Origin of the sequence: Acinetobacter sp. YH01005 (assembly GCF_013420465.1) — a bacterium.
Taxonomy (GTDB): domain Bacteria; phylum Pseudomonadota; class Gammaproteobacteria; order Pseudomonadales; family Moraxellaceae; genus Acinetobacter; species Acinetobacter amyesii.
In genome coordinates this window covers 173,015-230,685 of sequence record NZ_VOYA01000003.1, presented here as the reverse complement: position 1 = coordinate 230,685, position 57,671 = coordinate 173,015, and the positions used below count along the sequence as shown (strand labels likewise).

The window sequence follows — 57,671 nt, the reverse complement described above, 5'->3', positions numbered from 1 at the left end:
CACAAATTTTTGACCAATCAACTGATGGTTCAAAACTTTATATAAGCGTTTAGATTCATTTACATAACGTTCAGTTGCATACGGAATACGTTCAGGTGCAAAACGACTAAAATGATGATTTTGTCCTAACATGGGCCCAAAACCACCCATTTGCCACATCAACCATTGTTCAACTTCAACGCGCTCAAACTCATCTTCTGGATAAAACAAACCTGTTTTACGTCCAAGATATTGCAGAATCGCACCAGACTCAAAAACTGAAATTGACTCTCCTCGTGGGCCATTCTGATCCACGATTGCAGGGATTTTATTGTTCGGAGAAATTCTCAAAAAGTCTGGCTGAAATTGATCATTTTCCAAGATATTAATCGGAAAAATTTGGTATTCCAAACCCATTTCTTCTAAAGCGATGGTAATTTTATGTCCATTGGGTGTACCCCAATAGTAGAGATCAATCATCTATATTCCTTTTTAATTTTCAGTAAGGCAATCTCATTTTGCTTTATGTATAACATGTTTAATCCAGTGAAAGCTTGTCAGTTTTTCTGAAAAGTAACGTTAAAATGTGAATTATCACTTTGCTTTTAAAATCACTTAAGGTACAAAAATTCAAAAAATATAATTTTTTTATAAAAATCCCTTGAAAAAAATCAGCACAGACCGATATTGATACATGTACAAGGATCAAACGATCTTGTTAGTGAACAGTGGATGCCTAGCATCACTGAACATTTCTTATTGTTACAACTTTGCTTATTAAAGAGAGTTCTAATTATGAGTAGTTTAAATCTTAACCCACTTTTCCGTCGTAGCATTGGTTTTGATCGTTTCAACGATTTATTTGATTATGCCATGCAAAGCGACACACCAAATTACCCGCCATACAATATTGAAAAAACGGCTGAAAATAGCTATCGCATTGTGGTGGCAACCGCAGGTTTTACAGAAGATGAACTTTCGCTAAACTTAGAAAATCAAGTGCTAAGCATTTCAGGTAAACCAACTGAAGCGCAAGATACAACTGTGGAATTCCTGCATAAAGGCATTGCTCGTCGTACATTTAAACTGTCTTTACGCTTAGATGAACATATAGAAGTGCAACAAGCCCTATATGAAAATGGTTTATTGACAGTGGACTTACAGCGTATTATTCCTGAAGAAAAACTACCACGCCAAATTCCAATTGGCAAAAAGGCATTGATAGAAAGTCCTGTCCAAGAAAATAGCGCTGAATAAGCCCTCATCTAAAAAGACCCTTCGGGGTCTTTTTTATATTAAGAAAATTAGTTAGATTCAAAACATGACAAACAAGAATAAAAAATCATGCCATCTCAAGAATATAGTGTCTCGATTGCAAATTTTATGTTCTGATTTTCTATTCCAAACTAAATACTCCCTATAGGTGTTTTTAATGAATCTTTGGTGGGTCTGGCTTACAAGCTGTTCATCCACTCTTTTTCATTTTTGGCGTATCTTGCAAAAAATAATCCTACTCTGTATTACTATCTATTTATATGAAATGTACTTTGTTCTGATTGCTTTTATGACATGGAATATACGACCTAATATTACCAAGATGAAACTCTATTGGAGGGTACTGAAAATTCCTATTTCACAGCCTGTTTTATGTAAATAGATCTCACATAGTTAGCTCAATAAAAAGCTTTGCTCACTTTATACCTACATTAAAACTAAATTAAAGCATTTCAAAACGTCTGAATCGAAACAACGATTGAATATCAATTAAAATATAATCAAATTTGTCTTTCTTAAAGAAACTTACTTAATACCCTCAGACATAAGTTCGCATTCATGAATTTTGCTCTATTTTCCAATCAATACGCAGCAAAAATTATTGGTGCCCTTGAACATCATTGAGATTAAAAAACCAAAATATAGGCAAAAAAAAGCACTGCAAATGCAGTGCTTTTTTAATGGATACTTACTTTTTCTTTTTAGGACCAAGCAGCATACCCATTTGACGGCCTTCCATTTTTGGTGTTTGTTCAACAACACCATAGTCAACCACGTCAGCTTCAATTTTTTGCAATTGAGCCAAACCTAACTGTTGGTGTGCCATTTCACGACCACGGAAACGAAGCGTGATTTTTACCTTATTGCCTTCTTCAAGGAACTTGATAATGGCACGTAGTTTAACGTTGTAGTCACCAACATCAGTACCAGGGCGTAGCTTGATTTCTTTCACCTGTACTTGATGTTGTTTTTTCTTCGCTTCTTTTTGCTTTTGTTTTAGATCAAACAAATGCTTGTTAAAATCCATGATTTTGCAGACTGGTGGCTCAGCATTAGCAACAATCTCAACAAGGTCAAGATCTACTGCTTCTGCAGCACGCAAAGCGTCAGCAAGAGATACAATCCCTTTTTGCTCGCCATTTTCGTCTACTAGACGGACTTCTTTTGCACGAATTTCATCATTCAAGGCAGGACGGTTTGATTTTCCGCCCTGTTGATTACGGTCAGGCTGTTTAATCGCTTTTACTCCACAATGTACCGGCCGCGTTCGGCTACGGCTGCTTTTACTAGGTCAACGAATGCATCAATTGACATAGTACCCAAATTTTTTCCAGAGCGAGTACGGACGTTTACAGTACCTTCCTCAACTTCACGGTCTCCAAGAACCAATAAGTAAGGAATACGCTCTAAAGTACGTTCACGAATCTTAAAGCCGATTTTCTCATTTCTCAAGTCTGAAATCGCGCGGATACCGCTTTCTTTAAGTTTAGCGACGACTGACTCACATGCTTCAGCTTGTGAATCGGTAATGTTCATCACACATGCTTGAATTGGAGACAACCAAGGTGGCATGAAACCAGCATAGTGTTCAATAAGTATACCAATAAAACGCTCGAAACTGCCAAGAATTGCACGGTGCAACATTACAGGCTGATCACGGTCGTTATCTTCAGTCACATAAGACGCATCTAAACGTTCTGGTAAGTTAAAGTCACATTGAATTGTACCGCACTGCCATACACGACCTAAGCAGTCTTTCAATGAGAATTCAATTTTCGGACCGTAGAATGCACCTTCACCCGGTTGAAGTTCCCACTCTAGGCCTGCAGCATCTAAAGCATCTGCTAAAGATTTTTCTGCCATGTCCCAAAGTTTGTCATCACCTACACGTTTTTCTGGACGTGTCGACAACTTCATTTGTACTTCTTCAAAGCCGAAGTCTTTATATACATCTAAAGTCAATTTAATGAAGTCTGCAACTTCACTACCGATTTGTTCTTTCGTACAGAAGATATGCGCATCATCTTGTGTAAAGCCACGTACACGCATAATGCCGTGTAATGAACCCGATGGTTCGTTACGGTGACATGAACCAAACTCAGCTAAACGGATTGGCAGGTCACGGTAAGATTTTAAACCTTGGTTGAAGACTTGCACGTGACATGGGCAGTTCATTGGTTTTACTGCATAATTACGGTTCTCTGAGTGAGTCGTAAACATGTTTTCAGCATAGTTAGCTGCGTGCCCTGATTTTTCCCAAAGCGTGAAATCAACCACTTGCGGTGTACGAATTTCTTGGTAACCATTAGCTTGTTGAACTTTACGCATGTATTGTTCAAGCACTTGATAAATAGTCCAGCCGTTCGGATGCCAGAACACCATACCTGGTGCTTCTTCTTGCATATGGAACAAGTCTAACGCTTTACCAATTTTACGGTGATCGCGTTTTTCAGCTTCTTCAATACGTTTAATGTAGGCAGCTAACTGTTTTTTGTCAGCCCAAGCTGTACCGTAAATACGTTGCAGCTGTTCGTTTTTCGCATCACCGCGCCAGTAAGCACCAGAGATTTTAGTCAACTTGAACGATTTTAAGAATTTAGTATTTGGAACGTGCGGACCACGACACATATCCAAGTAGTCTTGATGGTAATACAAGCCCATTTCAGTTTCTTCAGGCATGTCTTCGATCAGACGCAGTTTGTATTCTTCGCCGCGTGCAGTGAACTCTTTGATCACTTCATCACGTGGAGTCATTTTTTTGATGACATCATAGTCTTGGTCGATGAGCTTTTTCATGCGCTCTTCGATTACTGCCATGTCGTCTAAAGTAAACGGACGTGGCATCCAGATGTCATAGTAGAAACCTTCTTCAATGACAGGACCAATGACCATCTTTGCTTCTGGGAACAATTGCTTAACGGCATGACCCACCAAGTGCGCACAAGAGTGACGAATGATGTGAATACCATCTTCATCTTTAGGCGTGATAATTTGTAGGCTTGCATCTTCTGTAATTAAATCACACGCATCAACTAAACGATCGTTTACACGACCCGCAACTGTATTTTTTGCTAGACCAGGACCGATGCTTTGAGCAACTTCCATCACAGACACGGCATGATCAAATTCTTTTTGATCGCCATTTGGCAAAGTGATAATTGGCATATAAAAATCCTTAAGGAGTGATGCCCCGTACAATGGAGCATGTCACCGCGAGATTATGATCGAGGGAGACCCCCCAAAAGATAAAAACGGTGGATAAATAAAATTCGACCTAAATTTTACACGCCCTGCCAACTTTAATAAACCTCTAATCCCATGGAAGTTGATTTTTCTGCCTCCTTTTACAAGACTCCTGATAATTCAAGCAGATTTCAACTGAAATGCGCTTTATGCTGTCAACATAATAATCACGTTCTCATTCATAACTGATGTTACGCACGTAAAAAAAAATTGCGAAACAATTGAACCAAAGAACGTAAGGACGCTTTTTTATTCTCTGAATGTCTCTAAGGCGATCAATTGATCTGATTGATACAACCAAAGCTGTGCAAATTGAGGGATGATCATTTCACTTTGCGCAGGGCGTAAAAAAATATAATCATCTATGTCTATGCTACTTGTCTGCGGAATTTGCACAAGTTCCTGATTACTACTTCGACCATATAATGCATGGGGCTGACTGCCTTGAGGATAAACATAGTCCCCTCGCCAATAGCCTCCATAAATAAACACAGCCTGAGATTTTGCCCAACGACTGAGCCATTCTAACTGTGGTAATTCAGTCCGCGGCAACACTTTTAACACTGGTGTGGCGAGCCACAAGGCACTTTGGAAAGCTTGTAAATTTTTCAGTTCAAAATCTGCGGGTTTTAATAACATCGAGCCAAACGAGACTTCGTTACAGACGCTCTGCTGATAATGAAAACTAAAACTAGGACTACCACCACCATTCCAACAGGTGTGTTCATCACATAAAGTTGGATAGCGCTGTTGTACATAAGCTTTGAATTGTTGATAACTTTTCTGGGATTGTTGATAAGTCTGTTCAGCAGATTGAATCAGTCGTGGAATCTTCGCCACATGTGCGTCATAGCCCATCAATCCTGAAAATTTTAAATGTTGAGGATGTTGAACGATTACATCCAAAATAGCCTTTAGCTCATCGATCGTTTTCAGACCACCGCGGTGTAAACCCACATCGATTTCAATATTGATGCGTAGACACAGTTGATGCTGCTCAGCAAATTTGAGGTATTGGGCTAAACGCTGTTCACTATCAATCAGCCATTGCACTTGCGATTGCGTGGCCTGCAAAACTGCCTTGTCTGCATGCTTCAAGGCCTGAATTGGCATCGGTTTTCCAAACAACACATCGGCTTGTGGCATCGACTCGAAAAGTGTTTTCAGATGTGCAAAATGAAATAGCATGAAACGCTGTGTCTTGAGCTGTGTAGCACAGTGTTGAAGCAGAGCCATGCACGCCAAGGATTTCACCACCAAGCGCGGATGCAGACGCTCTGGCATTTGCTGCTGAGTGACCCCCAAGTTGTGATTTAATGCATCAACATCCACGATTAACTGGGGCATCCCCGTACCATTTTGTTTTAACAGCGAATTCAACTTTTGAAAATATGCATCCATGCCATCCCCTTTTTCATATCGTTCAATTGGTCTTCAACGTTTAACGTTCCACGATGCTTATTCAATCAGTAACTGCTGTAGCTCTGGACTGAGCCACTTTTGCTTCGGATCTAATTCTTGTCGAATATTCAAAAAATCTTGCCACTTGGGGTACACATTTTGAAGCTGCCGCGCATTTAGGCTATGCAATTTCCCCCAATGCGGACGCCCGCCATATTTTAAAAAAATCGGCTCCACGAGCTTAAAGATGACTTGATAATCTTGCTTATAGAACTGATGCACCGAAATTGAGGCCGAATCTTGCTGATAAAACGGACTGAGCCAAATATCATCTCCACGTACAAGTCGATATTCTAGCGGAAAAAACATCGGAACCTTATGTCGTCGAAGGGTATGCAAAATTTCTTCTAAACAATTCATCCCGTGTTGCAGCGGAATCTGGTATTCCATCTCATTAAATTTGGTATTTCGAGCAGAAGGAAAAATTCGACTTGACCAGTCTACGTTCATCGAAGGTTTGACAAAAACACCTAATAATTTTTGTAGCCATGGATTCAGTGGTGGAAATAATCGCGTCAATTCTGCACAAAATTTGAGTAATACGTCGTCATCTAAGCACTGTTCTTTCCGCGGTTGAAGGTTATCTTCCGTCTCATCTAAGGTTTTTAAAATAACCTGATCGGCATGACTAAATGCCCAGAACTCAATATGTCGATGTTCATATTGCCATTGCTGCATATTCTGCATGACATCGTTCAGTGGACATAATCGCGTCTGTTCTTTGAGTTTATACATCGGTCGATTTTGCAGCTGTACATGCGTCAGCACGCCTAAACTCCCGAGTGAAACACGCCCTGCTTGGAAAATTTCGCTGTTCTGTTCAGCACTGCATTGTAGTAACTCGCCCTGCGCGGTTAATAACTCAAACCCCTTAACCAGTGCCGATAAACACGGCAATTCGAGTCCTGTGCCATGTGTCCCTGTTGCGATAGCTCCAGCCAAACTTTGACGATCAATATCTCCTTGATTGATCAGTGCCTGATCAAAAGACGCGAGCTTCTCGCCCAAATCAAATAATCGTGTGCCAGCTTGGACGGTACTTTGGCAGCGTTCAGCATCGATATCTAGAATACCTTTGAGATGATCTAAACTTACTAAGGTATCTGTGGTTTTTGCCAAAGGGCTAAAAGAGTGCCCTGCGCCAACCATACGAATCTTAGGTTGGGATTGAACCACCTCCATTAACTGCTCAAGATTTTTCGGTTGTGTAAATGACTTCGGGATCGACTTCTGAGCACCTGACCAATTTTCCCATACAATGTCGTGTTGAATTGTCATATTCATCCTTATCGCCATACTTTTTATTGTATTCAGCCGTATTGTTTTATTTTTGATTTCCGCTTTTGCAATGTTGATGCACAAGCCATCTTGATTTTTTACTTAGATTATACGAAGTTCTGTATCTTCTCAAATTTAAGTTTATTGTTATAAAACAGCAAATAAGCCACGATCAATTAAAGAGAAAATAATTCATCTATATAGCCACAAAGACTATTCAAGGCGCTCTAGATTATTCGATCAGCATCATTCAAACATTATCAATAAAGAGGATCACACACGGAAATATCTGCAAAATCAGCATAAAAAACCAACAATTATTGTCTATTTTTCAGCTAAATTATTTATTCTAAAAAATCAATTTTGAGAACTACAGGGTTCATTTTCGCCACTGAATTGTATTTTATTTTATTCATTTTCAATCACTTAAAAAATTAGTATAAATACTCGACTAAAGCATAAATGCAGAGACCCTATGGACTGAATTATTGTTAAGTCAGATTTAAAACAAATATACATGGACTTGGAGTACCACGATGGTTAGCGCATACGATGAATTGCCACGGACCCCGGCAAATTTTGTGGCACTTTCGCCTCTACGTTATTTAGAGCGAGCAGCCTATATTTATCCTGATCAGGATGCCATTATCCATGGCAATCGTCATATTTCATGGCGCCAAACGTATAACCGCTGTCGTCAATTTGCACATCAGTTGCAACAATTAGGCATTGGCAAAAACGACACTGTGTCTGTGTTATTACCGAATGTTCCTGCTATGGTTGAAGCACACTTTGCCGTACCAATGGCCGGTGCTGTACTGAATACGCTAAATACACGTCTTGATGCGAAAACCATTGCCTTCATGTTGGAACATGCGGAAACCAAAGTCCTGCTGGTTGACCCTGAATTCACTCAAGTAGCCACAGAAGCTTTAGCTTTAATCGATCAAGACATTTATGTCATTGATGTGGCAGATGCTGAATTTGAAGGTACAGCACAACCGATTGGACAAATCGAATTTGAAGACTGGTTGGCGCAAGGTGATGCCAACTTTGAATGGCACTTACCTCAAGATGAATGGGATGCCATTAGTTTAAGCTATACCTCGGGTACCACAGGGAATCCAAAAGGCGTGGTGTATCATCACCGCGGCGCATATATCAATGCAGCGAGTAACATCATTGCTTGCGGCATGACGCCACGTGCAACGTATCTGTGGACGCTTCCTCTATTCCACTGTAATGGCTGGTGCTTTGCATGGACGATGGCAGCCAATGGCGGAACCAATATTTGTCTACGTAAAATCGACCCTGAACTGATTTTCAAACTGATCGCAGAGCACAAAGTAGATTATTTCTGCGGTGCGCCAATCGTACTTTCAATGATGATCAATACGCCTGAAGAGAAAAAAGCGCAATTTGACCATCGCGTTGAAGTGATGGTTGCTGGTGCAGCGCCACCTGCTGCGATTATTGAAGGGATGCGTAATATTGGTATTAATGTCACACATGTCTATGGTTTGACTGAAACATATGGTCCATCGGCACTTTGCGCATCGCAAGCAGGTTGGTCTGATCTTTCCATTCAAGAACAAGCACAGTTGCATTCTCGCCAAGGTGTGCCATACCCGCTTCAAGATGGCATGAAAGTCATTGATCCTGAAACCATGTTACCTGTTCCGCATGATGGCGAGACCATGGGTGAAATCATGTTCCGTGGCAACATCGTAATGAAAGGTTATTTGAAAAACCCAGAAGCAACGGCTGAAGCCTTTGCCGGTGGCTGGTTCCATACCGGCGACTTAGCCGTCTGCCAACCTGACGGTTATGCCAAAATTACTGACCGCTCTAAAGATGTGATCATTTCAGGGGGTGAAAACATTTCATCGCTCGAAGTAGAAGAAATTCTATATCAACACCCTGCTGTACTGACCGCTGCAGTGGTTGCAAAACCTGACCCTCGTTGGCAAGAAGTGCCTTGTGCCTTTATTGAATTAAAAGCAGGTAAAGAAGCAACGCCTGAAGAACTGATCGAATTCTGTAAGCAGCACCTTGCACGTTTCAAAGTACCTAAAGATGTAGTGATTACCGAAATTCCAAAAACCTCGACAGGTAAACTTCAGAAGTTCGTTCTCCGTGAATGGGCTAAAGAGCGCGCTGTTGGTGAATTTGGTTAATGTTAAAACTCAAAAGCCAAGCATGATTTTTTCAATCATTTAAGCAAAAAAAGCGACCTAATCAGGTCGCTTTTTTGATGTGAAGTCTATAACTTCACGTTTTGCTTCAATGATCAGATCATGTTGAATTCTCTGATCATTGAGCTATCTAAGTACTTGGCTATCTAATCATGCATTAGTTATCAGATAATAAAGCCACTTGTTGAATGTAGTTAAACAATTTCAACTTTGACGCAGTCAGTTCTTCTTCGCTTACATTTTTGGATATATCACGTTGAATACGCAAAATATGCTGACGAATGGGATGATGTTCAGCAGCATTATGTGCTTTCATGAACTCTTTAATGACTGGATCACCTTGGGCAATCATACGTTCAGTCCAGCGTTGAAGCTGTGCTGTTTTTTTCGCACCTTGCTGCGGGGTTAAGTAAGATAAAATCATGGTTTCATCTTCATTACGCAGTAATTTACCTACACGTTGAAACTGACGGCGTCGCGCTTCATGTGAAGTAATTGTTTGTGCATCTAGTAGTGCTTCGATCAGACGCTCTTCAACAGGAAGATTTTTAATCTGTTTAGGATTCAGTTTTGCAAGTTCCTCGCCCAAAGCAGCCATACGTTGTACAGCTTTCTTTTGCTCAGTTTTACTTGCACGTCCTTCTAAGGATTCAAAGTCTTCTTCAGTATAGCGGTTCGGTCGACGTGCCACGTTTAATCTGCCTCGTAAAATTTTGCTGCAAACAGTGCTTGAATTTCAGATAAAGCTTTTTCTTCATCTGCACCTTCAATCACTAAGCGTAAAGTTGTGCCCTTGCCTGCGCCAAGCATCAGCAAAGACATAATATTTTTGGCATCTACTAATTTTCCACCCTTACCAATTTGAATCGACGAGCGAAATTTGGTCGTGACTTCGATTAGCTTGCCAGATGCACGCGCATGTAAACCCAGTTTATTAATTACGTCAACAGTTGTGTCGATCATGACCAGTGCTTCATTTCTCTATGTAGAACCTGAATAGACCATTTTGCCTCAAGTGCTTTTTTTAGTCTATCTACGATATATACCGAACGGTGTTGCCCACCTGTACAACCGATCGACACCGTCATGTAATGACGATGCCCTTCGGCAAATGCCGGCAGCCATTTATCCAAGAAATTATAAATATCTTGGAACATTTCATTGGTTTGTTCACTTTGCTGTAAAAATTGACGAACTGGCTCATCTAATCCTGAATACTTACGTAATTCCATATCCCAGTGCGGATTGGGCAAATGACGGACGTCAAAAACATAATCTGCATCGAGTGGAATACCATGCTTATAGCCAAAAGACTGTAAGATCAAAATTAAATTATCTGCCTGTCCAAGTTTAGACAGCAAGGTATGTTTTAAATCATGTACACTCTTATCTGTAGTATCAATATGTACTGTCGAGCGTAATTGAATCGGCAACAGTAAAGATTTTTCTTCCTGTATGCACTCATTTAAACTTTTGAAACGACTTGCCAACGGATGGGGACGTCGAGATGAACTGAATCGCGCAATCAATTCCTGATCACGCGTGGTCAAATAAATAATATCGACTGAGCCATGGCGTTGTAGCTGTTGAAAAACCAAATCGAACTCTTGTAAATCTGCACGTGTACTGCGGACATCCACACCCAGTGCCAATTGTTCAAGATTATTTTCTGAATCAAGTTTTTCAACAATTTCGGGGAGTAAGGCCAATGGCAAATTATCGATACAGTAATAGCCTAAATCCTCAAGTATCTGTAATGCAGATGACTTTCCAGATCCAGATTGTCCTGTAACAATTAAAATGCGCTTCATCGCTTGCTACCCCATAGCCGTTTTAAACTGCAGTATATTTAACCTGCATATTATCAATAAGACGTGTTGCGCCTAATTTAGCCGCAATAAACAACACCACGTCTTGATCAAATTCTTCAATTTTCTGTAATTCAGGTGTACGTGCTTCAACATAGTCCACAACAAAACCCGCTGCTGTCAATGTTGCTTTAATATTCGCTAACACATCTGCAAGTTGAGTTCCAGCATGTAATTCTGCCTCAGCCGTTTTCAAGCTTTGGTAAATCGTTGGTGCAATCGCACGATTTTCCGCACTTAAATAACCATTACGTGAGCTCAATGCCAAACCATCTTCAGCACGCGTAATCGGCACACCAATCACTTCTAGTGGAATATTTAAGTCACGTACAAACTGACGAATCACTGCAAGTTGCTGGTAATCTTTTTGCCCAAAGAATGCAAAATTCGGTTGAACAATATTAAAGAGTTTTGTCACAACAACAGCAACACCGTCAAAATGACCCGGACGCTGTTCGCCACACAAATCATTGGTAATGCCGCCCACGCTAATATTGGTTAAGCGCGGTTTGTTGCCATACATTTGTTCAACAGTCGGTGCAAACACGATGTCACAACCCACTTCAGCCAATAAGTGCTGATCTTGTTCCAAAGTACGTGGATAGTTGTCAAAGTCTTCATTTGGACCAAACTGAATTGGGTTAACGAAAATACTCACCACCACGACATCACACAGTTTACGTGCTTCACGAACTAAATTAAGGTGACCTTCATGCAAGTTCCCCATCGTTGGTACAAAACCAATGATTTTGCGCGCAGCACGTGCTGGATTTAGCGATGCACTTAAACCTTGAATCGTTGTTTCAGTTTTCATGTCTTACAGCTCAATTTGGAATGTATGTTCTTTGGCAGGGAAACTACCATCAAGTACGGCAGCATGATACGCCTTAAACGCATCCACAATTGCTGTTTCCCCTGCTTGCTCTTTCATAAAGTTGCGAACAAATTTCGCCACGTGACTAAACGTCAGTCCCAACATATCTTGTTGAACCAAGACTTGAGCATCCGTTTCTGCACCGGCACCGATCCCAATCACAGGTGTATTTGGGAATAATTCACTAATTTCTTTACCCACTTGGGCAGGAACACATTCCAAAAGTAAAATTGCTGCACCTGCATCAACCACAGCTTTACAATCTGCAATGAGTTGATCCGCGGTTTCGCGTGTACGTGCTTGCACTTTATAACCGCCAAACACATGAACCGATTGCGGAGTTAACCCTAAATGCACACACACTGGAATACCATTACGGGTCAATACTTCAACTGTTTCTGACAACCATGCGCCACCTTCCAATTTGACCATCTGTGCGCCTGCTTGCATCACGATCTTTGAATTCACTAAAGCGTCATTCAAAGTGGCATAGGTCATAAATGGCAAATCAGTCAAAATAAACGCATGTTTATTGCCACGACGCACTGCTGCAGTGTGATATACCATATCTTCAACAGTGACAGGTAAAGTCGAGTCATTGCCTTGAATGGTCATCCCCAATGAATCCCCAATCAAAATGCTATCGACTTCAGCAACTTCCATTGCTTTTGCCATGCTCGCATCATAGCAAGTCAGGCAGGAGAATTTGCGGCCTTCCGCTTTAAATTTTTTCAAGTCACTTAGACTAATCATTTCAATATTCCTCAGATGACGGCTTTCTCAAGTGGTCATACAAAAATTAAAGATGGGCCCAGTTTCCTGCATCCAATACAGTTAAATTTGGATTATTCAAAATAGGTAAATCTTTTAATGGTTGTCCTTTAATCTGTAGATTCTCATCTAAATCCAATAAAGGTTTCAACACAAAATCACGTTCTAAAACACCAACATGAGGCACCGTTAAACGTTCATTTTGAATGTGCTGTTCACCGTAAATCAGTAAATCTAAATCCAGTGTACGCTCGCCCCAATGGCGTAGGCGTACACGCCCCGACTCTTGTTCAAAGCGTTGTAATTCATCCAACAAAGCCAAAGGTGCTAGATCAGTTTCTAATGCAACCGCTGCATTTAAATAATTCGGCTGATCTTGTGGCCCCATTGGTGGGCTTTGATACAGTTGTGAGACTTTTACAGTACCGAGTGTCGCAAGTTTATGCACCGCTTCACTGAGGATCTGTAGAGAATCACCTAAATTACTGCCTAAACCAATATATGTCAGCGTCATTGTGTTGGCCCAAAAATAACCTGAGTCAAATCTCGTTTCACACGTTTACGTTTTAAAATCGGATGATCTGCACCAATTTCACCACTGGCTGACGCTGCAACGATTGACACTGTCTCTAGACTATTGGCATGTGATTTAGGCTTACGTTGACGGCGACTTCTGCTTTCTGGTTCATTCACCAGCGGTTCAATTTCAACTTGCTGATGAGTAGAAGTTTTGGCTTCCACATCTTCATGCGCCGCTTTACGACGACTCTTGGCACGTTGACGATTGTATTGGCTAATTGCTCGTTCTTTTTCGTCAGTGCTCATCTGCTGATAAGCATCCCACCACTGCCCCATGCCTTGCGTGCTTGTATCGCCCGATTTTTCACGCAGCAGCAGAAAGTCAAAGCCTGCACGGAAACGTGCATGACCTGAAAGTGCTTCAATTTGCTGTGGTTTTGGACTTAGTAAACGGGTTTGCATTTCCCAAACTTCACGAATAAATGTTTCGGCAAAGCGTGGAATAATGGTTCGTGTAGCCTGACGTTTCAATACATCCAAGCCTGCTTGAGCACGCGCTTCAGCAGGAACAACACCTTTATTTAGATAGAACGTACAACGCTCTTGGAACGGAATCCACAATAACACGGCATAGAAAAATGCAGGGTTAATGGTTTTCCCAATCGAAATACGTTGATCGGTATTTTTTGCAGCCAACTCAATAAATGGGGTTACGACCGGTTTGATATCTGCAAATAACTGATACCAAATACCAAAATCGATCAGCATCGGTAAGACGCGATTGAGATGCCCCATAGTAAAGAGTTTTTGTGACTCGTCGTATAAACGATGTGGAGACACATCACGCAGCAATTGAGTAAGTTCTGGGGTAAAGACATCCAGAATTTTTTCATCAATATTAAAGTTTAATTTGGCTGCAAAACGTAAAGTCCGAAGCATCCGCACAGGATCTTCTTCAAAACGTAGTTGTGGATCACCCAATAAACGCAACATTTTATGTTTTATGTCATCTACTGCATGACAAAAATCTAGCACTTCGCCTTTGCGTGGTTGGTAATACATTGCATTGATCGAGAAGTCACGACGTGCAAAGTCTTGCTCAATCGTACCCCAATTATTATCACGTAAAATCATGCCCGCAGCAGAAGTCACGGCTTTTTTAGGCGGCGCACGGAAGGTCGCAACTTCGATCAGTTCACGTCCTGAGTAGACATGCGCCAGCTCAAAACGACGACCAATAATTCGGCAACGTCGCCCGAAGACTTCTTTCACCTGAGCTGGTGTCGCATTAGTTACGGCATCAAAATCTTTAGGTGCATGACCCAACATTAGGTCGCGGACACCGCCACCCACGATATAAGCTTCATAGCCTGCCTTAGTTAAGGCATCAATCACATCTAAAATGGAAGAAGGTAATTGTGCGGTTGATAAACCACATTTGGACGCGCGCAAAGTTTGCAAAAGACGCTGTCTCCTACGTCTGAACGTAAAATTCTTAAGATGTCGCTAATGATATCTCTAACACAATCAAAGGGCAATTTGATTATCTCGATGCTCAAGCTGAGCTTAACCTAATTCTTTTTTTTACACTTCACTTAAAGTGCCAATTTTGCTTTATTTTTAGCAAACAGCGCAGGACCGATGCCCTTAACCTGTTGAATATCATCAATGCTTTTAAATAAGCCATTACTTTTACGATATTGCACAATGGCTTCTGCTTTTTTCTGACCAATTCCATGCAAAGTTTGCAGTTCATCGACTGAGGCTGTATTTAAGCGTACCTGATCTGATCGGCTATTTTGCTGAGTGCTGGGTCGTGACAAATAATAGTTGGCATTGCTGGGTGCAGTTGCCGATTTGGACTTAGAGGCCTCAGATTGCTTTTTTAATTGTTGATCTTGAGCTTGTTGCATGGCTTTCCATTCCGCGTAGCCCGAAGGGCTTTGAGCATAAGTCAAATTTGCCATTAAACTCAAAACCAAGACAAGTAATTGTGTAGAGTATTTATTCTTTAGGATGTGGTACATATTTAGCCTGTTGTTTTAATTGTTGTTTTGCCTGTTCCCATAACTGATCCATTTCAGTCAGGGACAAGTCTTCTACATGTTTTTGTTGTAATGTGGCCTGTGCTTCAATATAAGCAAAACGGCTTCTAAATTTATGAATGGTACTTAACAGTGCCATCTCACTTGAGATGCCAATCTTACGTCCAACATTCACCAGAGAAAATAAGCAATCACCAAATTCATCAAATATTTCGTCGGATTTTTTGCCTGCTAAGGCCTCTTTTAATTCCCCCAGCTCTTCCTCAAGCTTGCCATAAGCCCCTTCAATATCTGGAAAATCAAAGCCAATTTTCGCCACATTTTTTTGAATTTCATCTGCTTGGCTTAATGCAGGTGCATGTTTAACCTCATCTAATCTAGATGCTGATTTCCCTGCTTTTTCTTGTTGTTTAATCTGTTTCCATAGTGTTGCCACATCATCCGCATTAAGTGCTGAGAATTGCTCTGCCTGAAACACATGGGGATGACGGCGAATTAATTTATCTGTAATCGCTTGCACCACATCTTGAAAATCAAACGCGCCTTGTTCGCTATACATCTGCGACTGAAAAACCACTTGCAGCAACAAATCCCCCAGTTCATCTCGTACATCATCACTCTGACCTGAACGAACCGCCGCTTCAACTTCATAGGCCTCTTCTATAGCATAACGAGTCAGACTTTCTGGGGTTTGCTTTTGATCCCATGGACATTTTTCACGTAATTCTTTCATCACTGCTAATAATTGTTCCATGTGAACTCCAGCTATTTACTCATCAGTACATTGTTTCGATTACAGAATTTGATATGCTCAAAATTCACTCAAGGAATGAGCAACTCAATTTAAGGAAGCATAACATGCAAAGTATTTTTATTAGCGGTGCTGGACAAGGGATTGGCGCAGCAATTGCACGACTGTTCATACAACAAGGCTATAAAGTTGGACTCTATGACATTAACCAATCTCAAGTCACCTCATTAGCTGCTGAACTCGGGAGCCATGCCAAAGCTGGGCTTTTAGATGTGACACAACCAGAGCAATGGCAAAGCGCTTTAGCTGAATTTGTTGCTTGGGCAGGTCAGCTGAATATCTTAGTCAATAATGCCGGAATTCTGCATTCAGGCAGCTTTGAACATACGGAACTGTCTGCACACCACCGAACAATTGATATCAATGTCAAAGGGGTGATAAACGGTTGCTATGCGGCATTCCCCTATTTAAAACAAAGCAATTTTGCTCGTGTGATTAACCTCTCTTCGGCTTCAGCAATATATGGACAAGCCGATTTAGCCAGTTATGCCACATCTAAATTTGCTGTCCGCGGGTTCACTGAAAGTTTGGATATTGAATGGCAAAAATACAATATTCGCGTTTTAGATGTGATGCCTTTATTTGTTCAAACCGCGATGGTGCAAGACATGGATGCCCAAAGCATTAAGAAAATGGGCGTCAATCTTCAACCGAGCGATGTCGCTCAGCAAATTTATACCTTGGTACAAAAAAAGGATACGGTCTTAATGGCCACACATACACCTGTGGGGATGAAAGCTAAATTTTTATTTAATTTATCGAAGTTTAGCCCGCAATTTGTCAACCGCTTAAGTAATATTTGGATTGCACAAAAACCCAAATAGCAACGTGTTACTAATCATTTAATTTTGCAATCATATTTGTACGCAAATTACACAAAGTTACACAATTGTCACATTTTAACAGGACAAAATTCCTTTTTTTGAATAATATTCACCCGCCCATTACTTTCGGGCGTTTATTTTCTAACAATAAAAGTGAATTATTTCATGAAAAAATTACTTGTTCTTGCAACTGTTACTTCTATTTCAATTTCTGCTTTTGCTACAACTCAATTCGCATCTTCAGAATTAAAAGCGATGGATTGTGCAACTCTTGCTGTTGAAAAAGCGAATGCTAAGCGGTCTTTAGAAGCTGCTGACAAAAACATTGCAAACATCCAAGCATCTGCTCAAGCGCCAGGCAAATCATTGAGCAAATTTGCTGGTTTAGCGGGTGGCGCTCTTGCTGCTTTCGGTGGTAACTCTGAAAAAGCTGCTCGTGCAAGCAACATTGCAAACAGCTTGGCTGGTGAGCAAGATACTTCAGAAGCAGGCAACCTTGAACTTCAACAAGCGAACAAATCTGCTGCTCAAGCAAACATCGACAACATTGGTATCTACCAAGGTTCTAAAAAATGCAAAATCTAATCTAAAGCTAGTTTAGATTGATTTTCAAAAAAAAGCCCTGTTCAGCCAGAACAGGGCTTTTTTATAGTTATTTTATTTCATACCGATTTATAAGACATTCAACTCAATTTTCGGCAAATGAAAGCCTCGGCAAGATTGTTCACTTTGCCATGCCACCGTCAACATGACATGCGGTAGTTGAATATTATGATAAGCAAAAGTGCCAATAGCGGGGTGACTACACATCCCACCATTCTGCTCAGGATGACACTGGGTATTCAGTTCATTCAGGTTCACTCGAATCCCTAAACCTGACGCTTTAAGTACCGCCTCTTTGGTGGTCCAAACTTTAAACCAAAAATCAGGATCATGCTCACAACTGTCCCAATTGAGCAATTCTTCGGGATGAAAGCTGTGTTGAGCCATCGCATCAAAACGAACTTTTCGATTTAAATCCTCAATATCCACACCAATATTGGCAATTTTTTCACTGCTGGCCAAAACATAATGCTGCTGGCTATGACTATGATTAAAATGAAAATGTGGCAAATCAGGAATAAAAGGCTTACCAAACGCAGACTTTGAAAAATCTGAATTTTCAACTGATCTATTAAGCTGCTGCGCAAGTAATTGATTGCGATATTGGTAAATGGCTTGTTTACGCACAGCAATTCCCTCTTGACGACTCAAGCCATGCGGCTCCACAAAGAAGTCAGTAATTGCACTATATTCAAGCTGAATTTTCGCCATAAGTTGTTGATCCAATATCTTTTACACTACGTCCATGACGCTATATTTTATGCGACTCTCCGACACAAAATACACCACAATACAGATGAGCGCATCGGTCCTTTGACTTATCGAGATTTTAAAACTCAGTTTAAAAATATTTCTAACCACTTAAGAAATACTTAATATTATAAATATATTCAAATACTTAAGTATAATAAATATTTTAAATACATCTTCAATTAGATAAAATACTCTAGATTCTTATAACTTTAATTTAAAACTCGGGGTAAACCAGATGCTAAGAAAAATCACCTTAATCAGTTCACTTTGTGTCCTACCATGTTTCGCTCAAGCAGGCTTATTGGATGCAGCTGTTGCAGTAATGGGTGCCAAAAATGGCGCGATTATGGACCAAGCTGAAGCGCGTATGAATCAAAGCCGTCAAGAAGCTGCCAATGCTGTAGCTCAAGCAGACCGTGGCTATGCCTCAAATTTCAATCAAGCTAACCAAACCAACAATAGTGTTTATAGCACCAGTTATTTAAAAACCTTAGATTGCACTGATCTGAGCGTTGAACGTAAAACTTTCGAACGCACATTGGAAGCATCGCAACTGGCATTAAGCCAAGCGTCTGCACAGCAAAATAATCAAGTTTCAAAATGGGCTGGTCTTGCTGGCAACGCGCTATCCGCATTTTCAGGTCAATCTGAAACAGCCGCGCGTATGGGACAATTTGCGACAGCTTTTTCTGGCAATAAAAATACACAACAGGATAGCAGCAGCGCACAGCAAGCCATGGAAATTGCTCAAACTAATCTGGATAATATTGATATTTACCGCCAAGCTAAAAAGTGTAAAAACTAATTTCTACATCTTTTTAGATAAATAAAGTGAAATAAAAAAGCCTGCATATCTGCAGGCTTTTTTTGTTCATCTAAACTTAGCGTTTGAATTTCTTTTCCGCCTTTTTGAACTTCTGAACATAACGACGTTTACGTGCCGCCGTACGCTCATCGATTTGCGACTTACGACCTTCAAATGGGTTATCAGAGGTTTTAAATTCAATTTTGACTGGCGTACCTTCAAGTCTATAAACTTTACGGAACACGTTTTCTAGGTAACGACGATAGTCATTTGGCGTTTTATCGACCTTGTTACCATGAATCACAATCGTCGGTGGATTTTGTCCGCCAATATGCGCATAACGCATTTTGATACGACGACCTTGAACCATTGGTGGTTGGTGCGCATCAGTTGCATCATTCAAGATCTGAGTGATTTTCGCAGGTGATACTTTCAAATGCGAAGAATCATAAGCACGGTGGATCGATGGATAAAGATCACCAACACCTGTACCGTGAAGTGCAGAAATTAAGTGAATTTTTGCCCATGGAATAAAGTCAAAACGACGTTCAACATCTAATTTACACTGTTTACGGTCATAGTCAGACATGTTGTCCCATTTGTTGATGGCAATCACCATCGCACGGCCTGCTTCAAGCGCATAACCAATCAAATGCAAGTCTTGCTCAACGATCCCTTCACGTGCATCGACAACAATAACCACAACATGCGCATCTTTCATCGCTTGTAAAGTTTTCACAATCGAGAATTTCTCGATCATTTCGTCCACTTTACCTTTACGACGTACACCCGCAGTATCGATTAGTGTGTATTTACGGCCATCACGTTCAAATGGGATATAAATCGAGTCACGTGTAGTACCCGGTTGGTCAAATGCAACCACACGGTCTTCACCCAACAAACGGTTCACTAAAGTCGATTTACCTACGTTTGGACGACCAATAATCGCTAAACGTAAGCCTGTGTCTTTATCGTGTTGTTCTTCACTTTCATCTTCAGGTACATCAGCCAACACTTCTTCAAGCATTTGCTGAACACCACGACCATGGCTGGCAGCCACTTGAAGTGGTTCACCCATACCTAATTTGAAGAATTCAACTAAAGCTGCTTCGGCATGAACACCATCAACTTTGTTGGCAACAAGATAAACTTTTTTACCCAGCGTACGTAGGTCACGAGCAATTTGCTCATCAGATGCCAATAAGCCTGCGCGAGCATCAACAACGAAGACAATAATATCTGCTTCATTGATGGCAGTTTTTGACTGTTCTGCCATGTACGAATCGATACCACCTTCAGTTTCGCCAATACCCCCAGTATCAACGACGATAAAGGATTTATTTTGATAAGTCGCGTCACCATATTTACGGTCACGAGTCAGACCGGCAAAGTCAGCAACGAGAGCATCACGGCTCTTGGTTATCTGGTTAAACAACGTTGATTTTCCGACGTTCGGACGACCAATGAGCGCAATTACGGGTTTCATAGATTAACCTTTATTCCAGATCAGCCAGTTTGGTCTGGTCTGAACATCAGAAAGCTTAGGAAGAATGGAAATAGGATAAATGCCTAAAATAAATAAAAACACGGGGCATTGATGGTTCAATCCCCCGCGTTCAAAAATACGGTTTGGCTTATTTTAACATAAGCCGCAGAAAAATTAACGGTTCTGCCAAATGCTTAATGCACCCTTACGTGTCGACACATATAATTGGTTGTCAATCACACGTAGTGAGCGTACTTCACCACTGGTTTTAGAACGACCAACCAATTCGCCTGTCGCTGGGTTGATTAAGTGAAGTACACCATCCAGATCACCAACCACAAGGTCTTGACCTAACATCACTGGGTTACTCAAATTACGATTAAGCAATTGGTCATTTTCCCACAATGTTTGACCAGTGGTAATTTCGTAAGCCACAATTTTACCATCAGTTTGTGTCACAAAGACACCATTGCCTGCAACTTCAGGGCGCTGAATGCTGCTCGCATCATTACTCCAGATCACTTGTTGTGATGCAAGATCAAGTGCAGTCACTTGGCCTTGGTAACTGGTGGTAATTAAAAATTGACCTGCTACAGTCGGTTCACCATCAATATCAATGAGACGTTGTACATCTGAACGACCATCTGACACTGCAACACGACGCTGCATTTTCGGAATGCCACTCAATGCATCAATCACATAAATATAGGCATTTGAAGAAGCGATGAGAACATGACGCGCATCGAGTGATACCGGTGCTGCCATACCACGTAAACTAAACTGCACATTTGGCAAGTTATAGGTCCAAGTTTGTTGACCCGTTGCCACATCGTTTGCGTATACCGTACCATCATTGGTGACTGAAATAACACGACCTGCTTGAATCAACGACGGTGAAAGTAACGCGCCAGTTAATTGTGCAGTCCACTTTTGCTCACCTGTTGCCTGATCTAATGCAAATAATTGACCTTTTGCATTACCGACAACCACGATACCGTCAGCAGCTTCAACACCTGCAGTCAAACCTTGCTTAGAGATTTTCTTCTGCCATAAACGCTCTTTACCTTTGTAGGCTTGAACTTCACCGTTAGGGTTTACGCTAAAAACAACGCCATTATCTGCATCCATACGTAAACGCAGTGGATCCGCTTCCTCAGTTGAAGCCACACTGTTTGAAAATACAGGTGCTAAAGTTTTTGCCTGTTCCAATTTTGGTAAAGGATTTGGTTTTACTTTTTCTACTTTTCCTTTATTTGCACAACCAGCCAAAGCAAGTGTTAAAACTGTCAGCGCACAGGTAATTTTGTATTTTCTATTCATTCAGTTGCTTCCACTTGTGTATCTATAATCGGACGTTCAATTTCAGGATCATCAACTAAAACGCCTACACTTTCGAGTTTAATTTGTAAAATTTGACGTTCTTCTTGTCGCTCAACCAAAGCATCCCATGCACTTTGATAAACTTTCTTTGCATTTTCGATATCATTTTTTGCAACATAGACATCGCCACGGGCTTCATCTGCAGTCGCTTGAAAAGCAGGTTCATTAACTGCTTCTAAGGTTTTTAATGCTTCATCAAATTTCTTTTGTGCCAATTGTGCATACGCCAAACGTAATTTCACCAATTGAACTAAGCCTGCATCGTCAACTTTTGAATTTTCAACTTTTTTCAAAGCTTTCTCAGCATTGGCATAATCCGCTTTATCATACGCCAATTTTGCCATAAGCAACTGAGTTTGGATGGCTTGTGGCGAATCTGGCGCTTCTTTTACAATTTTATCTGCAGTCGCAGAAAGTTGTGTAAAAGCGTCACCCGTCGCCGACTGAGCATCATCCATTAACTGCTGTACTTTGGCTGTTTGCATTTGCGATTCAGCCAAAGTTTTCTTCTGCCAGTATTCCCATCCGAAAAAGGCAATCAACGCAATTAAAATGCCGCTAACAATGGCAGAGCCATATTTTTTAGCAAACGATTTTAAATTATCAAGTTGTTCTTCTTCACTCAATGCGCTCATGAAATTACCTTTTTCCTTATGTTATAGGGATTATTTTGAAGAAATTTTTTCGATAATGAAGGCAACAAAGTCTGCCACATTCACTTCGTGTTGTTCTGCAATCGCTAGCTCTTTCACCAGCACTTGCCCTGCTGCTTGCTCACGTTCACCGTAAATCAAAGCAAATAAAGCGCCCGATTGGTCGGCTTTTTTCATTTGCGATTTCATTGAACCTTGTGAACCAACTTTTAAGCGAATGTTGCTACCCGCTGCTTCAAGTTGATCACGAATTTGTTCAGCAAGTACCAATGCCTTACCTTGAGTTGCAGGATCTGAAACCAAGAATAGCTCACAGTCACGCACTGGGGTATTGTCTTCCACTTGTTCAAGTAGAAGAAGCAAACGCTCCATACCCATTGCAAAACCAACAGCAGGCACAGACTGGTCTGCTTTACCTTTAAGCTGACCGACTAAACCGTCATAACGACCACCAGCACATACCGTTCCTTGAGAACCTAAGTGTGTAGTTGTCCATTCAAAGACCGTTTTATTGTAGTAGTCGAGACCACGAACCAATTTTTGATTGATCACAAAACCAACACCAGCGTCAGTCAAATACTGCTGCAATTGAGCAAAGTGAGCCAACGTTTCTTCACCCATAAAGTCGTGAAGTTTTGGCGCATTTTCCAAAATGCTTTGTGTTTTTGCATCTTTAGAATCCAAAATACGCAGTGGATTCGTGGTTAGACGACGCTGTGAATCTTCATCTAAGTCATTTTTATGTGACTCTAAAAATTCAACCAATGCTGCACGATAAGCTGCACGTTCATCAGACTCACCTAAAGTATTGAGTTCTAATTGAACTTTATCTGCAACGCCCATGCGTTTCCACAAACGTGCAGTCATTAAAATCAATTCTGCATCTTGATCTGGTGTTGCAACACCAAAAGTTTCTACGCCAAATTGATGGAACTGACGGTAGCGACCTTTTTGTGGTTTTTCATAGCGGAACATTGGGCCGACATACCATACACGCGGTGTAGCACCACGAAGTAAGTTATGTTCAAGCATTGCACGCACACACCCTGCTGTTCCTTCAGGACGCAAAGTCAAAGACTCAGGCGGATTACCTTTGTCTAAGAATGTGTACATTTCTTTTTCAACGATATCCGTTGCATCACCAATAGAACGTTTGAACAGATGAGTCTGCTCCACAATCGGCAAGCGAATTTGCTGATAACCATAAGCATCCATCAGGCTAGATAGATGCTGTTCTAGACGTCTCCATGCAGGACTTTGCGTAGGGAGAATGTCATTAAAACCTTTGATTGCGACGATTGAACTCATGATCTACTCAGAAAAACTTGTGCGAATAATCTCTTTAGCTTTAGCGTCTTCAAGATCGCTAACACGTTGACGAACCATCGCTTCGATTTCGTCAACCAACTGATTTGTGTCAATTAAATGGCTCTTTTCGCCATTACGATACACCAGTGAACGCGGACTTGCACCTACTACACCAATATCGGCTTCTTTGGCTTCACCCGGACCATTTACTTTACAACCAATCACCGATACATCCATTGAGGTACGAATATCTTCTAAACGCTCTTCCAATGTTTGCATGACTTTGATGACATTAAATTCTTGGCGCGAACAACTTGGGCATGCAATAAAGTTAATGCCGTTTGAACGTAAGCCCAATGATTTTAAAATATCAAAGCCAATTTTGATTTCTTCTTCAGGCTCTGCGGCCAATGAAATACGCATGGTGTCACCAATGCCTTCCATCAACAAACCGCCTAAAGCGATAGCAGATTTGACTGAACCCGTGCGGTAGACACCTGCTTCAGTCACACCTAAGTGTAATGGGTTATCAATTTGTGCAGAAAGTAATCGGTAAGCATCCATAGTCAGGAATACATTCGATGCTTTGACTGACACTTTAAATTCATGGAAATTTAAACGGTCTAAAATATCAATATGGCGCATTGCAGATTCAAGCAAGGCCTGACCTGTAGGCTCACCATATTTCTTTTGAATATCTTTTTCGAGCGAACCTGCATTGACACCAATACGCATAGAGATGTCATTATGTTGTGCAGCAGCTACCACTTCACGGATTTTGGCTTCAGAACCAATATTACCCGGGTTAATACGCAAACAATCTGCACCAAGGTCTGCAACACGTAAAGCAATTTTATAATCAAAGTGAATATCGGCAACCAGTGGCACTTGCACACGTTTACGAATTTCACCAAAAGCTTCAGCAGCTTCCATACTCGGTACAGAAACACGCATGATGTCCGCACCGACGTCTACACAGCGCTGAATCTGTGCCACGGTCGCTTCGACATCACAGGTTTCAGTATTGGTCATACTTTGGATGCTGATCGGCGCATCACCACCGACATACACCGAACCTACTTTAATTTTACGCGTTGGACGGCGCTTAATTGGATTTTCAATCATTGTTCAGTCTGCTCTGTTGTCCCTTAACGTGATAAACGGAAATCTGCTTTGCCGTTTACGGTATATGGTGACAATGAAATATTTTCATTATTTAAGCTTAATGACACTGCTGTTGCATCATCCAAACGAATTTGGAATGGTGTTTCACCGTTTAAGTTGAGCGTCGATGCTTGACGACCTGTCGCCAACACCTTACCCGTCGAATCAACAATATGTACTGAAGTCGGGCTACTGAAGGTCAATGTCAATTGATCACCGCTGACCGCTGCATTTCCACCATTCATGTCGAGGACTTGAACTTCTGAAGCGACATCACTGGTCACAGCGTCTTCATTATCGCTGCCCGAGGTCATGCCTTGAATCGCTGCCACGATCGCACCAATGACCACCAACACCGCCAATGCAATCAAACCACGTTTGATCCATTTACGATTACGGTCACGGTTAGAACCGGGTAATTTACCCATAATTTTAATCGGTGAATTATTTAACGCGTGATTTGGCAACAATCCCGTATCGTTGGCATAAATATCATCAAAACGTTGAATGATATTGGTTGCATCAACTTTTAAATATTTGGCATAAGTGCGGTAGTAACCTTTAATAAAGGTCGCTTCAGGCAATGACTTATAATCATCTTGCTCAAGTGCAGTCAGTGTTTTTAATGGAATATTGAGTTCTGATGCGACAGCTTCAAGTTCCAGTTTTTGCGTAATACGTACTTGACGTAAATACTCACCTGGGCGTTGTACATTTCCTAATGCATTTGGAGCTACGCTCGAACCATTCGATTGCGGTGAATTAGGATTTACTTCCATACGGCCTCAGTACTGTACTGTAATTGCAAATAGCGTTGGTATTCAGGACTTTCTGGGAACAAAGCACGTAACTGGTTAACCAGTACTTGCATACCCAAATTGTCGCCATTGGCACGCGCTGTTCGAATGCCAATCCAGAGTGCGCGCGCACCCTGATTTTTTTGTCCTACTGCACGTACAAATTGTTCATACATTTGTGTGGCAGCAGGGAACTGCTGATTCAAATAAAAGATTTCAGACAACTCTAACATTGAAACATAGGAATCACGATTAGCCTGCAAAGCTTGTTTGAATGATTTTTCAGCATTCGCCACATCACCCACTTTCAGGTAAATTCGACCTAAATTTTCCAATGCTTTGAAACGTTGATCATAACCTAAAGTTGAACCTGCGATGCTGAACTGTTCAATCGCATCATTATAGCGCTCAACTTGGTATAAATACGTACCGTAGTTGTTACGCGCTTGAGAATTTTTTGAGTCTGCTGAAATTGCACGCTTAAAATAACTATCTGCTTTTTCTAAGTTGGCTGGGCTGCCTTCTCGTTGTAGTAAGACACCCATCATCATATTGGCTTGGGAATCGCGAGAATCCACTTCTAAAGCCTGATCTAATGCGCGTTTAGCAGAGTCCAAATCCCCTGCTTTCAGGTGTTCAACAGCCAATTGCGTTCTGATTTTTACGGCTTTCTCTGGGTCTTTTTTCCCAATCTCAGGCGTTTGACATGCTGTTAATGCCAAAACCGATGCACATAAAGCTGAAACGAAAGTGAACTTATACGTTAACTTTTTCAATTGGCTGCCTCTTTATTATCCTTGTGAGCGCAGTATCTCATTTTGCTGCGCAACTTTCTTTTTCCATTGCTCCGCACGACGAGTACGGTCAGCAACTTGCCCCACGAGTTGTCCACACGCAGCGTCGATATCATCACCACGTGTCTGACGAATCGTACACACAAAACCGGCATCAGACAAAGTTTTTTGGAAAGAAATAATACGGTTACGGCTTGAACGACCGTATGGCGCATGCGGGAACGGGTTAAACGGAATTAAATTAATTTTGCTTGGTAAGTTTTTCAACAGCTTTAACATTTGCTGTGCATGTTCAGGATGGTCATTTACACCATCTAACATCACGTATTCGATGGTCACATGTTTACGTGAACTTTCATTGCCATCTTTGGCGATATAACGCTGACAAGCTGCTATCAACTGTTCCAACGGATACTTTTTATTGATCGGAACAAGTTCGTTACGTAGTTCATCATTTGGCGCATGGAGTGAAATTGCCAAGGCTACATCAATGTCTTGTGCCAATTGGTCAATTTTAGGCACCACACCTGAGGTTGATAAAGTCACACGGCGCTTCGACATGCCATACGCAAAGTCATCCAGCATGATACGCATTGAATTCAATACGGCATCATAGTTCAACAGTGGCTCACCCATACCCATCATCACCACGTTGGTCACTGAACGCTCACGATCAGCAACTGGCACATCTTCCATATAAGAGAAGTTCGCCATCCACAGCTGTCCAATAATTTCAGCTTGGCTCAAGTCACGTTGGAAACCTTGTTTACCAGTTGAACAAAATGAACAGTCCAGAGCACAGCCCACTTGTGACGAAATACACAAGGTCTTACGTGCGCCGGTTTTATCTTCTGCAGGAATGAGCACGGTTTCAACCAATGAACCTGCACCATCACCTACACGGAACACCCATTTACGAGTACCGTCTTTTGAATAATTTTTATGCACCACTTCAGGCGCTTTAATTTCACAAATCTTTTCTAGTTTTTCACGCAATTTGCCAGAAATATTGGTCATTTCAGCAAAATCAGTCACGAAGAACTGATGAATCCATTTCATCACCTGCCCAGCACGGAACTTTTTCTCCCCCATTTCTTCGAAGAATTTTTCCATTTGCGGACGTGACATGCCCAGTAAATTCACTTTCTCCACAGTATTTTGCTGCGTCGGAGCGGATGGAGATTGTTGCTGTGCATCAGAAACAACTGATGTAGCGACTACTTCAGTACTCATGTGTAATTACCTAAACCATGTCTAAAGATCAAAGGAGATGCTCAGTATTTGAGCGAAGAATTATTCAGAGAATAAAAAAACCAGACAAGCAGTATACCACTTATCTGGTTCGAATACTTCGAATTAACGAGTACGTGGAGCGATCTCAGTTTGAGCGAAGAAGTAGTTAACTTCACGATCAGCAGATGCTACAGAGTCAGAACCGTGAGCAGCGTTTTCGTCGATGCTTACAGCGAAGTCTGCACGGATAGTACCAGGAGCAGCTTCTTTAGGGTTAGTTGCGCCAAGGATTTCACGGTGAGCAAGAACTGCATTTTCGCCTTCAAGAACTGAAACTACAACTGGACCAGAAGTCATGAATGCAACTAGGTCACCAAAGAAACCACGTTCTTTGTGCTCAGCGTAGAAGCCTTCAGCTTCAGCTTGAGTCAAGTGTTTCATTTTAGTTGCAACGATTTGAAGACCAGCTTTTTCGAAACGAGCAAAGATGTCGCCGATGTGGTTTTTAGCAACTGCGTCTGGTTTAACGATAGATAAAGTACGTTCAATAGCCATGAGAGGCTCCTTAAGTCAATTTGACGTGAAAAATTTGCCGCATTATACCGAATAATGCGCTATTTTCTGCTTTTGCTATACAAAAAAATTGCTTTTTTCGATGTAGGGATTAACTTGCCTCATCAATCCAGGCCATCTGAATTCCCTCAAGCAGACCTTCAGTCGACTTTTCAGGGTCATCAGTGAAATTTGGCAATGCACATACCCATGCATGTAGGTCAGTAAAGCGAATCCATTGCGGATCAACATCAGGGTGAGCTTCATACAGCTCAATTGCGATATCAATGGTATCTGTCCAGCGTAAACCCATGGGTCTTCCTAACATCGTCTATAGAATGATGGCTTACTTTAACAAATTTCAGCAATTCGACGTGATAAACCCTTTTAATTTTTTTATTACCAGATTTTGCAATTGAGATGTCCACATCAAACTATAAAACCAAACCGAAAAGAGGTGCACAGAGAATAATCGCCGCACCCACTGCAGCACCTATAGCAGCACCGACAGCGACATCACTTGGGTAATGCAAACCTAAGATCATGCGGGATAATGCCACTAATAAGCTAAAGGGCAACATTAAGACCAACAGCATGGGTTGAATATAGCCCAATACTGTTGTCGCCATGACTGCATGTAGAGTATGCCCCGATGGAAAACTAAAATGATCTAGAGGACGTTCACCTAAGCGAATCACTTGATGCACTTGGTACGGTCTTGGGCGCACAGTTTTCTTTTTGAGGAGTTTGTAGACCGAGGTGCCGACGAAACCACCCAGTAATACATAGACGATTTGTACACTGTAAGACATGCCCTGCACGATCCAGACCGTCGCCAACATGACATACCAAAACACACCATCACCAAGTCGACTCACCATTTTAAATATGTCAGCAACAACTTGTTGATGCGAAAAATGATTGAGATAAATACAGCCTTTTAAATCGAGATGCAGCATTCTTGTTTTTGCATTTTTAAAATTCATCGCTAATCTCCTATCTACAGTCAAAGCCTGACTGTGTTGGGGTTGAGCTAGATTTGTGTTGTTATTTTTACAAGTTTAGTTCTGTGTTTAACTTAGCTTAGGTTCTCTTTTTGACAGTGCAATGATGCTTTGATGACAGTTCAATGAATACTGATTATGAGGATGCTCAACTTCTCTATACAACCAATAGCGCTAGCTCCATTGGCTCATCATGGCTTGATCCACCACGCGATATAGCGCTTGCTCAAATTGCTGTACAGGATATTGCCAACCAATTTTAGCTGCGTCGTTTGCCGCCTCGATGCCCATGGTTTTTAATTTAGCGCGTTGCGGTAATTGCTGCATGAGGCGAATAAATTCATCGGTTCGAGATAAATGACATAACCATCCCGTTTGCTGATTTCTCACGTGCAGTTGGGCACATGCAGCATTATATGCAATCACCGGCAATCCGCTGGCCATTGCCTCCAAAACCACATTACCAAAGGTCTCAACCTGACTTGCGAAAACAAAAACATCCGCACTGGCATAGGCTTCCGATAAAGCCTGACCACTTAAACTTCCCATAAAAATAACATCTAGGGATTTTGCCAGTTGCATTAATCGTTCAAGATCTGGGCCATCCCCCACAATGACCAATTTCGTTCGTGCATCCATAGCCAACATCGAACGGTAGGCAGAAATCAAAACATCTACCTCTTTTTCAGGAGATAGCCGACCGACATACAGCATCACGCGGGTATGTTCATCTGCTTGCCACTGTTGTCTCAGATCTGCTCGATAATGTGAGGGAGAAAATCGACTATGGTCCACACCACGCCCCACCACCACCAATGGACAACTAAAACCTAATCGATGCAGGGCATCTGCAGTATCTTGGCTCGGGACACAGGTGAGTTGAGTATTGTTATGAAACCATCGTAAATAATGTTGTACAGGCTTCATTAAAAACGCTAAATCAAAGAATCGACTAAAATCATGAAAGGCCGAATGAAAACCACTGGACACAGGAATCTGTAAAGAACGCGCCAGTTGAAGCATAGCAAATCCCAAAGGCCCTTCAGTGACTATATGCACAATGTCGACTTGGGCTTTTTTTAAAGCTTTACTCAGCTTGATCAATTGCGGCCAGCCAAATTGTAAACCTGAATATCTAGGAATCGACTGCGCTCGAACCAAACACTCTTGATCAGGTTTGAAATCCTGACAACTTTCGGACTGTTCAGGACGTATTAAAAATATTGAGTTGCCTTGTTGCTGCAAGCCCTTACACAGTTGCAATAAAGAATGTGCAACACCATTAATTTCTGGCGCCCACGTATCTGTAACAATGGCAATTTTTAGACCTAGACGGATTAAGGTTGAGACCGTTTGCACATCCATTCGTGATTGCATATGCTTAAATTGGAATTGAAAGCGTGCAGGTTCATCCTGTATACGCCCCAAATTGATAGCCGATTCTGTCATGATCTTACATGCTTCTTATAAATGTATATCCACAATTTAAGCAGCAGTTTTTGCATTTTGATGATTATTTGATGACACAATCGTGAAAAAAGGAGAATTATTCATCTCCTTTTTTACAATGTAAGATTGGATGATTATTTTTAAAAATCGACATTAACATAAATCTTATCCCGATATACTCCTGCTGGAACATTATAGGAAAGTGGGTTATCCATTAAACGCGCAGAAATCGTATATTTTCTATCCTGTCCAGCACGTTGGTTCATGATTGCCCCCCATAGATTATCAGAACCTCCTATGACTTTAAGTTGCGTTCTTAATTGATACGGTCCATTCGAAACAGAACTTAATCCATTACTATTTTTTAAATTTTGACTACGAAATGTGATTGAATAACTCCGATCACAAGATACATGAAATGACGTAGCTGTCTCACTATAAACATAATTGGATAATCGCATTTCTGGTGCAGATAACCCACCAACAGAACAGCCAGCAGCATAAACTGCTGTGCTAGATATTGCAGATAAACAGCATATGAGTAAAAATCTCATAGGAACCTCCCATATTACCTACAAACCAATTCAATAATTGAGGATTCGGCGGTATTAATTTGATTTTGAGTAACACTTAAACTCGCACTGCAAGTTTTTCCTTCTTTAGTTAACACATGAAGATTATAATTTGTTTTTTGCGATAAATAGACATAAAACAATCCATCGCTATCAACGAAATAACCTTCATCATTATTGACATTAACCACTGTTCCCAGAGGGAAATTTTGATTATTTATGTTCTTAAGATGCACAATAAACTTCTTAGTTGGCGCTACATTAAAATCTACAATATAGCCTCGCTTATCTAGAGCATTAATTTTCTTAGTGGTTTGATCAAATGAATAATCCAATGGAAGCTGATCTTGATCAAAAGAAATATCATAATTAATATATGGAATAACATTATGCACAAATGCATAACCATCCTTATTTGTTTTACCCACAACAGATAAAGACTTCATAACATCAACATTTTCCATTCCGCTCAAGCTAACTAATGCAAATGCATTATCAACATATTTTGTAAATGCGGCTTTATTCCCTAGCCAAACTAATGCACCATTGTACTGTGCTTGCACCAATCTAAGATTATCATACTCATCATATGAAGCACTTAAATCACCTACATTGGTTTTATACAAACCAAAGGCATGATAATTCATTTCACCATCTGAACGTCCAACTGCAAGCGAATAATCTAAACCTGTCTGATTAATGCTATTGCGCGTATAACTGAGCAAACTTTCATTTCTATCCGTATCATGCTCTAAATTTACTCTATTTACATTACCCCAACTATAGCTCAACATAATATTAAAGCTATTATCATGTTGTTTAAAATCTTTATAATAATTTACTGTCGTATATAAATTATTGGTTAATCGTTTTTGCACACCCACATTGACAATTTGACTATCTTCTTGTTCAAATCCATCTTTATTATAATTAACATTATCAACATAACTTAAACTTAAACTATCAATAAATTTTAAATTTGAAAAATTCAAATAAGCTAAATTTGAATATTTAGTATTTATAGAATACTCTTCAAAACCTAGCTGCTTAAATTCTTCTGTGTAATAACGACTATTTAAACCAAACGACCAATCCTTAAAACTTCTGCTAACACTACCTGAAACACCATATCCCACTTCACCGTTATAATCACTAACAGCATATTCAGTATCTAAAATAAAATACTTACTAACACCTTGTGTCCACATTAAATTTAAAATTTTAATATCATCTGAATACGTTGCATCAAAACCCATTGTTGTGCTACGACTCAAACCTCGACGATAATACAGTTTAGAAAAAAATTCGCGATAGTCAGTATCATCTTCATCATAGTTATATCTTAATTTCCCCAATGAAATATCATATTCATTCAAGCCAACACTTAGTAGCTTATTACTGATATAAATTGGAAAACTTTGTACCGACCTATTCCCTAACACATCTTCTACAACTATTGTCGCTTCCCCTCCCTGATCAATACTCGCACCTGTTTGTAGAGAGTATTTTCCAGGAGTAATTGCTTGTTTATATAAACTAACACCGTTCAACATCAAATCAACAGTTGAAGGTAATGCCGCACTACCATTTAAAGTTGGCATATTCCAATATACAAAATCTGGACGTTCTGTATAGTTTGTACCAAAACTCAAGCCACCAAATCGAAATGAGTTTGTTAGAGCATTGTAGTTAGTTGTATTATCCCCAGCCCTAAATTTTAAATATTTTTCAGGCATATCCATTTCAAAATAGGAACTTAGGCGTAATACATTTTTTTCACCCTCATCAGGAGAACTTCGATATATGAATGAATTGTCGAGTAGCCAATAATCTTTAAAAAAACCGATTTCAGCAAGAGTGTTAAAATCATCTGAGTAATCATCTTTACTATAAAAAAAGTCATAGTTTATAAAGCCACCAAAATTTGCTTTTTGTGGCTTTGTAACAACATTTCCATAAAATTTTTCAGAAAAATATACCGGTGATAGATTTATCTTTATAGCTTGTAAGCCATCATCTTTTTCAAAACTGATATCAGTGTTTTTCAAAAGACAAAATTCTTCCTTATTATTATATTTAATAAATTTTACTGAACTTACCCCTAACTCATCTAAAGTTCTGCACTCGATGTAATCCCCATTTTCACTAGTAAGTAAGACCGTTTCAACATTGCGATCAACACCATTAAGCCAAACATTCACAATGTTTGACTCTTCATTATTAGATAATATTGCCGGTACAGCATGGACATATGTAGCACCAACAGTACTAAAAAAAAGCAGAACAACTCTAAAATTATTCATAGAATTACCCTCATATATCCCTAAAATCAATATTCCAACAAACTTCCATCTTTATCAGTTTTAATTTTAACTTTCACATTACTTTTATCTTTAATATTTACAGCGCCTAAATCGAAAGAATATTCATGACCAGCAAGCAAATAACTATTGAAACTTTTACTTAATATCTCATTGTCTTTCTTATCAACAAGTGTAATATCTGTAATTTGAACATGTGAGTTTGCTTTGTTTATAACATCAACTTTTGCAATATTATTATCAGTTTTTAACTGAACACCGAGATCTGTTTTATATTGTTTTCCCACGAACAACGGCAATGAAAATTTGAATTGAAAATTGATTGATTCATCGTCTGCAACTGGCGTAACTTCATTAAAAATGACACGCCATGTTTTTTCTTTTTCCAGCTCACTCGGTGCAAATTGTTGTGCAAAACCCACTCGAACAATTTGCTTACTTTCAGGTTTCAACTCAAAAACTTTTGGATTAAACATCAAAGTTTTATCTTCAACTAAGACATCTTCTCCCTTTTCATTTTGCGACCAGTTTAATGCAGAGATTTCAAAGATTTTAGATTTTGTGAATCCTGTACTTTCAACCACGACAGTAGTGCTACGCTGCCTACCTTTATCGCCTAAATATAATTGTATAGGTGTAAATTTAATACCTGCAAAGATAGTACCACTAATACAACTAATGATTATGGCCAAAATTATTTTTTGCATATTTATTCCTTATAATAATAGTATAGTGGTGCATATCTTGAATATACACCACTATTGTTTATTCTTATTTAGAAATCAACTGCTACTTTATATGTGCCTTTGTATGTACCATAGTGGGCCATCTCAGAAACAGCGTTTACTGTTGTAGCTACCACATCAAATGTACGTGCAGTTGAACTATATGGCAAAGTTGCACCAGCATATAGGGTGGTGCCAAGTTTAGTATCTACATTCACACCGATCTTTTGTGTACCATCAATTGCGTTAGTTAATTCTGAAGGTTTAGTAATATTAAGTTTATAAGGTGCGTTTGCACGAACTTCAAATTGAGCAGAACCGCTCCATTTATTTTGTGCACCGGCTGCCATTGTAATTTTTTTATCTTTACCTAGTATATCTAAATCACAATGTTTAGGTACATTCAATTCAATTGGAATTTCACCGTCACATTTTGTTCCACAACCACTATTTCCACTCTGGTGCCCACCACCCGGGTTACCGCCACCATGTCCACCACGATTAGCTTCGGTAGCATATGCTGCTGTACCTAAACCCAAAACCAATGCTGATACAGTTACTTTGATTAATTTATTCATAGCAATTACTCCATTCTCATTTGAGATTTATTAGTATGTGCATCAAAGGATATTTATTAAGAAAAACTAATTAATCTTACTTTCCCTAGGTGCTGATTCATTCTTAATCATGTGGAGAAAAAAAGAACCTAACGTGGAATATTCACACGAATATTCATGTAATATTATTTTTTACGAATATTTAAATTATGTGGCTGTAATATATTAAATATTTTTAATTTTTATATTTTTATTTAATTTTTCTCTTTATCCCAAATTTTGGGGATTTTTTTCATATCCCTATTTTTTGGTATAACATATCTTATTGTTTTTATTAAATTTAGTAACATTAAAAATAATATAGGCTGTTACATATTTCACCAAATATTTGTGAAATAGTTCAAAATAATTTTCAAACAAACCAATACTACGTGAATATTCAACTATATTAATAGTAAAGACCGATTAAATTTAAATTTTAAATAGAATCTCAAATGTATAATCACTACTTTCAGGTATGTCTTTTGAAACGCAATACAAGAATTACGTCACCAAATACTGAGCCTTTGTATTAAATTACAGGTTTTGAAACACGTCTTAGTTTCCAATGTTAAGCTTTTGTAAATCATATTTTCTTTCTTTAAATTTCAGTTTTTTGTTTTTCAAATTTTTAGAATCTCATTTATTACATGAAATATCATGTATGTTAAAATTCAGTCCCTCTCTTTCAACCCTCTTTTTACTTTGATTTTTTATTCAAAATACTGACTACCTCATTTAAAAGTATCTACATTCATCTTTAGAAAATTCTATAAATAAAAAAAGCCCCAAGTTATGGGGCTTTTTAAAATTTAACTTACTCACTGACTGGATAAAGCAATCCTTGATCGACTCGAAAGATTTGACCTGATCCAAAGTCGATCTGCTGCAACTCTCCTTTTAATTTTGGGAAGCCAGCAATTTTTTCCAATTGTGGTGAGCGTTGAAAATTCTTCGTTTTAGGATTGTACATCCAATAAATAAATCGCTTATCTTCTATTTTTCGACCATCAGAGGTATCTGAAAGTACAACATCATAGTATCCATCAAAGTTTACATCTAAGAATCCCATACTATTCCCAAAAGCATTAAAGCCTTGTAATGACTGTAGTACTTTGCCATTTGATTTATTAACCACATCTACGCGTTTTAGAGACTTCCCATAAGGTTGGTCTGCGGATTGCACCCCATAAAACTTAAACAGCAGGATAGGTTTATCTGCAGCTTTAAACGCAGGTTCAAACTGTAGATAACTTGTAGATGGTGGTGCCGTTTGTTCCGTCAGTTCAGCTTTAAAGTAGCCTGTATTTGCATTCAATGTACCTGCCAATCGATAAGCTGCTGCAGCACTTTGTTCCGTCCCAACATTGACTGAATTCAAGTCAATAAAATCTGCTTTTTGAGTCCCTTTAAAGTTAATTTGTTTGGGCTCTTGCAAATCAGTCAAAGTCCCGTGCGGATTCCATATGCCAGCATACAAATCTAAGAAATAACGCCCTTCAGTAGAGCGAAGCATCCGCTGCATGGATATCCGAACATCAGGTAAAGGCTTTAACTCAGACTGTGCTATATCTGAAACTTGTGCAAAACTCACCACAGGTAGACAAAGAGCGAGTAAGAGAGAGAGTTTTGATATTTTCATTGCAATTACACACTCCATGCAGCATGAATAATGCCTACTCTATCACAACCTAAATTCAACTCAGCTGACACAAATATAGGAGTTTTGAAACCACCCATGACTCAAAACCATCAAATTAAATTTGATTCACTTTTAAAGACCATGTTTCCAAATCTAATGAAATGCATTTCAAACTAATATTAGATTCAACACATAGATCTTTCAGCAATTCACACTGATCTCTTATGATCAATTACTGGCTTCACAAGCTCTTGCTTTCTTCTAAGATCAATATATGCATTTTTCCCAACATATACTTCAAAAAAGGCTTCTTCAGGCAATTTTAACGTATAAATTGGACGCGTTTGCAATTGGGACTCTTTGCCAAAGTTGGTCATTGATATATGCATGTGTTTTTGTAGAAAAGTGATACCCGAATTGAGCATCGCTAATATTCTTTACAATACGTACTTCCTCTTCGTATGCCCATTCCTGCATTTTATAAAGCAAACCATGCTTTATTAAAACTTCTTCATTATCCCAATTTAAAATATTTGAATTTCCTACAGACATTAATTTTTCAACACTTGCCACATTGGCCTGCTTCGGCGCTGTTTTTAAATATCTTAACTCCCCTTTTGTTGAAGGAATAATAAATTGATCACCATCTTCAAGGCCTGCTTTGCATGTGTCTATTCCGATCACGACACCTTTTTTAACTATCCCCATAATGTGGCCAGATGAGTAGATTTAAAGCAGTTCTAGTCAAACTTAAAATCACATATTTTCTAGAAAACTGATTTCGGAATGCCCTACTGCTACCGATGTCGGTACATCCAAATCATAAAAACCAAAACCAGTGCATTCAAATGGGTCATTAAAATCTTCTAAATGTGAAAAACCTAGAGATTTTGTTTTCAAAATCGTTAAAGCAGCTTCAAAACTCACATATTTATATAAAATCATTATTCTAACCCACGCTAATATTGGGTTCCTTGTATCATAAAACTCAAAAGATAATTAAATAAATTCTTTTCTTTGCTTACGATTTTGTTCGATTGGATCCAAAGTATGAACGAGTACAAAACATTGTTTTGTACGAAGTACAACGAGGCAGCACACTGTTCTGAGTGACGCGTAAGGAATGAAAGCACTACTTTTCTATTTTTAAGGCACGTAACTTTAAATATTAAAAAACCCACTCAAAATGAGTGGGTCTTCGTATTCAAATCAATTGATTCAAGAAATTAGTTTTTCTCTTTATCAACGATTTTGTTTGCTTGGATCCAAGGCGCGAAAATGATGAAAGTATCGCTTACATCATTTGAGGCTCGTAGCCTTGATGCCGTCTTTTATAAGGGATAAAAAAGCCCCTGTTAAAAACAAGGGCTTTTTGACTTAGATATCAGAACTTCGTTCTTTTCTTTGTCTACGATTTTGTTCGCTAGGATCCAAGGTACGCAAAAATAGAAAAGTATGCTTTTCTATTTTTAAGGCACGTAACTTTAGATATTAAAAAACCCACTCAAAATGAGTGGGTCTTCGTATTCAAATCAATTGATTCAAGAAATTAGTTTTTCTCTTTATCAACGATTTTGTTCGCTTGGATCCAAGGCATCATCGCACGTAACTTGTTACCAGTTACTTCGATACCATGCGCCGCGTTTTGACGACGACGAGCAGTCATAGAAGGATAGTTCAACGCACCTTCTTGGATGAACATCTTCGCGTATTCACCAGATTGAATACGTTTAAGCGCATTACGCATAGCTTCACGAGACTGTTCGTTGATTACTTCAACACCAGTTACGTATTCGCCATATTCAGCATTGTTTGATACTGAGTAGTTCATGTCCGCGATACCGCCTTCGAACATTAAGTCAACGATCAATTTAAGTTCGTGTAGACATTCGAAGTAAGCCATTTCTGGTGCATAACCAGCTTCAACCAAAGTTTCGAAGCCCATTTTAACCAATTCAACAGCACCACCACAAAGAACTGCTTGCTCACCGAAAAGGTCAGTTTCAGTTTCTTCACGGAATGAAGTTTCAATAATACCAGTACGACCACCACCCACACCTGAAGCGTAAGAAAGCGCAACGTTACGTGCATTACCAGAAGCATCTTGGTGAACAGCGATAAGATCAGGTACACCTGAACCACGTTGGAATTCTGAACGTACAGTATGACCAGGCGCTTTTGGAGCAACCATGATTACGTCAAGGTCAGCACGTGGAACAACTTGGTTATAAAGAACAGAGAAACCATGAGCAAATGCTAGCGTTGCACCTTGCTTGATGTTTGGCTCAATTACGTCACGGTAAAGTTGTGATTGGAACTCATCTGGAGTCAAAATCATAACTAAGTCAGCTTGAGCTACAGCAGCAGGAACTTCTGAAACTTTAAGACCAGCATTTTCAGCTTTTTTCCAAGAAGTAGAACCAGCACGTAGACCTACAGTTACGTCAACGCCTGAATCTTTAAGGTTAAGCGCATGAGCATGGCCTTGTGAACCATAACCAATGATTGCTACTTTTTTGCCTTGGATGATAGATAAGTCTGTGTCTTTATCGTAAAAAATTTGCATTGCTGTCTCCGCTAAAATGCTTTTGTTTCCTTTAACTTGATACCGTGATTCTGTTTGATTATTCACGTTTCAAGTACCTCACCCATAGGAGTGAGGTGAATATATAAAATTAGATAGTTAAAACTTTTTCGCCACGTGCGATACCTGAAACACCTGAACGTACAACTTCTAGAATTGTATTTTCAGCTAAGGCATCAATAAAACCATCTATCTTTTCAGTTGTACCTGCGATTTGAATGGTATATGTCGTTGGTGTTACGTCTACGATTTGTCCACGGAAAATATCCGCAGTACGTTTAATTTCTGCGCGCGCTGAACCAAGTGCTTTGACTTTAATTAACATCAATTCACGTTCAATATGAGCACCTTCAGACAAATCAACAACTTTAACAACTTCGACAAGCTTGTTGAGTTGTTTGGTGATTTGTTCAATTTTATGCTCATCGCCATACGTGGTTAAAGTCAAACGCGAAAGCGTCGGATCTTCTGTTGGCGCTACGTTTAATGTCTCAATGTTATAACCACGCTGAGAGAATAAACCTACCAAACGTGAAAGCGCACCTGCTTCGTTTTCTACAAGTACAGAGATAATATGTCTCATTGTGTGCGCTCTCCTTTGCCTAACCACATATCTTTCATTGACTGGCCAGCAACCAACATTGGATATACATGCTCTGAACGGTCAACCATCACGTTAATAAACACGCACTTGTCATTGATCGCCATTGCTTCAGCAAGCTTCGATTCGAGTTCATCTGCATGGTCAATTTGAATACCTACATGACCATACGCCTCCATTAATTTAGGGAAGTCTGGAAGTGACTCAACATACGAGCTTGAGTGACGACCTTCGTAGTTCATGTCTTGCCATTGCTTAACCATACCTAATGCACGGTTATTCAAGCATAGAATTTTTACATTCAAGCCATATTGCTTACATGTAGATAGTTCTTGGATACACATCTGAATCGATGCTTCGCCAGTAATACACACTACTTGTTGATCTGGGAAGGCAAGTTTTGCTGCCATAGCATATGGCAAACCTACACCCATGGTTCCTAGACCACCTGAGTTGATCCATTGACGTGGACGTGTGTATTTGTAGTAAAGCGCACCAAACATTTGGTGTTGACCAACGTCTGAAGTAATGATGGCTTGGCTATTGGTAATTTTATCCAACGCTTCAACAACTTGCTGTGGCTTCATTGAACCATCAGTTGGTTTGTCATAGTTCAAACCATGAACTTGACGCCATTCATTGATTTGTTTCCACCAAGCCGCGATATCTTCTGGATTTGGTTTAGACACATTCAATTGCTTTAATTGAGCCAACATTTCAGTCAATACAGGCTCTACTGCACCCACAATTGGGATGTGCGCCATAATTGTTTTTGAAATCGTTGCTGGGTCTATATCAATATGAATGACTTTCGCATTTGGACAGAATTTCGCTGGATTATTGGTTACACGGTCATCGAAGCGCGCGCCCACACACAGAATCACATCTGCATTGTGCATAGTCATATTGGCTTCGTAAGTACCATGCATACCCAACATACCGATGAATTGTTCATCATTGCCCGGATACGCACCAAGACCCATTAAAGTACTGGTTACTGGATAACCCAATAAATGTGCAAGTTCTGTCAACTGTGCAGAAGCGTTGCCTTGAACCACACCACCGCCTGAATAAATAATTGGGCGTTTAGCATGAATCAATTCATCAATTGCTTTACGAATTTGACCTGAGTGACCACGATGCGGCGGTTGATACGAACGCATTTTCACTTTTTCAGGATATTCGTAAGCAAATTTCTCTGCAGGATTCGTTGCATCTTTTGGAATATCAACGACAACAGGACCCGGACGACCACTTGAAGCGATATAAAATGCCTTCTTAATAATCGAAGGGATTTCGCTTGCATGACGCACTTGGAAGCTGTGTTTTACGATTGGGCGCGAAATACCGACCATATCCGTTTCTTGGAACGCATCCTCACCGATAAGATGGCTTGCAACCTGACCTGACAAAATCACCATTGGGATTGAGTCCATATAGGCAGTTGCAATTGGAGTTACGGTATTTGTTGCACCCGGACCAGATGTCACCAGTACGACACCTGTTTTACCTGTGACACGTGAGTAAGCATCAGCCATATGACCAGCAGCTTGCTCGTGGCGCACTAGGTAATGATTGATTTTTTCTTGTTGAAATAGCGCATCATAAATATGCAGTACTGCGCCGCCTGGGTATCCAAAAACATGTTCAACGCCTTCGTCCGCTAAAGCGCGTACGAGCATTTCACCACCAGATAAAAGTTCCAACGTGATTCACCCTAATCTTTTTTCACGCACAAATGGAGGGCATTTGTCGTGGTTAATTCATTAACTGTGTGCTCTGTTATAGCACACAAATTTCATAGTTTTCATAGCAATAAGAAAAAAATCTGACCTGCTTGCTGTTTGAGCAATATGGGGTCTAAAACATGTTGGGATAAACATATTTTGTTGGCTTTGTTCAACCTCTCGGCTAGAGAAGAAGTCCATTGCTAAAATGCACTCATTCGAAGGGTGATCGATCTAAGGCATATAAAACTAAAGACAGCATTTTTGTAGTTTCAACCATTAAAGTCAAGTTTAAAAATGGGCTTTTTTCTGATTACTTACAGACCGTTTGTTTTTTAAGCACACTCCCGTTCTTTGCATTCTTTGTAGTTTGTTTATTTATAACCAGTTAGCATGTATTTAATAAAATACTTTTATAAATCTAATAAATAAATTAAATGAATTGCTGTGGGTTTTTAATTCAATTGCCTCACTTTCAACTTAAGGCATGGATTAAATGATAAAAACACAATATTTTGATTGCTTATTAATTCCACAATTCATCATTCACAAATCATCATTCACAAAGTTACTCATCCCACGCGATGCCCCTTTTATCCTTTGTGCTAAAAAATGCATAGATTCTGCTGTCAAAAAAGCGCAAAATTTTCAGCATAATTTTGCATGATCACTATAACTTTGGGACTGAATTTATGATGAAGACGACGATTGCACGAACTGCCTGTATTTTATCTAGCATGGCGTTTTGCCTGACCAGTTTGGACCTTTCAGCGAAAGAATATTACAAATGGGTGGATGCTAAAGGTTCAACGCATTACACCACCACGCCACCGCCAAAAAATGCGCAGCGTAAAGGTAAAGTAAATACCTATGGTGCAACAACGACTACGCAATCAACTCCAGCAAAAAACCAAGAAGAGGTTTCACGTGAAGCCGAACAGTCGAATGAACAAAATGAGCAACAAGCAGAACAACAACGCGAAGCCAATGCAGCACTCCGCCAAGCTCAAGCGGTGGCTGCCGCAGCACAATAATTCACGCCAAAGTCCTGCTATATCGACTTAAATTATTTACATCTAGGCAGCATCGCAAAATTCACTCTAGGCGTATTTTGCGCTATGCTGTAGCACAAACTTTTTAACCGTTATTTCTATTTACGTTTATGACTACTCACATTGACCCTGAATATCAAGCCAGTGCGATTGAACCTACAGTCCAACAAGACTGGGAAAATCGCAAAGCCTTCAAAGTTGCCGACCAAGTAGAAGGACCACGTCGTTATATCCTCTCTATGTTCCCTTATCCAAGTGGCAAACTGCATATGGGTCATGTGCGTAACTATACAATTGGTGACGTGATCAGCCGTTTCCACCGCTTACAAGGTGAAACTGTACTACAACCAATGGGTTGGGATGCTTTCGGTTTACCTGCTGAAAATGCGGCAATTGCCCATCAAGTCGCTCCTGCAAAATGGACTTTTGAAAACATTGATTACATGCGTAATCAGCTTAAAAAGTTAGGTCTTTCTGTAGATTGGGATCGTGAATTTGCAACTTGCACACCTGAATACTACCGTTGGGAACAATGGTTATTCGTTCAGCTTTATAAAAAAGGTTTAATTTACCGTAAGCTTTCAACAGTGAACTGGGACCCTGTAGACCAAACTGTTTTAGCAAACGAACAAGTTGAAAATGGTCGTGGCTGGCGTTCGGGTGCATTGGTCGAAAAACGTGATATTCCAATGTACTACTTCCGCATCACTGACTATGCGCAAGAATTACTTGACGATTTAGAAACATTAAAAGACGGCTGGCCACAGCAAGTTTTAACCATGCAACGTAACTGGATTGGTCGCTCACAGGGTATGGAAATTACCTTCCCTTCAGCGAATCCAGACGTTTATGCAGATGGTTTAACTGTATTTACCACTCGTGCTGACACACTCATGGGTGTGACTTATGTTGCGGTTGCAGCAGAACATCCGATGGCACTTAAAGCTGCGGAAAGCAATCCTGAGCTTGCTGCATTTATCGAAGAGTGCCGTATGGGTTCTGTTGCAGAAGCAGACCTTGCGACTGCTGAAAAGAAAGGCATGGCAACAGGTTTGTCAGTTAAGCACCCAGTTACAGGTGAAGAAGTTCCTGTTTGGATCGCAAACTACGTCTTGATGTCTTACGGTTCAGGTGCGGTGATGGCAGTGCCTTCACACGATGAACGTGACTTCGAATTTGCCAACAAATATGGCTTAACCATCAAGCAAGTGATTGATGCCAAAGGTGCAGACGATGCAGACTTTGACGCAACCACTTGGCAGGAATGGTACGGTTCTAAAGAAGGCAAACTGGTGAATTCAGGCGAATTTGATGGTTTAGACTTACAAGGTGCGTATGATGCATTCCTTGCAAAATTAGAACCGACTGAACTTGCCAACTCGAAAGTTCAATTCCGTTTACGTGACTGGGGTGTTTCTCGTCAGCGTTATTGGGGTTGTCCAATTCCTATGATCAACTGTGAAAAATGTGGTCAGGTTCCAGTACCTGAAGAACAGCTTCCAGTTGTATTGCCAACGGACGTGGTTCCAGATGGTTCAGGCAACCCACTCAACAAAATGCCTGAGTTCTATGAAACCACTTGCCCTTGCTGTGGTGGCGATGCTCGTCGTGAAACAGATACGTTAGATACTTTCGTAGAATCGTCTTGGTACTATGCACGTTATGCATCTCCAGATTTCACAGACGGTATGGTGAAACCTGAAGCGGGTCAAACTTGGTTACCTGTGAACCAATACATCGGTGGTGTTGAACACGCGATTCTACATTTACTTTATGCACGTTTCTTCCATAAATTGATGCGTGATGAAGGTGTGGTACAAGGTAACGAACCATTCACTAACCTTTTAACTCAAGGTATGGTGCTTGCGGATACTTACTACCGTGAATCTGAGTCAGGTAAGAAAACATGGTTTAACCCTGCCGACATCGACTTAGAACGTGATGAAAAAGGCCGTATCATTTCTGCGAAATATCAAGGTGATGGTCAAGACGTCGTGGTTGGCGGTCAAGAAAAAATGTCGAAATCGAAAAATAACGGTATCGACCCGCAAGCGATTATTGACCAATACGGTGCAGATACTGCACGTGTATTCATGATGTTCGCAGCTCCACCAGATCAATCACTTGAATGGTCTGACGCAGGTGTTGAAGGTGCAAATCGTTTCTTAAAACGTGTATGGCGCCTAGCAACTGGTTTCCTTGAACAAGGCAACTCTGCTGCAAACATCGACAAAGCGACACTTTCTACCGCTGCACAAGACTTACGTCGTAAAACACACGAAACCATTCAAAAAGTGGGTGATGACATTGCACGTCGTCATGCCTTCAACACCGCGATTGCTGCGATGATGGAACTTTTGAATGCAAACAATAAGTTTGAAGCGAAAGATGACAATGACGTTGCCGTTGCACGTGAATCAATCACAACCCTTCTAACTTTACTTGCACCGTTTGCACCACATTTAAGCCAAACCTTATTGGCAGAATTTGGTATCGAATTAACATCAGCACGCTTCCCTGTTGTAGATGAATCTGCGCTGACTCGCAATACACAAACGATTGTGGTTCAAGTGAACGGTAAGCTTCGTGGCAAATTAGAAGTGTCTGTCGATGCCACTAAAGATGACATTCTTGCACAAGCAAAAGCATTACCTGAAGTTCAACAATTCTTGACTGGCCCAACCAAGAAAGAAATTGTGGTGCCGAATAAATTAGTGAATTTGGTGGTTTAATTTAATCCCCCTAAATCCCCCTTTATAAAAGGGGGACTTCCCGCTCCCAATAAAAAATCGGGTCTCCTCCCTTTTTTAAAGGGAGGTCGGGAGGGATTAAAAAACAATTCCCAAACAAAGCCCGTTGCGAGTCAACGGGCTTTGACTTTACAATCCACACAGGATTTCAACATTATCCCTTCGGGAAACAGAGGACACTTTATGCACTTGGTTCAACGTGTTGCTGCAATTGTATTAACTATGGGCCTGAGCGCAGGCATGGTCGGTTGTGGTTTTCATTTAAAAGGCACCAACCCTGCTGCTGTACCTGTAGCCTATTCCAATATGCGATTGGCACTTCCTGAAGATACGGATGACTTACATGAAAAGTTAGCGATTTATTTAGGTTCGGCAGGCGTGCAATTGAGCAATAATCAAAATGCCTATGTCTTACATGTGTTGGATTACACTCCGCGACGTTTAGAACTCAATGGTAAATTGGTTGAAACTTTACTGCGCCTGAATGTGACGTTCCAAATTGAAGATGCTCAAGGTAACCCTGTGACAGAACCACGTACATTGATGGCAACACGTAGCTACCAATACGACGTAGCAACCGTGAACACTGATGACCAAGAAGAAAAATATTTAAAACAAGTGATTATTGATGACATTGCACAACAGATCGTGCGCCAAATTTCATCAAACCGCTTACCAAAAGCGAACCCACTAACTGCACCGACCAAAGCTGAGTAATTTTGATTTATGAAACTTGACTATCTTCAGGCATTAAAACGTGTAGATGAAGCGCAAGGTGCCTGGGTGCTACATGGTCAAGAGCCATTACTTGAACAAAATCTCCTGGATGCATTTCGTAAGAGTTGGAGCGCTAGAGAAATCGAGCGTCAACGGTATGACATTAGCTCTGCTGCTGATTGGAAAAATGTCTTTAATGCTTTAAATAGCTTGTCATTATTTTCCAGTCAACTGGCAATTGAGGCACATGGCAGCATTAAACCCGATGCCAATGGACTAAAACTGTTAAAAAGCTATTTGCAGCAAAATGAAAGTAACTTGCTGCTCGTGGTCATGCCGAAGCAAGACAGTGCGAGTTTAAAGACCAGTTTTTTCCAAATCATTGATGCCAATGGAGTCAATGTTGCACTGACTGCAAACTACCCTAAAGATCGTCAGCAAATTTTGGCCGTTGAAGCACAAAAGCTTGGCATTCAACTCGCCAATGATGCTTGGCAATGGCTAGAACAGCATCATGAGCACAATTTACTGGCGGCAAAAAATAGTTTAATGCGTGTCGCAGATACTTTTCCTGAAGCAGAGATGATCCAGATAGATCATCTGTACTCTTGCTTACAAGATCAGTCACGCTACACCACCTATGATTTAAATGATGCCATGCTGCAAGGCAATTTGGCGCAATCAATTAAAATTTTTCAATACTTAATCGCTTCAGGCGAGCCGATGTCGCTGATTTTATGGAGTATCAGTAAGGAAATGCGTTTGCTAATGCAACTGTTTGAGCAGCCACAAAATGCTTTGCAAATTGGTATTTGGAAAACCAAAGTCGGACTGTATCAACAAGCTTTGCGTCGTTTAAATGCCAATGAGTTTTTGACGTGGCCTGCCCTGTTGTTACGTTTAGATGCCTCGATTAAAGGTTTGGGACATGAAAATGCCGAACATCTGATTATGCAAGCCATTGCTCAGATGTGCGGTAAAAGGTTATTTCCGTCCCTGTTGACTTAACTAAAAAAGCGAGCAAACCAACTTTTGCCTTTTTTCTGTTCCTGCGAGCGCAGATAGTGCAGCATATTGTCTCGCACTGAATCTACATAATCTTGATCATCATGCTGAATGTGATTAATCAGCCATTTAGACAATAAACGATATAAATCTTGTTCAACCGAAACACCATTTTCAAATTTGGTTCGATACTCATTCAGTCGCCTCACAAAATGCTCATGAATCCCACGATGAGACGGCAAATACTGATAATGTACCTGTTCCAATAAATTTTCTTCAAAGCTGAAATGCGATTGTGTATAGTCAATCAAATCATCCAAAACCTCTTTGATTTTCTCTCGACTGCCATTCACGAGGATTGCTTCCAACGTATTGATATAATCTAAAATCTGGCGATGTTGATTATCAATAACATCAATGCCGATATTATATTTTTCATTCCATTCCATATCTAACCCCGACTTATATTCCTATTTTATTTTGTATATTTAATGAAAAAAAACCACTTATCATTAAACCCATAATTTTTTTATGGGTTTTGATCTTAGCTGCATTTTTAGAACAAGACTATTGCAAAAAATCACACACGCTCAACAAAAACTGTGCACACTAAAGCACAAACACAATGCATATTTTTATTTTAATATCATTAACATAGGCTACAAAAAAGCTTTATAGCACCACTTTTTTTAATTTTCATTCAACTTTTTTCTAATTTGAAATTAGATTCAAATAAATAGGCATGAAATATGCTTTTTGTACTTTAATTGGCATTTAGTTACAGTTAAAAAATTATTTTACGCAGTAGAATGAGTCTGTTTACAGATTCTGCTAAGTCCCTTCATATCAATCGGAAAGCCTAAAGGGAAATAATAATCATTACTTCTTTGCTAAAATATTCACAATTTATCCGTATTTAACTCTTATAATTCAAATAACTTTCTTAACGCTTTACTGCCAATCATGCCAAAAATAAAACCAGCAAAATTGATCGTAGCCATCATCGCTGCTCTGGCGATCGCTGTCACAGCATGGCATTTTTTCAAACCAAAACAAGAGCAACCTCAGTACATTACGGCCGAAGTCAGCCGTGGGGATATTGAAAACTCAGTGCTTGCCACTGGTGTGCTTGAAGCAACTAAAATGGTCAGCGTAGGAGCGCAGGTTTCAGGTCAAGTAAAAAAAATGTATGTGCAACTTGGCGATGAAGTAAAACAAGGTCAATTGATTGCGCAAATCGATTCGGTACGTCAGGAAAATGACCTTAAAACAGCCGAAGCCAGTATTAAAAATCAACAAGCGCAATTGGCAGTAAAAAATGCAAATTTAGCCAAAGTCGATGCTGAATATAAACGTCAGCAAGCGATGTACGCTCAAGATGCGACTAGTCGTGCAGAACTTGAATCTGCGCTAGCAAGTTATAAAACTGCGCAAGCTGATATTGCAGCCATTAATGCACAAATCGAACAATCACGTTTAACTTTAGCGACTGCAAAAGAAGACTTAGGCTATACACAAATTGTTGCACCAATGGATGGAACCATCGTGGCAATTGTGACGGAAGAAGGTCAAACCGTAAACGCCAACCAAAGTGCGCCAACCATTGTGAAATTGGCAAAGCTCGACACCATGACCATTAAAGCTGAAATTTCTGAAGCTGATGTGATGAAAGTCCAAGAAGGTCAAAGTGTTTACTTTACGACGTTGGGCGACAGTGAAACAAAACACTATGCAACCCTGCGCCAAGTTGAACCTGCGCCGAACTCAATCAACACCGAAAGCAACAGCAATACCTCTTCGTCTTCAAGTACTGCGGTTTACTACAATGCGTTATTTGATGTCCCAAATGAAGACGGCAAATTGCGTATCGATATGACTGCTCAGGTGTATATCATTTTAGATGAAGCCAAGAATATCTTGACTGTACCTGCCGCAGCCGTACAAACCTCGAACCGTCCACAACGTAGCCGAAATAATACGTCTACCGATGGTGAATCTGCTGATAAAAATACCAACGCAGAAGCTAAATCGAATAAAGATAATCCAAACCGTCCTAAAGGTTTAGAACTAACCGAAGCTGAAAAAGCATTGGTCAAACAAGGTAAAGCGAGCGTTGCTATGGTACGTGTATTGCAAGCGGATGGTTCTGCACAACCTCAACCTGTATTACTTGGTTTAAATAACCGTGTGACCGCACAAGTGATCCGTGGCCTAAAACAAGGTGACAAAGTCGTAATTGCCGACGGTTCAGATACCTCTAATGATTCAGCGAAACGCAGCAACCGTGGTGGTGCTGGCGGCCCAATGAGAATGTAATGATGAGTCAAAATCAGACGCCTCTACTCGAGGTCAAGAATCTGACTCGTGAATTCCCTGCCGGTGAAAGCACAGTCCAGATTCTAAAAGGGGTTAATCTTGAGATTTACCCAGGTGAACTGGTAGCAATTGTAGGTCAGTCCGGTTCTGGTAAATCTACCCTCATGAACATTTTGGGGTGCCTTGATAAGCCAACCAATGGCAGTTACAAGGTCAAGGGGCGTGAAACCCGTGAACTTGAACCAGATGAACTGGCACAGTTACGCCGTGAATATTTTGGCTTTATTTTCCAGCGTTATCACTTACTCGGTGATTTGAATGCTGCAGGTAACGTTGAAGTTCCCGCAATCTATGCCGGCGCAGATGCAACCGAACGCAATGCACGTGCCAAACAACTGCTGACTGACTTAGGACTGGGTGAAAAAACCCAAAACCGTCCGAGTCAACTTTCCGGTGGTCAGCAACAACGTGTGTCGATTGCGCGTGCTCTGATGAATGGTGGCGATGTTATTCTTGCCGATGAACCCACTGGTGCATTAGATAAGAATAGTGGTATTGAAGTAATGCGGATTTTGCGCGAACTCAATGCCAAAGGTCATACCATTATTTTGGTCACGCACGACCATAATGTTGCAAAAAATGCGACTCGAATTATTGAAATTTCAGACGGTAACATCATCTCAGATCAGCCCAATGTGCCTGAAACAGATGATGAACCTTTAGAAAAGCAACAACTAGTTCCAAACACCCAGAAAAAAACCTCGAGTTGGCGCTCTGCCGTTGATCGTCTAGGTGAAGCATTCCGTATGGCGATCCTTGCCATGAATGCACACCGGATGCGGACCTTTCTCACCATGCTCGGGATCATTATCGGTATTGCCTCGGTGGTATCCGTGGTGGCCTTGGGTAATGGTTCGCAAAAGCAGATTTTAGAAAATATCAGCAGCTTGGGGACCAATACCATTACGGTTTATCAAGGTCGAGGCTTTGGTGATAATTCCAGATCATCCCAAGCCAAAACATTGGTTCCAGCCGATGCGACGGCCCTTGCTGAACAGCCTTATGTCGATGGCGTTAGTCCTTCAGTCAATTCATCTGTTACAGCACGTTTTAAAGACACTGAAGCGTCGACCACAGTGAATGGCGTGAGTGAAGATTTCTTCTATGTCAAAGGAATGAACTTCGCTTCGGGTCAGTCTTTTGATAAAGAAAGCGTGACTGAGCAAGCGCAAGATGTGGTGATTGATAGTAATACTAAAAATACCTTCTTTGCAGATGGCACCAACCCTGTGGGTCAAGTCATTTTATTAGGCAGTGTGCCGAGCCGTATCATTGGCGTGATCGAAGAACAAAAAAGCATGATGGGTAACTCAGATAGCCTGAATGTGTATTTGCCGTATTCAACGGTTATGAGTCGTATGCTGGGGCAGTCTAATGTGCGCAGCATCATTGTCCGCGTGAAAGATGAATACCCAAGTGCCGCTGCTGAAAACGCCATATTAAACTTATTGGTGCAACGTCATGGCGCGCAAGATGTCTTTACACAAAACTCCGATAGTATCCGTGAAACCATTCAACAAACCACTGCAACAATGACTTTATTGGTGTCTGCGATTGCGGTGATTTCATTGATCGTCGGTGGTATTGGGGTCATGAACATTATGTTGGTTTCGGTGACTGAGCGTACCCAAGAAATTGGTGTACGTATGGCCGTGGGTGCCCGTCAAAGTGACATTTTACAGCAGTTCCTGATTGAGGCGGTGTTGGTGTGTATCTTAGGCGGTGTGCTTGGGGTTTTATTATCTTTAGGTATTGGACAATTGATTAGTCATTTTGCCGGTGGAACATTTCAAATGGCCTATTCAACGACGTCTATCGTTGCTGCATTTGTCTGCTCAAGTATGATTGGTATTGTGTTTGGCTTTATTCCTGCACGTAATGCCGCACAGCTTAACCCTGTCGATGCGCTTTCTCGCGAATAAGGAAATAATGATGCAAATGACCTTAACTAAACTTGCAAGTGCCTTCATTCTTGGAAGTAGCTTAGTCGGCTGTGCCGCTGTGGTTAAGACACCGTATGAAGCTCCTGCAACACAAATCCCGACGCAATTTCAAAATGCGAAAGCCATGAGTCAGCAAGTTCATGCAGATACGTATGCTGACCAATGGTGGACATTGTTTAATGATGCTCAATTAAACCAGTTGGTGAATCAAGTTTTAGCGGCCAATACAGACCTTGCTGTAGCAGGTATTAATTTACAGCAAGCTCGACTAAAAGCTGGTTTGGCTGAGAATCAGCAAGGGCCACGCGTGAGTTCAGGTGTTTCGACTGGACATAACTTTGACTTTAACTCAGGCGATGACTCATCAAAAGGTGTATCACTCAGTGGTGGCGTCAGTTATGAAGTAGATTTATTTGGTCGTTTGGCTAGCCAGACTGAGGCCGCAAAATGGGAAGCTTTAGCAACTGAACAAGACCTGCAAGCCACTGCCCAAAGCTTGATTGCAACAACAGCAAACTTATATTGGCAACTTGGCTATTTAAATGAGCGCTACAGTATTGCGCAGCAAAACTTAGCCAGTACGCAAAAAACCTATGACTTGGTCAAGGTGCAATATAAAGCTGGCGCTGTGTCAGGTTTAGATCTAACGCAAGCGGAACAGTCGGTCCAAAGTCAAAAAGCGACCTTAAGCCAAATTGCCCAACAAAAAGTGGAAACACGTACTGCATTGGCTGTGTTATTGCATCAACCTGTGCAACAACTGAATATTTCAGAGCCGCAGCGCCTACCTCGAATTGCATTACCGACGATTGCAGCGGGTTTACCAGCCGAGTTGTTGTCTCGCCGTCCAGATTTACAAGCGAGCGAATTAAGATTACGTAAAGCTTTGGCAAATAAAGATGCAACGAAAGCGAGTTACTACCCTTCGATTAGTTTGACTGGCAGTTTAGGCTCGAGTAGTACCTCTTTGAGTAATTTATTACAAAACCCTGCTTTGGCTTTGGGTGCAAGTTTAAGTTTGCCTTTCTTGCAATATAACGATATGAAGAAAGACCTTGCGATTAGTGATTTAGATTATGAAAAATCTATTATTCAATATCGTCAGACCTTGTATCAGGCTTTTGCCGATGTGGAAAATGCGCTTTCTAATCGTACTGAGCTCAGCCAACAAGTTGCTTTGCAAGAGCGTAATGTACAGCTTGCAGAAAAGACTGAACATTTAACAGAAGTACGTTATCGAAATGGTGCCATTGCGTTGAAAAACTTACTCGATGCACAAGAAACCACACGTAATGCGCGACTGTCTTTGGTTCAAACCAAGCAGAGTCAATATAATGCTTATGTGACTTTAATGCAGGCGTTGGGTGGTAGTCCGATTAAGCAGTTGCCTTGATTTATATTAAAAAAGCCCTGAGGGGCTTTTTATTTATCCATCATTTTAAACATCGTAAATTCAAAATTATCTTTTGCACTGATTTCTTCTGGCCGCTCTAAATTCATTTTATTTTTTCTTATGACATCATCATGCCAAACGGGCAATGGTTTGATATGCAATAAAATTCTTCTCGCCACAAAGTTACACACATCAAAGGGATAAGAAAACAATGCTGGAACCCAATTATAGTGATAAATGATTCTAAATGACTTCCAGGTCTCTTCCCAGCTTTCTTTTGCACCCACGACCTTTTGACAATAAGTTAGTTGGGTAAACGGATCGATGGTACCGTACATAGGATGCGGTTTGGGATATAGCTCCTCTGGCCCTTTCATCATAAAGTGACAGATAAAGGTCCATAAACCTTGGGTGCGGAATATTCCAATCATTGGAAAGCCAATCACAAAGGTATGTTTCAATATGCCGTCTTCAACGATATGTGCCCGAAGTTCTCGTAGAGGAATACCAGAAAGCCCAAAACTACTACCCATGATATAGACCACATCCGTCCATTTTTTTTCTATATATTCTTGATCATTAATATAGAAAAAAACCTTGCCTGTTTTTCGGTTAAAAAGAACAGGCTTACAAATAGGTTGTTTATGATCATATTTAAAGTAAGGACGTAGAAATGCAACACAAGGAAGTCCTATTACAAAAAGTACAGCTATAAGGAAAAAAAAAAGCCTCTCCTACACTAGAATTATCAAGAAAAGAAAGAATACCAATGTAGTAAAATAAAAATAAAAATAATGGAAACATTGGAATTAATAAACTTATTCCTTTTCCTAACCTTGCATAAGATTGATCAATCAATTCGATATAATCATCATTCATGCTAATAAATGACCAATTATGATTACGTTTAGAATCATTTTCTGGTTTAAGTAGAACGTCTCCTTCATCTAACTGAGAAAAAGGAACATCTTGTTTAAATACATCATAACCAAAGTCATGATTTTTTATTTTACTTTTCATACTAACGATATACCAACTTTAGACCTAATATTTTTTCTTCAATCGTTTGGAATCTTGATAAACTCTGATCTGTAGATAGTAAACATTTACGAATCCATTTTTGGATATCATTATCTTGCTTGGGCAAAATATGCAATTAAAGATAAAATAGACTTTTCATTTCTTATCAGAATAATCCTCAGGATAAGGATCATCTTTAATAACTTTTCGATAATCATAAATAGATTCTAAAATTAATTTCTCTGATGTATCTTCATGTCGTGCAGTTAATAGATATATTTCTTGAGAGTTTTTAAAGCCATACAAGTCAAAAATTTGTTCTGAGTTTTCACTGAGATATATTAATGAATTTGCAGAACTTTTTATAATGTACATAAAAATAAAATATAAGATAAAATACCCAAAAAACCAAATTGAGATATTTTCAACTGAATAATCTCCAGGTAAAATAATCCAAATAAAAATAGTAATCAAAACAGCTAAGGCGAACCAAATATAGCCTCCTTTCTTAACCGACGAATGAAACTTTTTCACAGATGACCCCATTCCAATCTGCATATGTAGGATGCCTGTTGAAGGGCTTAGCACTGATAATAACTCATAAACATTTTCTTCAATTTTTTTTGCAGCACAAACTACATATTCATTCTGTTGTAATAAAACACGATGAAATTGACCAACACAAACCTTTCCATCAATTTTCATAACAAGAGTTTCGATATGCAAACGTGACTGAGAAGCCAAAAATACACTTTGTGTTCCCAAAGTAACACTGCCTGCTAAGGTTCCAAGAATTGCAGATGAAGCTATTAATGAGTCGCCGTTTCCACCTAGAGCATTTAATACACCCTGATGAACTTCTAACTCTCTAATATATCCTTCTAATTTAATCATATCTTCTCTATACATACTTATAAGCTCACAACAGCCTTAGCAAACTCTTGATACTCTTCAGTTGCATCTTTCCAAGGCTTTTCTTTACTATCTGATTTACGAAATGGTGTTTTTTGACACCAATCTTCTAAAGCATCGTCCAAAACCCATTTTTTTAGTGCTATTTCAACAGCAACCAAACTTAATGTTATTACATTTAAACCTGCAATCACACGTGCACTCATTAAAAAAGTCATGACAGCATGTTGTGATAGTTTTGTTGTTACATTTTTAAGTATAGCCGAACCTAAATGCGGAGCTACTGCACTTGCTAAAATCCCAAATTGTCCAATTGTTATTAATAAACTTGCTCCTAATCTAACAATCAATACTAGTTTTAAAGTTTTTGAATCAGTTTGCGATATATTTTTACCATCTACATATAAGCCAATAACGCCCCCCATTGTACCCAATCCACCTGCAAAAATTCGAAACGCGGCGGACTTAACAGACATTCCTTTTGTTTGAAATGACTCTCCTATCGCTTCAAAAACCACTGCAAACAATGCCATAGAAGAACCTGCTAATTGAGCTGAAACTTCAGGCTTATTTTCTGCATCCTTTTTCCATGCATCATGTTGAAAATAAAAATTTAAAACCTCAAAAATTCCAACTATTGCAAAAATTCTATTTTTAGTTGCTGTAGACTTACTTTTTACAACCAACTCCATTTTAGTTTTAATATTCGCAGTCTCTGAAATCGAAAAATTAGGATTATTTGCAAGTAATTGTCTTGCACCTTGTGAAAAATTAAGTGTAAAAAAGAAACTCTGTAACGGTATATATTTAGCTAAATCACCTAGCTTTAGATATAGAAGCCTAGATACATGAAGTTGCATCGCCTGTGATGCGGATACACCTATTTGATTAATTTGAACAGTATTCATTTTTAAATTAGAAAACTGTTGAAATGCTGAATTCAAGATCAAAGACATCCAATAAAATAGTTTATCAAATACTTTGAAATCCCTAGCTTTTAAATAAGCTTTCCCTTCATTTTTACTCAACCATTCATCGAATGCTGCATCAGCCCCAACAAAAGCTGTAAATGATTGCTTAGAATAATCTAGTAATGATTTAGCAGTATCATCACTTGTAAAGATTTGATTATAACTTTGAATTAACTTAGCATTATTAAAACAATATGCTCTTAGAAATAAATTTGAATTATTTACTTTTTTCTCTAACACCCAAGAATTTATTAATTTTTTACCCTTATCCACGAAATTCATACCGTACATTAAATCCATAATAACAGCATGAAAAATAAAACCATTGCTATTGTCTGGTAGTTTTCCACTTTGTAAAACTTCAGAATCATCAAAAGAAAAAAGTCCATTCAATAAGTTTTGTGAGGTTAACCAATTATAATGGTCATCTGTGTACTTTAAAGACAAATCATGACCATTTTTAGATATAGAATCCATTTCCGCTCTAAAGTTAGAAATAGCATTTAGATTAAGCTGCTTAGTACACTTCTGCCATGCGACCTGTCCTTTTTCAATACCAGCTTTATTAATATGCCCTTGCTCACCCTTTTGATTATTTTCTAGGTTATTAGATAGACCTAAATTTTCTTTACGCTTCTGCTCTGTTTCCGCAATTTGCTTTTCAATAATTTTTACTGTATTCCAATCTTTAGCTGCTCTAGCAGCCTCGAGTCGATTTCTCATACTCTGATCAAGTCTACTGTGCGCTTTAACTTGCTCAGAAGTTTGAATCAATTCTTTAGTTTTAACACCTATATAATTATCTTTTACTATTTTTTCTAAATTATCAATAATATTAATGGTTTGTACTTTATGTGCATTCTTAGATTGCCCCATAAATTCATACATCGGTTTAAAAGCTTCTATGTTCCTTATTGTATTTAGCGATGCCGTAATTCCTATTGCATCATATAGTGCAACCGCACAATATTCTTTAGGCTTTAACTTAAACTCCTTATTAATTTCCCCCCATCTTTGCGAACCAAAATTTCCACTCCCATAATAAATTTTATCTAAATTTGAAGCAGATAAACAATGCTCTTGATTTATGGAACCACCTTTCCAAGCATTAATATCAATTTTTTGCCAATATCCTCTTCCAACATATGCATCAGCATTTTTCTGAAAATCCGTTCTTTTTTTTGCTGTTAAAGGAGCATGAGTATAAATAATATAAACAGTACTTACATCCTTAGGTGTGATTTCAGGTACTGTAATCATTGAGGCTTTAAAACCGTGACCAGATTTACTACATGCAAAGGTATTAGCTTCAAGTGGAACCTTCTTCCCAATTGTAAATTCTTGATTATAACCTTTTTTTGAAATATATCCTTTCCACTCATCTTTTCCTTTTCTTTTAAAATACAGGTAAATAAATCCATTATTGATCATTGAAACAGTATATTTTGAACTGTTTAGTTTAATCTTATCACTTACATTTTTACCTAAATTAGCAGGAAGTGAATGTTTTACATATTGTCTAGCAGAATATATTAGTGGCAATATACTAAAGCCAGATTCCCTACAAAAATTTGTACACTCTTTTGGCTTAGATTTATTATTAGTTGATAAAGCTGTAGTAGGTATTAAATGTGAAGTTT

At 39.8% G+C, this 57,671-nt stretch carries 52 protein-coding genes and 1 pseudogene (2 of these 53 running past the window's edge); 12 read left to right on the top strand and 41 right to left on the bottom strand.

The genetic code is table 11. The annotated features are described in order from the left end of the window. Positions 1-459, bottom strand: partial view of a glutathione S-transferase N-terminal domain-containing protein gene (locus tag FTT72_RS02635; protein WP_168378472.1) — the 5' portion only. Its footprint begins 159 nt before the window's first position; the window shows 459 of its 618 coding nt (coding positions 1-459); the start codon lies at positions 457-459; its stop codon lies beyond the left edge, outside the window. A gap of 315 nt (positions 460-774) precedes the next feature. On the opposite strand from FTT72_RS02635, the gene FTT72_RS02630 reads away from it, so the two are divergent. Beyond that, positions 775-1,236, top strand: a complete 462-nt coding sequence (locus FTT72_RS02630) for an Hsp20 family protein (protein WP_168378471.1) — start codon at positions 775-777, stop codon at positions 1,234-1,236. A 706-nt stretch (positions 1,237-1,942) separates the two neighbouring features. On the opposite strand, the gene infC is transcribed toward FTT72_RS02630, so the two are convergent. From infC to FTT72_RS02610, 4 genes are all read right to left on the bottom strand, one after another. Next, positions 1,943-2,491 carry a translation initiation factor IF-3 gene (infC, locus tag FTT72_RS02625; RefSeq protein WP_078192643.1) on the bottom strand — a complete coding sequence of 183 codons (549 nt, stop codon included), beginning with the start codon at positions 2,489-2,491 and terminating at the stop codon, positions 1,943-1,945. Between the two features lie 5 nt (positions 2,492-2,496). Further along, positions 2,497-4,419 (bottom strand): threonine--tRNA ligase, encoded by a 1,923-nt coding sequence (gene thrS, locus FTT72_RS02620; RefSeq protein ID WP_180177813.1) that lies wholly within the window; start codon positions 4,417-4,419, stop codon positions 2,497-2,499. A gap of 327 nt (positions 4,420-4,746) precedes the next feature. Continuing rightward, a complete protein-coding gene (locus FTT72_RS02615; protein ID WP_180159982.1) occupies positions 4,747-5,898 on the bottom strand; it encodes an alanine racemase in 1,152 nt (383 codons plus the stop codon). 57 nt (positions 5,899-5,955) lie between these two features. Next, positions 5,956-7,236, bottom strand: coding sequence for a D-arabinono-1,4-lactone oxidase (locus FTT72_RS02610; RefSeq protein ID WP_180177827.1), 1,281 nt, complete (start codon positions 7,234-7,236; stop codon positions 5,956-5,958). 536 nt (positions 7,237-7,772) lie between these two features. On the opposite strand from FTT72_RS02610, the gene FTT72_RS02605 reads away from it, so the two are divergent. Continuing rightward, positions 7,773-9,413 (top strand): acyl-CoA synthetase, encoded by a 1,641-nt coding sequence (locus tag FTT72_RS02605; RefSeq protein WP_180177812.1) that lies wholly within the window; start codon positions 7,773-7,775, stop codon positions 9,411-9,413. A gap of 175 nt (positions 9,414-9,588) precedes the next feature. Here FTT72_RS02605 and yjgA read toward each other — a convergent pair whose 3' ends face one another. From yjgA to mazG, 9 genes are all read right to left on the bottom strand, one after another. Then, on the bottom strand, positions 9,589-10,122 hold the full coding sequence (gene yjgA, locus FTT72_RS02600; protein WP_180106360.1) for a ribosome biogenesis factor YjgA: 534 nt from the start codon (positions 10,120-10,122) through the stop codon (positions 9,589-9,591). A gap of 2 nt (positions 10,123-10,124) precedes the next feature. Beyond that, the gene (locus tag FTT72_RS02595; protein ID WP_067763492.1) at positions 10,125-10,394 is read right to left on the bottom strand and encodes an HPr family phosphocarrier protein; all 270 of its coding nucleotides are present in this window, start codon (positions 10,392-10,394) and stop codon (positions 10,125-10,127) included. Continuing rightward, on the bottom strand, positions 10,391-11,242 hold the full coding sequence (gene rapZ / locus FTT72_RS02590) for an RNase adapter RapZ (RefSeq protein ID WP_078189595.1): 852 nt from the start codon (positions 11,240-11,242) through the stop codon (positions 10,391-10,393). Before rapZ ends, FTT72_RS02595 begins: the two co-directional genes overlap by 4 nt. 22 nt (positions 11,243-11,264) lie before the next feature. Next, positions 11,265-12,113 carry a pantoate--beta-alanine ligase gene (gene panC / locus FTT72_RS02585; protein ID WP_078192648.1) on the bottom strand — a complete coding sequence of 283 codons (849 nt, stop codon included), beginning with the start codon at positions 12,111-12,113 and terminating at the stop codon, positions 11,265-11,267. A 3-nt stretch (positions 12,114-12,116) separates the two neighbouring features. Further along, the gene (gene panB / locus FTT72_RS02580; protein WP_180005387.1) at positions 12,117-12,926 is read right to left on the bottom strand and encodes a 3-methyl-2-oxobutanoate hydroxymethyltransferase; all 810 of its coding nucleotides are present in this window, start codon (positions 12,924-12,926) and stop codon (positions 12,117-12,119) included. A 46-nt stretch (positions 12,927-12,972) separates the two neighbouring features. Continuing rightward, complete coding sequence (gene folK, locus FTT72_RS02575) at positions 12,973-13,458, bottom strand: 2-amino-4-hydroxy-6-hydroxymethyldihydropteridine diphosphokinase (protein WP_180005386.1); 486 nt, start codon at positions 13,456-13,458, stop codon at positions 12,973-12,975. Beyond that, the gene (gene pcnB / locus FTT72_RS02570; RefSeq protein ID WP_180177811.1) at positions 13,455-14,924 is read right to left on the bottom strand and encodes a polynucleotide adenylyltransferase PcnB; all 1,470 of its coding nucleotides are present in this window, start codon (positions 14,922-14,924) and stop codon (positions 13,455-13,457) included. Before pcnB ends, folK begins: the two co-directional genes overlap by 4 nt. 134 nt (positions 14,925-15,058) lie before the next feature. Next, the gene (locus FTT72_RS02565) at positions 15,059-15,490 is read right to left on the bottom strand and encodes a ComEA family DNA-binding protein (protein WP_180055938.1); all 432 of its coding nucleotides are present in this window, start codon (positions 15,488-15,490) and stop codon (positions 15,059-15,061) included. Next, positions 15,468-16,262: a nucleoside triphosphate pyrophosphohydrolase gene (gene mazG / locus FTT72_RS02560; protein WP_180171737.1), complete on the bottom strand. Its 795-nt coding sequence runs from the start codon at positions 16,260-16,262 to the stop codon at positions 15,468-15,470. Before mazG ends, FTT72_RS02565 begins: the two co-directional genes overlap by 23 nt. A gap of 104 nt (positions 16,263-16,366) precedes the next feature. Between mazG and FTT72_RS02555 the strand changes: the two genes are divergently transcribed. Both FTT72_RS02555 and FTT72_RS02550 read left to right on the top strand, forming a co-directional pair. Then, positions 16,367-17,143, top strand: coding sequence for an SDR family oxidoreductase (locus tag FTT72_RS02555; RefSeq protein ID WP_180177810.1), 777 nt, complete (start codon positions 16,367-16,369; stop codon positions 17,141-17,143). A 165-nt stretch (positions 17,144-17,308) separates the two neighbouring features. Then, entirely contained in the window at positions 17,309-17,728 is a 420-nt protein-coding gene (locus tag FTT72_RS02550) for a hypothetical protein (RefSeq protein ID WP_180089863.1), read from the top strand. Positions 17,729-17,815: 87 nt separating this feature from the next. Here FTT72_RS02550 and FTT72_RS02545 read toward each other — a convergent pair whose 3' ends face one another. Further along, entirely contained in the window at positions 17,816-18,457 is a 642-nt protein-coding gene (locus tag FTT72_RS02545; RefSeq protein WP_180177809.1) for a 4'-phosphopantetheinyl transferase superfamily protein, read from the bottom strand. Between the two features lie 277 nt (positions 18,458-18,734). Here FTT72_RS02545 and FTT72_RS02540 point away from each other — a divergent pair, with 277 nt between their 5' ends. Then, complete coding sequence (locus FTT72_RS02540) at positions 18,735-19,304, top strand: hypothetical protein (RefSeq protein ID WP_180117163.1); 570 nt, start codon at positions 18,735-18,737, stop codon at positions 19,302-19,304. Positions 19,305-19,380: 76 nt separating this feature from the next. Here the strand turns inward: FTT72_RS02540 and der are convergent, their stop codons facing one another. From der to FTT72_RS02430, 22 genes are all read right to left on the bottom strand, one after another. Continuing rightward, the gene (der, locus tag FTT72_RS02535; protein ID WP_180177808.1) at positions 19,381-20,790 is read right to left on the bottom strand and encodes a ribosome biogenesis GTPase Der; all 1,410 of its coding nucleotides are present in this window, start codon (positions 20,788-20,790) and stop codon (positions 19,381-19,383) included. A gap of 174 nt (positions 20,791-20,964) precedes the next feature. Further along, a complete protein-coding gene (bamB, locus tag FTT72_RS02530; protein ID WP_078189607.1) occupies positions 20,965-22,110 on the bottom strand; it encodes an outer membrane protein assembly factor BamB in 1,146 nt (381 codons plus the stop codon). After that, positions 22,107-22,805 (bottom strand): tetratricopeptide repeat protein, encoded by a 699-nt coding sequence (locus FTT72_RS02525; protein WP_180177807.1) that lies wholly within the window; start codon positions 22,803-22,805, stop codon positions 22,107-22,109. Before FTT72_RS02525 ends, bamB begins: the two co-directional genes overlap by 4 nt. A gap of 30 nt (positions 22,806-22,835) precedes the next feature. Beyond that, positions 22,836-24,131 (bottom strand): histidine--tRNA ligase, encoded by a 1,296-nt coding sequence (hisS, locus tag FTT72_RS02520; RefSeq protein ID WP_180177806.1) that lies wholly within the window; start codon positions 24,129-24,131, stop codon positions 22,836-22,838. Positions 24,132-24,134: 3 nt separating this feature from the next. Beyond that, positions 24,135-25,256: a flavodoxin-dependent (E)-4-hydroxy-3-methylbut-2-enyl-diphosphate synthase gene (gene ispG, locus FTT72_RS02515; protein ID WP_180177805.1), complete on the bottom strand. Its 1,122-nt coding sequence runs from the start codon at positions 25,254-25,256 to the stop codon at positions 24,135-24,137. 23 nt (positions 25,257-25,279) lie between these two features. After that, a complete protein-coding gene (locus FTT72_RS02510) occupies positions 25,280-26,074 on the bottom strand; it encodes a RodZ domain-containing protein (protein WP_180025979.1) in 795 nt (264 codons plus the stop codon). Beyond that, the gene (pilW, locus tag FTT72_RS02505) at positions 26,065-26,868 is read right to left on the bottom strand and encodes a type IV pilus biogenesis/stability protein PilW (protein WP_078189612.1); all 804 of its coding nucleotides are present in this window, start codon (positions 26,866-26,868) and stop codon (positions 26,065-26,067) included. Before pilW ends, FTT72_RS02510 begins: the two co-directional genes overlap by 10 nt. 15 nt (positions 26,869-26,883) lie before the next feature. Continuing rightward, positions 26,884-28,119 (bottom strand): 23S rRNA (adenine(2503)-C(2))-methyltransferase RlmN, encoded by a 1,236-nt coding sequence (gene rlmN, locus FTT72_RS02500; RefSeq protein ID WP_180177804.1) that lies wholly within the window; start codon positions 28,117-28,119, stop codon positions 26,884-26,886. A 123-nt stretch (positions 28,120-28,242) separates the two neighbouring features. After that, entirely contained in the window at positions 28,243-28,674 is a 432-nt protein-coding gene (ndk, locus tag FTT72_RS02495) for a nucleoside-diphosphate kinase (protein WP_078189614.1), read from the bottom strand. A gap of 109 nt (positions 28,675-28,783) precedes the next feature. After that, on the bottom strand, positions 28,784-28,984 hold the full coding sequence (gene iscX / locus FTT72_RS02490) for a Fe-S cluster assembly protein IscX (RefSeq protein WP_078189615.1): 201 nt from the start codon (positions 28,982-28,984) through the stop codon (positions 28,784-28,786). Positions 28,985-29,105: 121 nt separating this feature from the next. Then, complete coding sequence (locus FTT72_RS02485; protein WP_180177803.1) at positions 29,106-29,657, bottom strand: phosphatase PAP2 family protein; 552 nt, start codon at positions 29,655-29,657, stop codon at positions 29,106-29,108. Positions 29,658-29,849: 192 nt separating this feature from the next. Continuing rightward, positions 29,850-31,127: a glycosyltransferase family 4 protein gene (locus FTT72_RS02480; protein WP_373686882.1), complete on the bottom strand. Its 1,278-nt coding sequence runs from the start codon at positions 31,125-31,127 to the stop codon at positions 29,850-29,852. 137 nt (positions 31,128-31,264) lie between these two features. Continuing rightward, complete coding sequence (locus FTT72_RS02475) at positions 31,265-31,678, bottom strand: hypothetical protein (RefSeq protein ID WP_180177801.1); 414 nt, start codon at positions 31,676-31,678, stop codon at positions 31,265-31,267. Positions 31,679-31,692: 14 nt separating this feature from the next. Further along, positions 31,693-33,999 (bottom strand): fimbria/pilus outer membrane usher protein, encoded by a 2,307-nt coding sequence (locus FTT72_RS02470; protein WP_180177800.1) that lies wholly within the window; start codon positions 33,997-33,999, stop codon positions 31,693-31,695. A gap of 26 nt (positions 34,000-34,025) precedes the next feature. Then, positions 34,026-34,724 carry a molecular chaperone gene (locus tag FTT72_RS02465; protein WP_180177799.1) on the bottom strand — a complete coding sequence of 233 codons (699 nt, stop codon included), beginning with the start codon at positions 34,722-34,724 and terminating at the stop codon, positions 34,026-34,028. 68 nt (positions 34,725-34,792) lie between these two features. Further along, positions 34,793-35,320, bottom strand: a complete 528-nt coding sequence (locus FTT72_RS02460; protein WP_180177798.1) for a hypothetical protein — start codon at positions 35,318-35,320, stop codon at positions 34,793-34,795. An 835-nt stretch (positions 35,321-36,155) separates the two neighbouring features. Next, positions 36,156-36,980, bottom strand: a complete 825-nt coding sequence (locus tag FTT72_RS02455) for a hypothetical protein (RefSeq protein WP_257233393.1) — start codon at positions 36,978-36,980, stop codon at positions 36,156-36,158. Between the two features lie 312 nt (positions 36,981-37,292). Beyond that, positions 37,293-37,688 carry a DUF2971 domain-containing protein gene (locus tag FTT72_RS02450; protein ID WP_180042254.1) on the bottom strand — a complete coding sequence of 132 codons (396 nt, stop codon included), beginning with the start codon at positions 37,686-37,688 and terminating at the stop codon, positions 37,293-37,295. Positions 37,689-37,736: 48 nt separating this feature from the next. After that, the gene (locus FTT72_RS02445; protein ID WP_257220830.1) at positions 37,737-37,925 is read right to left on the bottom strand and encodes a hypothetical protein; all 189 of its coding nucleotides are present in this window, start codon (positions 37,923-37,925) and stop codon (positions 37,737-37,739) included. Positions 37,926-38,529: 604 nt separating this feature from the next. Beyond that, positions 38,530-39,546: a ketol-acid reductoisomerase gene (gene ilvC, locus FTT72_RS02440; protein WP_078192867.1), complete on the bottom strand. Its 1,017-nt coding sequence runs from the start codon at positions 39,544-39,546 to the stop codon at positions 38,530-38,532. 109 nt (positions 39,547-39,655) lie between these two features. Beyond that, a complete protein-coding gene (gene ilvN, locus FTT72_RS02435; protein ID WP_078189625.1) occupies positions 39,656-40,147 on the bottom strand; it encodes an acetolactate synthase small subunit in 492 nt (163 codons plus the stop codon). Next, positions 40,144-41,871 (bottom strand): acetolactate synthase 3 large subunit, encoded by a 1,728-nt coding sequence (locus FTT72_RS02430; protein WP_168378448.1) that lies wholly within the window; start codon positions 41,869-41,871, stop codon positions 40,144-40,146. The genes ilvN and FTT72_RS02430 overlap by 4 nt, the downstream gene beginning before the upstream one ends. A 758-nt stretch (positions 41,872-42,629) precedes the next feature. Here FTT72_RS02430 and FTT72_RS02425 point away from each other — a divergent pair. The 4 genes from FTT72_RS02425 to holA all read left to right on the top strand — a co-directional run bounded on the left by FTT72_RS02425 (position 42,630) and on the right by holA (position 47,419). Then, on the top strand, positions 42,630-42,926 hold the full coding sequence (locus FTT72_RS02425; RefSeq protein WP_373683082.1) for a DUF4124 domain-containing protein: 297 nt from the start codon (positions 42,630-42,632) through the stop codon (positions 42,924-42,926). Positions 42,927-43,054: 128 nt separating this feature from the next. Continuing rightward, positions 43,055-45,676, top strand: coding sequence for a leucine--tRNA ligase (gene leuS / locus FTT72_RS02420; protein WP_180177796.1), 2,622 nt, complete (start codon positions 43,055-43,057; stop codon positions 45,674-45,676). 201 nt (positions 45,677-45,877) lie between these two features. Further along, positions 45,878-46,411 (top strand): LPS assembly lipoprotein LptE, encoded by a 534-nt coding sequence (gene lptE, locus FTT72_RS02415; protein WP_078192675.1) that lies wholly within the window; start codon positions 45,878-45,880, stop codon positions 46,409-46,411. A 9-nt stretch (positions 46,412-46,420) separates the two neighbouring features. Continuing rightward, positions 46,421-47,419: a DNA polymerase III subunit delta gene (gene holA / locus FTT72_RS02410; protein WP_180177795.1), complete on the top strand. Its 999-nt coding sequence runs from the start codon at positions 46,421-46,423 to the stop codon at positions 47,417-47,419. On the opposite strand, the gene FTT72_RS02405 is transcribed toward holA, so the two are convergent. Next, a complete protein-coding gene (locus FTT72_RS02405) occupies positions 47,416-47,865 on the bottom strand; it encodes a bacteriohemerythrin (protein WP_180007206.1) in 450 nt (149 codons plus the stop codon). The two genes, holA and FTT72_RS02405, sit on opposite strands and share 4 nt — an antisense overlap. 514 nt (positions 47,866-48,379) lie before the next feature. Between FTT72_RS02405 and FTT72_RS02400 the strand changes: the two genes are divergently transcribed. Genes FTT72_RS02400 through FTT72_RS02390 form a run of 3 tightly spaced genes read left to right on the top strand, consistent with a single transcriptional unit; the run spans position 48,380 to position 53,128 of the window. Continuing rightward, on the top strand, positions 48,380-49,732 hold the full coding sequence (locus FTT72_RS02400) for a MacA family efflux pump subunit (protein WP_180177794.1): 1,353 nt from the start codon (positions 48,380-48,382) through the stop codon (positions 49,730-49,732). 2 nt (positions 49,733-49,734) lie between these two features. Then, positions 49,735-51,714, top strand: a complete 1,980-nt coding sequence (locus tag FTT72_RS02395; RefSeq protein WP_180177826.1) for a MacB family efflux pump subunit — start codon at positions 49,735-49,737, stop codon at positions 51,712-51,714. A 10-nt stretch (positions 51,715-51,724) separates the two neighbouring features. Beyond that, positions 51,725-53,128, top strand: coding sequence for an efflux transporter outer membrane subunit (locus FTT72_RS02390; RefSeq protein ID WP_180177825.1), 1,404 nt, complete (start codon positions 51,725-51,727; stop codon positions 53,126-53,128). Between the two features lie 29 nt (positions 53,129-53,157). On the opposite strand, the pseudogene FTT72_RS16380 reads toward FTT72_RS02390, so the two are convergent. From FTT72_RS16380 to FTT72_RS02375, 3 genes and pseudogenes are all read right to left on the bottom strand, one after another. Next, positions 53,158-54,148: pseudogene (locus tag FTT72_RS16380) on the bottom strand (hypothetical protein). Between the two features lie 156 nt (positions 54,149-54,304). Beyond that, positions 54,305-55,042 (bottom strand): putative type VI secretion system effector, encoded by a 738-nt coding sequence (locus FTT72_RS02380; protein ID WP_257233390.1) that lies wholly within the window; start codon positions 55,040-55,042, stop codon positions 54,305-54,307. A 17-nt stretch (positions 55,043-55,059) separates the two neighbouring features. Further along, on the bottom strand, positions 55,060-57,671 hold the 3' portion of the coding sequence (locus tag FTT72_RS02375; RefSeq protein WP_180177792.1) for a T6SS effector BTH_I2691 family protein. Its footprint extends 112 nt past the window's final position; 2,612 of the gene's 2,724 nt are visible here — the last part of the coding sequence; the start codon falls outside the window, past its right edge — the gene reads right to left on this strand; the stop codon is at positions 55,060-55,062.

Bases quoted from the DNA above. Each gene is read 5' to 3' on its own strand.
- FTT72_RS02555 (WP_180177810.1), top strand. From the start codon at position 16,367: ATGCAAAGTATTTTTATTAGCGGTGCTGGACAAGGGATTGGCGCAGCA.
- FTT72_RS02470 (WP_180177800.1), bottom strand. From the start codon at position 33,999: ATGAATAATTTTAGAGTTGTTCTGCTTTTTTTTAGTACTGTTGGTGCT.
- FTT72_RS02405 (WP_180007206.1), bottom strand. From the start codon at position 47,865: ATGGAATGGAATGAAAAATATAATATCGGCATTGATGTTATTGATAAT.
- thrS (WP_180177813.1), bottom strand. From the start codon at position 4,419: ATGCCAATTATCACTTTGCCAAATGGCGATCAAAAAGAATTTGATCAT.
- ndk (WP_078189614.1), bottom strand. From the start codon at position 28,674: ATGGCTATTGAACGTACTTTATCTATCGTTAAACCAGACGCAGTTGCT.
- rlmN (WP_180177804.1), bottom strand. From the start codon at position 28,119: ATGAGTACTGAAGTAGTCGCTACATCAGTTGTTTCTGATGCACAGCAA.
- panB (WP_180005387.1), bottom strand. From the start codon at position 12,926: ATGATTAGTCTAAGTGACTTGAAAAAATTTAAAGCGGAAGGCCGCAAA.
- FTT72_RS02550 (WP_180089863.1), top strand. From the start codon at position 17,309: ATGAAAAAATTACTTGTTCTTGCAACTGTTACTTCTATTTCAATTTCT.
- FTT72_RS02595 (WP_067763492.1), bottom strand. From the start codon at position 10,394: ATGATCGACACAACTGTTGACGTAATTAATAAACTGGGTTTACATGCG.
- FTT72_RS02425 (WP_373683082.1), top strand. From the start codon at position 42,630: ATGGCGTTTTGCCTGACCAGTTTGGACCTTTCAGCGAAAGAATATTAC.
- FTT72_RS02445 (WP_257220830.1), bottom strand. From the start codon at position 37,925: ATGATTTTATATAAATATGTGAGTTTTGAAGCTGCTTTAACGATTTTG.
- FTT72_RS02455 (WP_257233393.1), bottom strand. From the start codon at position 36,980: ATGAAAATATCAAAACTCTCTCTCTTACTCGCTCTTTGTCTACCTGTG.
- FTT72_RS02380 (WP_257233390.1), bottom strand. From the start codon at position 55,042: ATGATTAAATTAGAAGGATATATTAGAGAGTTAGAAGTTCATCAGGGT.
- FTT72_RS02510 (WP_180025979.1), bottom strand. From the start codon at position 26,074: ATGGAAGTAAATCCTAATTCACCGCAATCGAATGGTTCGAGCGTAGCT.
- ilvC (WP_078192867.1), bottom strand. From the start codon at position 39,546: ATGCAAATTTTTTACGATAAAGACACAGACTTATCTATCATCCAAGGC.
- panC (WP_078192648.1), bottom strand. From the start codon at position 12,113: ATGAAAACTGAAACAACGATTCAAGGTTTAAGTGCATCGCTAAATCCA.
- FTT72_RS02390 (WP_180177825.1), top strand. From the start codon at position 51,725: ATGCAAATGACCTTAACTAAACTTGCAAGTGCCTTCATTCTTGGAAGT.
- FTT72_RS02545 (WP_180177809.1), bottom strand. From the start codon at position 18,457: ATGGCGAAAATTCAGCTTGAATATAGTGCAATTACTGACTTCTTTGTG.
- der (WP_180177808.1), bottom strand. From the start codon at position 20,790: ATGAAACCCGTAATTGCGCTCATTGGTCGTCCGAACGTCGGAAAATCA.
- mazG (WP_180171737.1), bottom strand. From the start codon at position 16,262: ATGGAACAATTATTAGCAGTGATGAAAGAATTACGTGAAAAATGTCCA.
- ilvN (WP_078189625.1), bottom strand. From the start codon at position 40,147: ATGAGACATATTATCTCTGTACTTGTAGAAAACGAAGCAGGTGCGCTT.
- FTT72_RS02525 (WP_180177807.1), bottom strand. From the start codon at position 22,805: ATGAGCGCATTGAGTGAAGAAGAACAACTTGATAATTTAAAATCGTTT.
- FTT72_RS02450 (WP_180042254.1), bottom strand. From the start codon at position 37,688: ATGGGGATAGTTAAAAAAGGTGTCGTGATCGGAATAGACACATGCAAA.
- iscX (WP_078189615.1), bottom strand. From the start codon at position 28,984: ATGGGTTTACGCTGGACAGATACCATTGATATCGCAATTGAGCTGTAT.
- FTT72_RS02615 (WP_180159982.1), bottom strand. From the start codon at position 5,898: ATGGATGCATATTTTCAAAAGTTGAATTCGCTGTTAAAACAAAATGGT.
- FTT72_RS02475 (WP_180177801.1), bottom strand. From the start codon at position 31,678: ATGAGATTTTTACTCATATGCTGTTTATCTGCAATATCTAGCACAGCA.
- FTT72_RS02605 (WP_180177812.1), top strand. From the start codon at position 7,773: ATGGTTAGCGCATACGATGAATTGCCACGGACCCCGGCAAATTTTGTG.
- FTT72_RS02465 (WP_180177799.1), bottom strand. From the start codon at position 34,724: ATGCAAAAAATAATTTTGGCCATAATCATTAGTTGTATTAGTGGTACT.
- rapZ (WP_078189595.1), bottom strand. From the start codon at position 11,242: ATGAAGCGCATTTTAATTGTTACAGGACAATCTGGATCTGGAAAGTCA.
- FTT72_RS02610 (WP_180177827.1), bottom strand. From the start codon at position 7,236: ATGACAATTCAACACGACATTGTATGGGAAAATTGGTCAGGTGCTCAG.
- FTT72_RS02630 (WP_168378471.1), top strand. From the start codon at position 775: ATGAGTAGTTTAAATCTTAACCCACTTTTCCGTCGTAGCATTGGTTTT.
- FTT72_RS02460 (WP_180177798.1), bottom strand. From the start codon at position 35,320: ATGAATAAATTAATCAAAGTAACTGTATCAGCATTGGTTTTGGGTTTA.
- leuS (WP_180177796.1), top strand. From the start codon at position 43,055: ATGACTACTCACATTGACCCTGAATATCAAGCCAGTGCGATTGAACCT.
- FTT72_RS02565 (WP_180055938.1), bottom strand. From the start codon at position 15,490: ATGTACCACATCCTAAAGAATAAATACTCTACACAATTACTTGTCTTG.
- hisS (WP_180177806.1), bottom strand. From the start codon at position 24,131: ATGAGTTCAATCGTCGCAATCAAAGGTTTTAATGACATTCTCCCTACG.
- FTT72_RS02540 (WP_180117163.1), top strand. From the start codon at position 18,735: ATGCTAAGAAAAATCACCTTAATCAGTTCACTTTGTGTCCTACCATGT.
- folK (WP_180005386.1), bottom strand. From the start codon at position 13,458: ATGACGCTGACATATATTGGTTTAGGCAGTAATTTAGGTGATTCTCTA.
- bamB (WP_078189607.1), bottom strand. From the start codon at position 22,110: ATGAATAGAAAATACAAAATTACCTGTGCGCTGACAGTTTTAACACTT.
- holA (WP_180177795.1), top strand. From the start codon at position 46,421: ATGAAACTTGACTATCTTCAGGCATTAAAACGTGTAGATGAAGCGCAA.
- FTT72_RS02400 (WP_180177794.1), top strand. From the start codon at position 48,380: ATGCCAAAAATAAAACCAGCAAAATTGATCGTAGCCATCATCGCTGCT.
- FTT72_RS02395 (WP_180177826.1), top strand. From the start codon at position 49,735: ATGAGTCAAAATCAGACGCCTCTACTCGAGGTCAAGAATCTGACTCGT.
- FTT72_RS02485 (WP_180177803.1), bottom strand. From the start codon at position 29,657: ATGAATTTTAAAAATGCAAAAACAAGAATGCTGCATCTCGATTTAAAA.
- lptE (WP_078192675.1), top strand. From the start codon at position 45,878: ATGCACTTGGTTCAACGTGTTGCTGCAATTGTATTAACTATGGGCCTG.
- ispG (WP_180177805.1), bottom strand. From the start codon at position 25,256: ATGATTGAAAATCCAATTAAGCGCCGTCCAACGCGTAAAATTAAAGTA.